The sequence below is a fragment of the Corynebacterium sp. HMSC05H05 genome, assembly GCF_001807265.1.
In the GTDB taxonomy this organism is placed as follows: Bacteria; Actinomycetota; Actinomycetes; order Mycobacteriales; family Mycobacteriaceae; genus Corynebacterium.
Genome location: NZ_KV788403.1, coordinates 1 through 55467, shown reverse-complemented (window position 1 = coordinate 55467; position 55467 = coordinate 1). Strand labels below are relative to the sequence as shown.

Below are 55467 nucleotides of genomic sequence, written 5' to 3'. Positions count from 1 at the left end.
GGTTCACCATCGGCTGGCTGTACTGGTTCATGATGATCATGATCATGGCCGTGGAAATCACCGGCGCCTCCGCCATCGTCGCCGCCTGGTTCGGCATCTCGCCGTGGATCCCGGCGCTGGCGGCCATCGTGGCGTTTACCGTGGTCAACTTCTCCGCCGTGAAAAACTTCGGCGAGTTCGAGTTCTGGTTCGCCCTGATCAAGGTCGCCGTCATCGTCGCGTTTTTGATCATCGGCGTCGCGCTGTGGCTCGGCGTGCTGCCCGCCAGCGGGTTCGTGGGACTGAGCAACGTCAGCGAGGTCGGCTTCATGCCCAACGGCTGGTCCGGCGTGGCCACCGCACTGTTGGCCGTGGCATTCGCATTCGGCGGCATTGAGCTGGTCACCGTCGCCGCCGCCGAATCCGAGGACCCGCAGGCGGGCGTGCACTCCGCAATCCGCTCCATCATCTGGCGCATCTCCGTGTTCTACATCGGCTCCGTGCTGTTGATCGTGCTGCTGTTGCCTTTCGACCAAATCGGCGGAGCGGACTCCGCCGCCGACTCCCCCTTCACCGCCGTACTGGAGCTGGCCAACATCCCGGGCGCAGTCGGCATCATGGAAGCCGTCATCGTGGTGGCGCTGCTGTCCGCCTGCAACACCCAGATCTACGGCTCCTCCCGCTTCATGCAAAACCTCGCCGTGCGCGGCGACGCCCCCGCCTCCTTCGCCCGCACCGACGCCCGCGGCGTGCCCATGCGCGCCGTGATCGTCTCCGTCGCCTTCGGGTTCGCCGCCGTGGCCCTGCAGTACTGGAACCCTCCGGGGCTACTGGCGTTCTTACTCAACGCCGTCGGCGGCTGCCTGATCGTGCTGTGGATCGTCGTCGCCCTCTCGTTCGTGCGCTTGCACCCCAAGCTCGTCGCCACCGGCGAAATCACCGACGTGCGCATGTGGGCTCCCGCCGTCCTGCCCTGGGTGATGATCGGCCTTGCCGGCGGCGTGATTGCGCTCATGCTCGCCAACCCGGACGGGCGCTTCCAGATGCTCGCCGTCACCGTCGTCGTCGGCGTCATCGCCATCGCCGGCGCGATCCACCAAAACGTGCACAAGAATCGGGGCGCCTGATGGCCGGAGGAACGTCGACAAGCAACAGCGATCTCGGCTCCGGCCTGAAATCGCGCCACCTCACCCTCATGGGGCTCGGCACCGCCGTGGGCGCCGGGCTGTTCCTCGGCGTCGGCGTGGGCATCCGCGCCGCCGGGCCCGCGATCCTCATCGCATACGCCATTGCCGGGCTGATCGTCATCGCCGTGATGCGCATGCTCGGCGAAATGGCCGCCGCGCACCCCTCCTCCGGCTCATTTGCCACCTACGGGCGCATGGCGTTCGGCCACTGGGCCGGGTTTTTGCTCGGTTGGATCTACTACTTCCTGCTGATCATGGCGTGCGGCGCCGAACTCACAGGCGCCTCCGCCATGATGGCCGGCTGGTTCGGCGTGCCGCAATGGGTGCCCGGGCTTGTCGTCGTGGTCGTGCTCACCGCCGTGAACCTCGCACAAGTCAAGGGCTTCGGCGAGTTCGAGTACTGGTTCGCCATGATCAAAATCGCCGTCATCCTGGGCTTCCTAGTCATCGGCGCGCTGCTGTGGGCTGGGGTGCTGCCCGCCAGCAGCTTCGTCGGCTTCGAGCACGTGCGCGAATCCGGCTTCGCCCCCAACGGCATCGCAGGCATCGCCGCCGGGCTGCTTGCGGTGGCGTTCGCCTTCGGCGGCATCGAAGTGGTCACCATCGCCGCCGCCGAATCCGAAAACCCCTCCGACAACGTCAAGCGCGCCGTGAACTCGATTATCTGGCGCATCGCGCTGTTCTACATCGGCTCCGTCACCGTGATCATCCTGCTGCTGCCCTACGCCGCCATCGACGGCGCGGACTCCGCCGCAGACTCGCCGTTTACCGCCGTGTTGGAAATGGCCAACATTCCGGGCGCGGCCGGGCTCATGGAAGTCGTGATCGTGCTCGCGCTTTTGTCCGCGTTCAACGCGCAGATCTACGGCACCTCGCGCCTGGGCTACCAGCAGGCGCTCGAAGGCGACGCTCCTGCGTGGATGGCGCGCACCAACGCCGCAGGGGTACCGCGCAACTCCGTGCTCATCTCCGTGTTCTTCGCGTTCGTGGCCGTGGGGCTGCAGTGGTGGAACCCGCCGGGGATGATCGACTTCATCATGTCCGCCACCGGCGGCTGCCTCATCGTCACCTGGATCATGATCACTCTGAGCTTCATCAAGCTCCACCCGCGCATCCGCGCCTCCGCGGTGCGTGTGCGCGGCGCGTCGTGGGTGCCGTGGGTGACCCTGGCGGCGCTGCTGGGTCTGACGGTGCTCATGCTTTTCGACGACGCTTCGCGCTCCCAGGTCATCAGCGTCACCATCCTGTCGTTGATCCTGGTCGCCATGTCCTTCCTCACCCGCAACCGGGGTGCCGTAAGGTGACTGGCATGAATTCCCCAACTTCCGCGATTGCGCGCGGCGTCGCCACCATCACCCACGACGGCACCGTGCTTGACGTTTGGTACCCCGCCCCGTTAGTAGATGAGCCGGTTGAGGAAACCGGGACGCGTCGATTGGCAGAGCCCGACGCCCGCTTCGAAGAGCTCGTCGGCCCCGACGAGGCACGCGGCGTGGCACGCGTGGCAGTGGAAACCGCAATCAAAGACCTGGCGGAGCCGGCCGTGGACGCCTACGACGTCTACCTGCGCCTGCACCTGCTGTCGCACCGCCTGATCCGCCCCCACGGCGCCAACATGGACGGCGTGTTCGGCCTTCTGTCCAACGTGGTGTGGACCAACTACGGCCCCTGCGCCGTCTCCGACTTCCAGATGACGCGCGGCAAGCTTGCCGCCAAGGGCCCGGTCGTGGTGTTCTCCGTGGACAAGTTCCCGCGCATGGTCGACTACGTCGTGCCGTCTGGCGTGCGCATCGGCGACGCCGACCGCATCCGCCTCGGCGCCCACCTCGCCGAGGGCACCACCGTCATGCACGAGGGCTTCGTGAACTTCAACGCCGGAACGCTCGGCGCCTCCATGGTTGAGGGCCGCATCTCCGCCGGCGTTGTCGTCGGCGACGGCACCGACATCGGCGGCGGCGCATCCATCATGGGCACCCTGTCCGGCGGCGGCAAGGAAGTCATCTCGCTGGGCGAGCGCTGCCTCCTCGGCGCGAACGCCGGCGTGGGCATCTCGCTCGGCGACGACTGCATCGTCGAAGCCGGCCTCTACGTCACGGCCGGCACCAAGGTCGTGCTCACCGCGCCGGTGGCCGAAGCCCTGGGCAAGGAACCAGGCACCGAGATCAAGGCGCTCGAGCTCTCCGGCGCAAACGGCCTGCAGTTCCGCCGCAATTCCGTCACCGGCTCCGTCGAGGCCGTGCCCGCGAAGGGCATCGAGCTCAACGAAGCCCTGCACGCCAACTAACGCTGTGGTCCTCCACGACGCGGAGCTGACGCTGCTCCCCTGGAGCGACGTGAACACGCTGCCAGGGGTGCGCAGGGACATCATCGACACCAGCAACGACCCTGCGATGGTGCGCTGGACCACCGTGCCGCACCCCTACACCGGCGAGCACGCCGACGAATTCCTTGCCGGTGTGCCGGAGGGCGTCGAGCGGTGGGCGTATGTCCTTGACGGCCGCTTCGCCGGAAGCATCGAACTGCGCCCCGGCGGTGAGCTGGGCTACAGCACCGCACCGTGGGCCCGGGGCCGCGGCCTGACCACCCGGGCGCTGCGGCTCGTCGCCGCCCACGCGCTCGCCCGCGGACTGCAGCACCTGGAGCTACACATCGCCGTGGACAACGCCGCCTCGCGCCGCGCGGCCGAGAAAGCCGGATTCACATACGAGGACCTTCTCCCCGACCCGGTGCGTATCCGCGACCACGAGGACACGCTGGCCCGCTACGTGCTCCGCGCCCCCGATGCGGCGGAGCCGAACAGCACCTCCATCGCCCCGTAGGGGTGGTACCGGTTCGGCGCCGGGATCCCGTTGGGTGAAACCCATGTCGGGATCCCTTTGATCCGTTTCACGCTGCCGCGGCGGTTGGCGTGCGAGGCGATGTCGTGGTTGACCTGGTTGTGGTAGCGGCACACCGGCACGAGGTTGCGCATGTTCGTCTCACCTCCTTCGGCCCACGACTGCATGTGGTGGATCTCGCAGGCGTCGGAGCCGTGGCGACAGCCCGGCCACGGGCACACCGTCAGCGTCATCCGCGCGAGGTCGCGCTGCTTTTCGTTGGCGTAGCGCTGCGTGTTGTACAGGTTCAACGCACCTTCGGTCGGGTGGAATAGGGCGACTTCCGCCAGCTCGGGCTCCGATGCCAGGTATTCGGCGCCGGTGATGGTCGTGCCGTCGGTGAGTCCAAGGATTACATCGTCTCCATCGCCGGAGAGGATCTGCACGTGCTGGTCCAGCCCCACCACCACAAATGGGCGGCGCACGGCAAAGGGTATGCCTCCGCCGCATCCCCGAACGAGATCGAGGAATCGTCGGAGCATTTGCGGCCCTGTCGGCTTAGTCGGGTCAAGGCCCTCGCGCAGGTAGGCCTCGATGTCGGCGGCGTCGTGCTCGTCGGCAGTGATGTGGATGGAGCGCCGGCCGTGCACGGACCGTCCGAACCTGACCTGCAGCTTCGGCTTTGTCCGGGCGGGTTTGAGGATGAGTCGGTCGGCCTTGGCTTTCAGCTCGTGGTGGGTGGAAAACTTTTCCAGCAGCTTGCGGCGCACGCGCCACCGCTCGGCTTCGTTCGGGATCTTTTTCAGCCGGTCTTCGATGTAGACCAGCTGGCTCAGCGGGAACTCTTCGGCGGCCTTTCTCGCGAGGCGTTGGTGTTTGGTCCACCTCGTGGGGCCAAAGTAGACCGTGTGGATCGCTTCCCACTTGCTAGCCAGGTTCGGTATCACGCCGGCGGCGATGGCGGCGCGCTTGTCAAAGCCTTCAAGCACGCGGATGGTCGGTTGTGTGTTCAGAAACTCTTGGAATGGTGTCATGGCAGACAAGCTATGACCGCGCAAGCCCCAAATCTAGACCCCGACGAAAATGTGGATAACTTTTCCTGAGAATTTCACAATCCCCAGCTAGACGGCAGATTTTAGCTTTCCGAAGGTCCAGAATTTGTTGATGATGAAGTTCACCGGCATGGCAATGAACGTCGAGATGGCTAGCGCCCAGTAGGACTTGGTGCGCAGCCCGGTGGAGTCGTCGAAGATGTGGTCCGGCAGGCCGATCGGCGTGGTGGGGTTCATCAAAAGCGTCATGCACGTCAGCGACACCGCGAACGCGAGCGCGCCGGTGCCCAAGAACGGGAAGAAGCCGCGCAGCCAGGAGCGTCCGTGCACGCCACGGAAGGTCCAGGAGCGATTGAGCTGGTAGTTCCAGGTGTTGGCCAGCACGAACGCCAGGGTGTACATGACGTGGTACCAGCGCACGTTCCAGCGAGTGGCGCCGAGTTGCATGACCACGTCGTTGGCGTGGAGGTCAAGGCCGTTCTCCAGGGCTTTGTTGGCCAGGTAGAACACGACGAAGTTGACCAGCACGCCGGAGCCGCCGACGATGCCGAAGCGCAGGAATTGGCGCAGCCCGGCAACGAATCGCACCGCGGTGCTCCCGCCGGCTGGTGCAGCGGCGTGCTCGTGCGTCACGGACAACCTCCTCGGAAATGTACGCAAAACTTACGTAAGTGTAGTCCCGGGAGGTCGAAGTTAAGAAACCAGGCGCTTGGCGGCTTCAGCGATGCGTTCGTCTGTGGCGGTCAGTGAGATGCGCACGTGGTTCGCGCCGGCGGGCCCGTAGAAGTGGCCGGGGGCTGCGAGGATGCCGCGCTCTGCGAGCCAGTCCAGGGTTTCGCGGGAGCTCATTGCTTCTCGACGGCACCAAAGGTACAACCCGGCATCAGAGTCGTCGATAGTAAAGCCTGCTTCAGGCAGCGCCTTCATGAGCTCGACGCGGCGCATCGCGTAAGTGGAGCGCTGCATTTCCTCGTGCATGTCGTCGCCGAGCGCTGCGACCATGGCCGCCTGAATGGGGCCAGGCACGATGAGGCCGGAGTGCTTGCGCACCAGCAGCAGCTCCTGCACCAGCGCTTCGTCGCCGGAGATGGTGCCGGCGCGGTACGACGCCAGGTTGGATGTCTTCGACAGCGAGTGCAGGGCGAGCAGCCCGGTGTTGTCGCCGCCGGTGACGGACGGGTGCAGGATGGACACCGGCTCGGCGGACCAGCCGAGATAGAGGTAGCACTCGTCGGAGGCGATGATCGCGCCCGTGTCGCGGGAGAAATCCACCCAGGCGCGCAGCTGCTCTACCGAGAGCACTCCGCCGGTCGGGTTCGACGGGGAGTTGACGAAGACAAGCGCAGCGTCGCGGGGTGCGGCCGCGGGGTCGTCGCAACGCACGACGTCGCAGTCGGCCATGAGCGCGCCGACCTCGTAGGTGGGGTACGCAACCTCCGGGATGACCACCTTCGCACCGCGCAGGCCCAGCAGCGTGGGCAGCCACGCCACGGCCTCCTTCAGGCCGATCATGGGCAGCACGGACTTGTCATTCAGCCCGGCGATGCCGAAGCGACGCTCGAGCGAGGAGACGATCGTGGCGCGCAGTTCGGGCGTGCCGGCGGTCTGCGGGTAGCCGGGTGCTGCGGCGGCCTCGGTCAGCGCGAGCTGGATCGACGGCGCGACCGGGTCGACGGGGCCACCGACAGATAGGTCGATCAGCCCGCCTTCGTGCGCGGCGGCGCGCTCGCGCACGTCCGCGATGGTGTCCCAGGGAAAGTCCGGCAGCCGCGATCCGAGTGGAGTGCGAGCCAAGGGCCTAGTCCTGGTTCTGCGGCGGCAGGGCGGCCACGAACGGGTGGTCGAAGTCCTGCGGGCCGGTCTTGGCGGCGCCGCCCGGGGAGCCGAGCTCGTCGAAGAAGCCGACGTTGGCGTCGTAGTATTCGCTCCACTCGTCGGGAGTGTCGTCCTCGTAGAAAATGGCCTCGACCGGGCATGCCGGCTCGCAGGCGCCGCAGTCGACGCACTCGTCGGGGTGGATGTAGAGCATGCGCTTGCCCTCGTAGATGCAGTCGACGGGGCACTCTTCAACGCAGCCGCGGTCCATGACATCGACGCACGGTTGAGCAATCACGTAAGTCATGGCAAACAGTATGTCACTTCCGCCGAAGCATGGGCCAAACGCCACCCGCTATTCCGGCAACGAATAGCACCAAGGACCAGCCGGTTGGCGGGAGAACGGCCAGTGAAATGAAAAACGCGCATCCCCACACGCTCAGCGGCGCGAGCGCCCAGGTGTCCGACCACAGTCGTGCCGTTTTCGTCAGCACCGCGTTGAACAGCAGCGCCACAACCACCCAGATCCAGTTGAGGTAGACCACCTCCAGCACGAGCGAGACCAGCGCGCCGACGCTGAGCCACACCAGTCCGGCGATCGCCTCGCCCCGGGAGAAGTCGTCGCGCACTGCGGGTCGTGTCATCGCGCGATCCCGGTGAGCAGCGAAGCACCGTCGTCAAGCGGAAGCCCCGCGCCCAACTGGTAGTGCTCGACGCGCTGGATCGGCTGGATGATCAGGTTGGACAGCGCGTAGTACACCACCGGGCCGGCGGCGAGCGCGGCGTGGGGGTTGACGTCGGTGGTGCGCCCGTCCGCGATCCACAGCTGGGTGGCGTGCGCGCGCATCGCCTCGACCTTGGCGCTGTAGGCAGCGTTGTTGAGCTCGACGCGGACGTCGGAGGATTCCACGCCGTCGAGCTCGCCGTCGTCGGGCAGGCGCCAGCCCGCGGGTGCTTCGGCGGGCATGAGTGCGGCGGTCTCCTCGGCCAGGCGCACCGCCCATAAAATGCGCGGCACCTCCACGCGCTCGGCGGCGGCATGCGTGATCTCGTGGGCGCGGATGTGGTCCGGGTGCCCGTAGCCGCCGTCGGGGCCGTAGGTGAGCACCAGGTGCGGCTTTTCCGCTTCGAAGATGGCAGCAAGCTTCTCGACGGCCACGTCCCCCGAATTCACAAACGCCCGCGGATTCTTACTCGCGGGCGATCCCGCCATGCCGGAGTCGCGGAAGAAACCGGCGCCGCCGAGGAACTGCCCGCGCGCGCCGATCGCGTCCAGGGAACGCTGCAGCTCCTGGATACGGAAGCCGCCGAGCTGGTCCGCCTCGTCCGCGACCAGGTACTGGTAGGGCTCGCCGATGACCTCGCCTTCTTCCCCGAGGGTGCAGGTGACCACCAGCACGTCCGCGCCGCGGGCGGACAGGTCCGCGAGTGCGCCGGCGGTGGTGATCGCCTCATCGTCTGGGTGGGCGTGCACGGCCACAACGCGGTAGCCGGAAAGGTCTCGAACAGTCATGGAACCTCCTGAATCTTTGTTCGCCGCTTCACTGTATCGGCCAGTTTCCACGCGCCCGCAGACGACAGCCCGCCGGGCCACTGCCCAGGCTGCGTGCCTGCGGCGCGCACCCCGCCAGCGGTGGCAGCCAGACGGGTTTCTCGCAGAAGGGGCACCCAGAGTGCTTCCCGGTGCTCGACCGCCGCGACGCGGTCGGCGGCGATGTCGGGCGGGACCTCTCCAGCGAGGATGGCGGCGGCAAGCTCGTCACCGGCAGCTGTACAGAAACCCGCGAGGTTTCCGGCGCGGCCGTTCTCCGGCGGGCAGGCGATGCGGCCAGCGAGGGTGCTGGCGGGAGTCTCCGCGGAATCGCCGTCGTTGCGCCAATGCACCACGACGTCCACCTCGCCGGATGGGAGGCTGCGCGCGGCAATGGCGGGCAGCTCGTTGGCCACGATGCGGGCGGGCACACCGGCGTTGTTCAAAACGTCGACAAGCGAACGCGCGGCGGCGGTGGCGGCCGGATCCGCGGCATCGGCGGCGACCCGCAACACTTTGCCGTCCGCGGCGAGGGCGTGCAGCAGCGCCAGCGAGCCAGGCTCGTTCGGTGCGGCGGCGTCCACGTTGGTGCTGCGGCGGGCGGCGATGTGGGCGAGCAGGGGGACGTCGATAAGCGAACGCACCTCGGCACGCGCCTGCGGCGAAAGCCCGCTGGTGGCGGAAAGCGTCACGCCGAGGGTGCGGGTGCCCGGGAACGTGCGGGTGTCCACGTCCGGGATCAACCCGAGGACATCCGCGGTGGTGTCCTGCGGGACCATGTCCACGAACGCGAGCTGGCCACTGCGCAGCTGGTCCGCCACCTGGGTGGTGTCGCGCGCCGCGGAGAGAGTGAGGATGTCAATCGGCGCAGGGTCAGGGCCCCAGAACCTGTCGTTGCGGTTCAGCGTGACGGTGCCGTGTGCGCGGTCCACGCTGCGCACGAGGTAGCGGCCGGCGGAGGCCGGGACGGTATTGCGCAACGCGTACGCGAAATCGGCGGCGTCGGCGGCAAGCAGATGCGACGGCAAAAGGTGGCGGAACAGCACACGCCAGTCCCCCACCTGCTGGGCGAAATCCACGTCCACGACCTTGCCGCCGGGCCCGCCGACGCGCACATTCGACACTGCCCGGTATGCGGCCGGGTCCACCACACCGGCGGTGTGTGTCATTCCGCGCCACAAGTAGAGGAAATCCGAGCCGGTGATCGGGGTGCCGTCGGACCACTGCGCGTTCGGGGCGATGACGTAGCGGACTGTGAACGCGGCCGGGGACGTCGGCAGCACCGACGCCCCGACGAGCAGGTTCGGGTCCTTGGTGCCGTCTGCCTGGAATGCGCTGGGCAGGACAAGGTCGGCGATGCCGCGCACGACGGCGGACTCGTCGCCGACCAAGTGCGGGTTGAACCCCGCGCGCACAGGGTCGATGCCGATTTGGGCTTGCGGGCGGCCACTAGCAGGCTCGTTGTTGTCGTCTTGTTCGTCGGCGTGGTCGTTATCTGCTTTGTCTGCGTCGTTGCTGTCGGCATCGTGCTCCGAAGCGGCGTCGGAACGGTCCTCCGGCTCCACCAGTGGCGGCGGGCCCGGGTTGGCCGCGCAGGACGCTGCGAGGCAGAGCACGGAAAGCGCCGCCGCAGCACGGGTGGCTGGGCGGCGCGTTCTACTTAGGTGCATGGAAGAACAGGCTAGCTGTTCTTCTGCTTCGCGCGGGAGCGGGCGCGGCCGCGCTCGGTGGCGTTGAGGATGATCTTGCGCACGCGCATCGCCTCCGGGGCGACCTCGACGCACTCGTCGTCGTCGCAGAACTCGATGGCCTCGTCCAGCGAGAGGGTGCGGGCCTTCTGCAGCGTGACGGTGGCGTCCGCGGTGGCGGAGCGCATGTTGGTCAGCTTCTTTTCCTTGGTGATGTTGATGTCCATGTCCTCGTCGCGGGAGTTCGCGCCGACGACCATGCCCTCGTACGTTTCTGCGCCCGGCTCGACGAAGAAGTCGCCGCGGTCTGCCAACTGCTGCAGGGCGTATGCGGTGACCTGGCCGGAGCGGTCGGCGACCAGGGAGCCGGTCGGGCGTCCCTTGATCTCGCCCGCCCACGGGCGGTGCTCGATGGAGTAGGAGTTGGCGATGCCGGCGCCGCGGGTCTCGGTGAGGAAGGTGGTGCGGAAGCCGATCAGGCCTCGCGACGGCACGTCGAACTCCATGCGCACCCACTCGCCCGAGCCGGCGTTGCCCATCGACGTCATCTGGCCCTTGCGGTTGGCCATCAGCTGGGTGACAGCGCCCTGGTGCTCGGCGGGCACGTCGATGATCATGTGGTCGTACGGCTCGTAGGTCTTGCCGTCGACCTCCTTGGTCACCACCTGCGGCTTGCCCACGGTCAGCTCGAAGCCTTCGCGACGCATCGTCTCGATGAGCACGGTCAGTGCCATCTCGCCGCGGCCCTGCACCTCCCATGCGTCCGGACGCTCGGTGGGCAGCACCTTGATGGAAACGTTGCCGATCAGTTCCTGGTCCAGGCGGGCCTTGACCATGCGGGCGGTGAGCTTGTCGCCGCCGTTGCGGCCGGCCATCGGGGAGGTGTTCACGCCGATGGTCATGGAGATCGCCGGGTCGTCGATGGCGATGCGCGGCAGCGGCTCGACGTTCTCCGGGTCGCAGAGGGTGTCGCCGATCATGATGTCCTCGACGCCGGAGATGGCGGCGATGTCGCCCGCGACCACGTCGCCGGTGGCCGGGACGCGGTCCAGCCCCTCGGTGACCAGAAGCTCCGCAACCTTGACGTTCTTGACCTGCTGGTTGCCTTCGGAGTCGTAGTGGACCCACGCGACATTCTGGCCCTTCTTCACGGCGCCCTTGTACACGCGGATCAGCGCGATACGGCCGAGGAAGGAGGAGGAGTCCAGGTTGGTCACCTGCGCCTGGAACGGCGCGTCGATCTCGGCGGACGGCTCCGGCAGCACGTCGTAGATGACGTCGAACAGCGGCTGCAGGTCCTCGTTGTCCGGAAGGTTGCCGTTGCCCGGGTTCTCCAGGGAGGCGCGGCCCGCGCGGCCGGAGGTGTAGAGCACCGGCAGCTCGAGCAGATTCTCGGCAGCCTCGGCGGCCTCCGGGTCCTCCAGGCCGGCGCCGAGCTCGAGGAGCAGGTCCTGGGCTTCCTCGACAACCTCGTCGATGCGGGCGTCCGGGCGGTCGGTCTTGTTCACACAGATGATGACCGGCTTCTTGGCCTCGAGTGCCTTGCCGAGGACGAAGCGGGTTTGCGGCAGCGGGCCTTCGGATGCGTCGATAAGCAAAACGACGCCGTCGACCATGGACAGGCCGCGCTCGACCTCGCCGCCGAAGTCGGCGTGGCCCGGGGTGTCAATGACGTTGATGACCAGATCCGCGCCGTCTTTGCCCTTGCCGGCGCGGCGGATGGCGGTGTTCTTGGCCAAAATGGTGATGCCGCGCTCGGACTCGAGCTCGCCGGAGTCCATCACGCGGTCGCCGTGTTCGCCGTGGTCGCCGAACACGCCGGACTGCTCCAGCATAGCGTTGACCAGGGTGGTTTTACCGTGGTCGACGTGGGCGACGATGGCTACGTTGCGAAATTCAGGGTGCGACACAGAGATAGGTCCTTTGCGTTGGCGGAAATAACGCCTAAACGATACTCCCGCCTGCGCCCAATCGCATTATCCCGCCCGCCACCCGGAGCTCGTGGGCGCGCAGGATTTGCACAGCTTTTTAGCAATTCCGCTTGACGTTGTTACGGATGTGACTAATGTGGCGCAAGTGCACAACTATCTTTCACTTTCCCGGACCGTCGTTGCGGCGGCGTGCGCTGCCGGTTTGTTGGTGACCGGTGGCGTCGCTAAGCACACTGCTTCTGCGCAGTCCTCGTTCCTCGACCCGCTGGGCCGGCCCACACCCGAAACCGTCGCGCGCGTCAACGCGTTTGCAGACCAGCCTTACGTCCCGCAAAACGTTGGCAACGCGCTACGCACCGCAGTGCAGTTCTACGCGGGCGGCGACGAAATCGGCGGCCCGCCCCTGCCTGACGACGCCCCACGGTTCACCCAGTTCTACTGGCCCACCGTCTCCGGCAACTGCATCGGCGACGGCCTCCACTCCACCGCTTCCGCGATCGCGGTACCCGGCCCGGCCGAGTCGCCCGCCCCAGGAGCAAAGGCGGGCCAGACCACCTTCGTCTTCACCGCACTCGGCACCCCGGCGGCAGCGAAAGAGCAGGACGGTATGAAGGTGTACTGGATCAACCTGGGCAATTTCCGCACCGGCGTAACGCCGTTGGGCAATAACGGGATTAACCCAACAGGACCGGCCACCTTGTCCGCGACCGCGGACACGGGCTCCGGGCGGGTTCTGGCAGTCGTTGACGGGAGTGTGCGCACCGTCGACAAGAGCTGCCCCTTTGCACCGACCGCCGCATCTATAGACGTGAGGTAACCCATGGCCGCCGATCTGCACCCCGTGAAGCAGGAGACGTTCGACACCGCAGCGAACATCAACACCGACCCAAAAGGGTTCTTGCGAGAGGTGGACACGTTCCGCGTCACCGACTTCGGCCTGTACATGGGCCGCGGCGCCGACCACCCGGAGTTCGGCTACCTGGAGAGCTGGCTGCTGCCGGAGCTTGGGCTGCGGGCAAACATCTTCCACTGGCGCGAAGGCGCCGGGTACGAGCATGACTTCTACTTCGATATCGCCGACATCGACGTCGACGGTGAGGTGTGGCGCACCCGCGACCTGTACGTGGACCTGGTGTCACTAACCGGCAACCCGATCGACGTGCTGGACATCGACGAGCTCGCCGCCGCCACCTCCGCCGGCTACATCACCGCCGAGGACGCCGAGAAGGCTATCGACGTCACGCTGACCGCCGTTGAAGGCATCACGCGCCACGGCGACGACGCGATGGAGTGGCTGCGCGCCCAAGGTATCGAGCTGACGTGGGCCGACAATGTGGAGCTGACCCCGGTCGGGTAATTAACCTCCCGTTCACCCCACCCGCTTCCCCAGCGGGTGGGGTTTTTACATTCCATGAATACCATTCACATTTTCTATAGTTTGGCAGCTTCCACGACCTGTGTCACCTACACAGATTGACGTGCCGTTTTGTCAGATCATTCGGGTTTGCTGGAAAACCACTGGGCATAAAACGCAAAATACTTCCCCAAAACAATGTGAACTAGGTGACAAGTACGGTAGGTTGTGTTCAACCTGATTCACGTCGTGTTTACCGAAGGGTGCTGTACGAACCGTGTGCAGGGGCCGCCGGAAATTCCACCGGCACCATTGCCCGCCTTGGGCAACCGTCGCAAAGCAATCTGCGGACGGACGACCTACGAAAGGAACTGACCATGAGCAAACGCCTCCGTGTCGCGGCTCTCGCCGGCCTCTCCTCCATCTCCCTCGTCCTCGCCTCCTGCTCCTCGGACGGAAACTCCGAGGGCACAGCCGCAGGTGGCGGCCAGGACACAGCAAACACCCAGGCCGAGACCTCCGGCGACAACGGCGAACAGCTCGAAGTCAACGCCGCGGGCGACTACAACCCGCTGGAGCGCGACCAGATCCAGGACGGCGGCGAGCTCACCCTCTCGATCACCGAGATCGCCGAGCAACAGAACCTGTTCCACGCCAACATGAACCTGTACACCCGTTCGCTGTGGACGAAGTACAATCCGGTGCTTTCGCTTTTCGACGGTGACGGCACCTACCACCCGAACCCGGCGTACCTCACCGACGTCAAGGACGAGACCGTCGACGGCAAGACCGTGGTCACCTACACCATCAACCCGGAGGCCAACTACAACGACGGCACCCCGATCGATTGGACCGCCTACGAAAACACCTGGAAGTTCAACAACGGCTCCAACCCGGAGGTGCAGGTCAACTCCACCGACGGCTACGAGCTGATCGAATCCGTTGAGCGCGGCGCAGACGACAAGCAGGCAGTGATCACCTTCAAGCAGGCGTACCCGTGGTGGGAGGGCCTCTTCGACTCCCTGGTCCCGCCGCAGGTCAAGGATGCCGACACCTTCATGAACGCCTACCTCAAGCAGGTCCACCCCGAGTGGGGCGCAGGCCCGTTCAAGGTGGAAAACGTCGACTTCGAAGGCGGCACAGCATCCTTCGTGCCCAACGAGAACTGGTGGGGCGAGAAGCCGAAGCTGGACAAGATCACCTACCGCCAGATGGAGGACCAGGCATCCCTGAACGCCTTCCGCGCAGGTGAGCTCGACGCCACCGGCGTTGGCACCCGCGACCGCCTGGCCACCGCGAAGGAAATGGGCGATGCAGTGGAGATCCGCACGGCACTGCGTCCGTCCACCTTCCTGATGACCATCAACTCCACCGCACCGGGCCTGGAAGACATCAAGGTGCGCGAAGCGATCATGCGCGGCATCGACCGCGAACAGCTCGCCGCGATCCGCTTCCAGGGCCTGGGCTACACCGAGGACCTGCCGGGCTCGTTTAACCTCTTCCAGACCCAGGACGGCTACGAGGACAACTTCGGCGAGGCTGTCCAGTACGACCCGGAAAAGGCCAAGGAGCTGCTGAAGGAGGCCGGCTACGACGAGGCGAACCCGCTGTCCGTCCGCTACGTCACCCTCGGCGACTCGCCGATGGTGCAGGCCACCACCTCCGCCCTGCAGGCGATGCTGCGCAACATCGGCATCGACGTCCAGGTTGAGGAGCGTCCGAGCTCCGACTTCTCCAAGGTCACCGCTGAGCGCGACTTCGACCTGTTCATGTCCGGCTTCAGCTCCTCCGACCCGTTCGGTGTCGCCTACTTCGGCCAGATCTACGCATCCGATTCCGAGCTGAACAAGTCCGGCACCGGCACGCCGGAGATGGACAAGCAGATCGAAGAGCTGCAGCAGATCCCGGAAGCTGAAGAGCAGATCAAGCGCGCCAACGAGCTGGAGAAGGAAGCCCTGCAGCAGTTCGGCATCATGCCGTACGCGAACGGCCCCGAGATCGTGGCCGTGAAGAAGGGCCTGGCCAACTACGGCGCCGCGTCCTTCGCGGTCCTGCCGATCGAGAACGTGGGCTGGGCGAAGTAGCTTTCCCCACCTTCTACCTGGTGAAACACCCGAGATGAGTGTGAGCCCGCCCAGCGTGAGCACTGGGCGGGCTTCCGCACTTGCATCGCCGAAAACCTCCTGCACACCCGCTGACACCGGAACCGAGAGCGCACATGTTTCGATACCTGCTCAGGAAGACACTGAGTTGGGGCCTGATCGTTTTCTTGGCCACCAACCTGACCTACTTCCTCGCTAGCTTTTTCCTCGACCCGCGAGCCAATTACTTCGGCCGCCGCCCACCTTTGCCCGAAGACCAGATCGACGCCCTGCTCGAGCCGTTGAACTTGAGCCCGAACACCCCGCTCATCGAACGCTGGTGGACCTGGCTCACCGGCATTCTCACGAGCTGGGACTGGGGCAAGTCCCCGCTCGGAGACTCGGTCAACGAGCAGGTCTCCTACCGCATCTGGGTCTCCGCCCAGCTGACGCTGTTTGCCACCCTTTTGTCCATCCTTCTCGGCGTGGCCCTCGGCGTGTACACAGCTTCGCGCCAGTACAAGCGCGCCGACCGCATGTGGCAGGGCATCTCGATTATCACCATGAACATCCACGTGGTTGTGGCGTCGATCGCCGTGGTCTGGTTCGGCCTCAAAGTCAACGAGTGGACCGGCAAGCGCGTCTTCTACGTCACCGGTGCTTCCAGCCCGGGTGTCGAGGGATTCGGCGCGAAGATGGTGGACTACGCGCAGCACCTCGTGCTGCCTACCCTGTCGCTTTTGATCATCTCGTACGCCGGCTACCACTTCATGCAGCGCACACTGCTGCTGGACAACCTGAACGCGGACTACGTGCGCACCGCCCGCGCGAAGGGGTTGACCAAGTCGAAGGCGGTGCGTCGTCACGCGCTGCGCACCTCGCTGATCCCGGTGGCCACCTCCGTGGCGTTCTCCGTGCCCGGCATCTTCACCGGCGCCGTGATGACGGAGCGCATCTTCGCCTGGCAAGGCATGGGCCAGTACTTCATCCAGACAATTGCGCGTAACGACGTCCACGGGGTCGTCGTCGTGGCCGCGTTCGGCGCCGCCATGACGGCTGTCTCCGCCATCCTGGCGGACCTCATCGTCGTTGCCCTCGACCCGCGCGTGCGCGTGAGCTAAGGAGCACTGAAATGGCACCGAACACCTCCCGCGGCGTATCCCGCAAACTGAAAGACCCCCGCGCACACAGCTCCACCAGCCTGGGCATGCACGCGAACATGCCGCTGAACGACCTCACCGCCATCTCCGAGACTGGCCGCCAGGCCGACGGCGTGATGAGCGAGGAGCGCGACACTCCCCCGCCCATCCCGAAGCAAGGCAACAGCGTCGACGACCAGCAGACGATGCGGGCGACGAGGAAGTCGAAGATCTACTTCCGCCGCTTCATGCGTAACAAGGCCGCGGTTGTGGGCCTGATTATCTTCTTCCTGCTGGTCTTGCTCGCTATTTTTGGCAAGTTCCTCACCCCGTGGAACTACCAGGATCCGGACTTTTTGAACCTGTCGGTGCCGCCGTCATCAGAGCACTGGTTCGGCACGACGGACTCCGGCAACGACCTGTTCGCCCAAGTGGTCCACGGCCTGGGCCGCTCGCTGACGATTGCGGTTCCGGCCTCGATTGCCACCACCATCATCTCGGCGATCGTCGGCGCGGGCGCAGCACTCTACGGCGGCAGTGTGGAAAAGGTCGTTTTGGCCGTCATCCACTTCCTGCTGGCCGTGCCGACCTTCCTCATCATCGCCCTGCTGGTCTCCGGCTCGGGCGGCGACTGGAAGGTGCTCACCGTCGTGCTCATCGCGTTCGGCTGGATGTACTCGGCGCGTGTGATCTGGTCGCTTTCGCTGTCCATCCGCGAAAACGACTACGTGCGCGCGGCGAAGTTCATGGGTGTCTCCCGTCCGCAGACGATCGTGCGCCACGTCATCCCGAATGTCGCCTCGCTGCTGATCATCCAGCTGATGCTGGGCATCGTCTCCACCATCATGTCGGAGACTGCGCTGTCCTTCCTCGGCCTGGGCGTGAAGCTTCCCGACGTGTCCCTGGGCACCCTGCTGCAAACCGGCACGTCGACGCTGATCACCGCCCCGTGGCAGTTCTACTTCCCGGCGCTGATCCTGACCCTGCTCACCGTGTCCATGGCGTTTATCGCAGACGGCCTGCGTGACGCGCTCGACCCGAACTCGAACTCCGGAGGTTCCGCAGCATGACAACCAGCATCCACAACCCCGGCGGCGCCGGCTTCGGCGGCGCGGCTCCGGCGCCTACCGGCGACCCGGTGCTTTCGGTGCGCGACCTCCACGTCTCCTTCCCCTCGGAGGCGGGCGTGGTCCGGGCGGTGCGCGGCGTCGACTTCGACCTCTACCCTGGCCGCACTCTCGGCATCGTGGGTGAGTCCGGCTCCGGCAAGTCCGTCACCTCGCTTGCGGTGATGGGGCTGCTCCCTGAGTACGCGAACGTCACCGGCTCCGTGAAGTTCGCCGGCGACGAGCTGCTGGGCAAGTCCGATAACGCAATGTCTAAGATCCGCGGCAACGGCATCGGCATGATCTTCCAGGACCCGCTGTCCGCGCTGACGCCGGTCTACGACATCGGCACCCAGCTGGTGGAGGCGATCCAGGCGCACAACACCATCTCCAAGTCCAAGGCGATGGACCGCGCCGCGGAACTGCTCGATCTGGTGGGCATTCCGGAGCCGAAGAAGCGCCTGCGCTCCTTCCCGCACGAGTTCTCCGGCGGCATGCGCCAGCGTGTGGTCATCGCGATTGCTATCGCGAACAACCCGAAGGTGCTCATCGCCGACGAGCCGACCACCGCGCTGGACGTGACCATCCAGGCGCAGATCCTCGAAGTGATTAAGAAGGCGCAGCGCGAAACCGGCGCCGCCTGCATCATGATCACCCACGACATGGGTGTTGTCGCCGGCACGGCGGACGACGTGCTGGTGATGTACGGCGGCCGCCCCGTCGAGCGCGCCGAGGTGCACGAACTCTTCAGCAACCCGAAGATGCCGTACTCGGTTGGCCTGTTGGGCTCCACCCCGCGCGTGGACCAGCCGTCCACCGAGCCGCTGACGTACATCGATGGCAACCCGCCAATGCTTATCGACGTCGCGGACCGCTGCCAGTTCGCCCCCCGCTGCCCCATCGCAGTCGACGAGTGCCTGGCCAAGGAGCCGGCGCTGATCCCGGACAAGGGCGAAGACGACGAGCACCTGGTCGCCTGCATCCGTCGCGAGGAGATCGTGGATGGCAAGATCGGCGGCAAGCCGCTCTTCCCCGCCCCGAAACTGCCGGAGAACAAGTACGCGGGCATCCCGCGCGAGGACCGCGAGATCACGCTCGAGGTGGAGAACCTGCACCGCGAGTTCCCGCTGACCAAGGGCGCGCTGGTCAAGCGCCGCATCGGCACGGTCCACGCGGTCAAGAACATCTCCTTCGACGTGCGCGCCGGCGAGTGCATGGCGATTGTGGGCGAGTCGGGCTCCGGCAAGACCACCACACTGCTGGAGATTATGAACCTCGAGCCGGAACCAGATTCGCGCATTGTCATCTGCGGCCAGGACGCGGCGAAGATGAATACCGCGCAGCGCCGCGAGGCCCGCAAGAACATCCAGATGGTCTTCCAGGACCCGATGAGCTCGCTCAACCCGCGCATGACGGTCAAGGAGATCATCCAGGAACCGCTGGACGCGCTCGGCTACGAGGGCGACAAGGACGCCCGCATCTCGGAGCTGATGCGCACCGTGGGCCTGGACGCGAAGCAGTTGGACCGTTTCCCCGGCCACTTCTCCGGCGGCCAGCGCCAGCGCATTGGCCTCGCACGCGCTCTTGCGACGAACCCGTCGGTGATCGTGCTGGATGAGCCGGTTTCCGCCCTCGACGTGTCCATCCAGGCAGGCGTGATCAACCTGCTTGATTCCCTGAAGCGCAAGCTCGGCCTGTCCTACCTGTTCGTCGCCCACGACCTGTCGGTGGTGCGCCACCTGTCGGACCGCGTGGCGGTGATGTACAAGGGCGATTTTGTGGAGTTCGGCGAGACGGACGACGTCTTCGACAGCCCGCAGCACCCCTACACCAAGGCGTTGCTGTCGGCGATCCCGATCCCGGATCCGGACGCGGAGCGTGCGCGCGTGCGCACGGTGTACACACCGGAGGAGGTCACCCCCTCCTAACCTCCACGTCCACGGGGAGTGCGGGCAGGCGTTTTTCTTGCTCGGCCCACATGTCCCACCAGGGCGCGTAGCCCGGGTCCCGCTGCAGGGCCCGGGCTTTTCGTATCTCTTCCGGCGCGACAACCCGCAGCGTGTCGACGTCCCCGCGCGCTTTCGCCTTGCGTATCGACGCCTCCGTGACCGCGCCCACCCCCTCCACCACAAGGTCCGCTCCGGGCACGAGCGGCACCCACTCCGCGCGCCGGTTGCGATGCCAGTCCCACCGCCAGAACCCGGGTGCCACCGGGTCGAGGACGTCGTCGGCGACCATGCGGGCGCCCTCTGCAAGCCCGCCCCAGCCGGGGTAAAAATCGTCCAGGTGGACCACCTGGATGCCAAGTACTGAGCCGATGTGGTTGGCGAGGGTGGTTTTGCCGGAGCCCGAGAGGCCGTCGATAAGCAGGGTGTACGTCATCGCACCGCCCACACCGGGCGCAGGTAGCCGGTCGCCCACGCGAGCGCGAGCGCGGCGAGGGCGACGGCAAGGCAGACGGCCATGACCGCCCAGTCGCGGGAGTGCAGCTTGGATTCGCGCGCCCAGGAGCGTGTGCGGGGGCCGCCGAAGCCGCGGGCTTCCATGGCGGTGGCGAGCTTGCCGGCGCGGCGCAGCGACATCACGAGCAGGCCGAAGGACAGGGAGAACCAGTACTTGATCTTGCCCTGGTCGGCGATGCCGCGGGCGCGGCGGGAGCGGCGCATGGCGTCGAGGTCGTCGCGAAGCAGGGTGAGCATGCGCAGTGCCGCAACGGTGCCGATGACGAAGCGCTCCGGCAGGTGCAGCACTTGGGCGAGCCCGTCGCCTAAGTCGGTGGGGTCCACGTCCGCGGACAGCAGCACCACCGGCAGCGCGATCGCGAGCACGCGCAGGATCACCGCCCACGCCAACGAAACCGACAGCTCGGAGACGTGCACCAGCCCCCATTCGAGGTAGGTCGCCCCGCCCGCCTGGCCGTAGAGCGCCATGGGGATGCCCGCCAGCGGCGCGATGAGCAGGATCGGCAACGCGCGCTTGAAAAAGCGGCCGTAGCCCAGCCCGCACACAGGCACCATGAGCAGCGTGAACGCGAGCACGAAGGTGGCGGAGACCCAGTCGATGGTGAACATCAGCGGCGTGGTCAAAAGCACCAGGCCAAGGATGCGGGTGACGGGGTTGATGTCTCGCAGCAGGTTCATCGGCCGCCTCCGGCGATGATCTCTACGATGTGGTCGCCCAGGGAGGCGATGAACGCCTCGTCGTGCGTGATGGAGATGACGGTCACGCCCTGCTCCGTCAGCTCGCGGATCAGGCCGACGAGCTCAACGAAGGTGCGGTCGTCCTGACCGAACGTGGGCTCGTCCAGGATGAGCAACTGCGGAGCGTTGACCAGCGCGGTGGCCACGGACAGGCGCCGCTTCTCACCGCCGGAGAGCGTGAACGGGTTGGCGTCCACGAGGTGCTCCAGACGCAGGCGGTGCAGCAGGTCGTCGATGCGCTCCTGCGGCGCGCCGGACAGCGCCATCTCCTCGCGCACAGTCGCGGTGACGAACTGGTGCTCCGGCTCCTGGAACACGTAGCCAATGCGGCTGGCCAGATCCTTCGACGACCACTCGATGGACGGCTTCGTCAGCCCCTGCCGGATGGTCTCCGAGTACTCGACCTCGCCATTCTCGGGCGGGGTCAGGCCCGCCAGCACCTGCACCAGCGTGGTCTTGCCGGAGCCGTTCTCGCCGGTGATCACGGTGGAGTACCCCTCCGGCGCGTGCATCGTGCGCGGCGGCCCGAAGCGCGTGAGCACCCCCTGCGTTGCGACGGCCGAAGGCTCCCCCGCTGGCACTTTTCTCGCCGGCGGCAGCTCAGGCGCGCCCGGCAGCTCGTCGGCGCTGATGCGTGAAAGCCCCGTCTGATCCAGGCGGTAGTACGTCTCCACCACGTGCGCCCAGTGCTTCGGGCGGTGCTCCACCACGATCAAAGTGGCGCCGGTGAGCTGGCAGACGCGGTCTACCGCGGCGATGACCTCGTCGCGACCGCGCGGGTCCAGGTTGGCGGTGGGCTCGTCCAGGATGAGGATGTCCGCGCCCATCGCGATCACGCCCGCCAGCGCCAGACGTTGCTTCTGCCCGCCGGACAGGTGTGCGGTGCGGTGGTCCAGGGCGACGTCGAGGCCCACGGCGTCGAGCGCGCGCTCAACCCGCGCCCAGATTTTCTCGCGGGGCACCCCGAGGTTCTCGGCGCCGAAGGCGACGTCGTCGCCCACCCGCGACAGGATGGTCTGCGCCTCCGGGTCCTGCAGCACCATGCCGACAGTCCCGTCCACGTTCAGGGTGCCGGTGCGGCTGCCGTCCTCGGAGTCGTCGATAAGCTTGGCAATGACCGCAAGCAGCGTGGACTTCCCCGAGCCCGAATCGCCAGTAATAAGCACCCTCTCGCCGCGCGCGACGTCGAGGTCGACGTTGGAAAACGCGGGTTGCGGACGCGTCGCGTGCTGGTAGGAAAGCCCCCGCGCCGAGATGGCCAGCGACATTTACGCGGCTGTGTTGAAGCGCTCGCGGCCGGCGCCGAAGCGGTCCAGCGCGCCGGTCTGCGCCAGCGCCTTGACCAGGTAGTACGCCAGCACGCCGGCGAGGACCGCGCCGGAGATGATCAAGCAGGTCAGGTAGATCAAATTGAACTGCAGGCTCATGGCCAGGTTGGCGGAGGTAAACAGCTCCAGGATGAACGCGCCGATGCCCGCGCCGATGCCGGCCAGCGCCGCCACGGACAGGTTGAAGCGGCGGTAGGCGAACACAAGGAACACAAGCTCCGCGCCCAGGCCCTGCGCAAGCCCCGAGTACAGCGTCTCCGGGCCCCACTGGCTGCCCAGCACCGCGGAGACGGAGGCGGCGACGACCTCGACGAACAGTGCGGCGCCCGGCTTGCGGATGATCAGGCCACCCAGCACGCCTCCGATGAGCCAGATGCCCACGGCAAGGCCGCCCAGGCCCGGAGTGAGGGTGTCCAGCGCCTTGAAGCCGGCGTAGCCGATACTGTTCCACACCCAGAACAGCAGGCCGCAGGCCACGCCCAGGACGGCGGCGGTGACGATGTCTACAACGCGCCAGGAGTTCTTCTTCGGCGCTGCAGAGTTTGCGGGCACAGTCATGTGCGAATCTTCCTTCCTATCGCCGGCATTACCCGGATCAGGTGCAACGGTTCACCGAATCGTTTCGGTATCTCAGCCGCCGCTGTGTCGCGGCAGCACCCGTGTGGGGCATTCAGTTGTCGAAATGATGCTACATCATCGATTCGGCGCTTCCGGCTCGGAGACCGCGAAGCTTTGCCCCGGTCCGTCACCGCGCTGCCACTGCACGGCGAGCCCGTCCCGGGCACCGAAGCGCACGAGGTGCGTGCCTACTACACGTTCGACGCGCTCGACCGCGTCGGCGGTGCCGTCGATACGCATGTGCAGCTCCCCCTCTACCGCAGCGAGGCTGCACCGAGTGCTCTCCCCTGCTCCGTCTTGCGCGCGGAAGACAATCGCGCCTTCGCGTGCGGTGTCGTCCCACGACGCCTCAACTTTCCTGCTGAAGTGGGAAGCGAGCTGTTTGGCGTAGCGCTCGGGACGGGCTGTTTTCACGATGGCCTGGGATGTCTGCATGACACCACCCTAACAGAGGTTAGGCAATCCTTACCCCACCCCGCAAGGCCGGTTACACCTGTTTCCGTATACTGGCCGAGTTACTTTCCCCACCTCCCGAGGAGAACCCCCACATGGCCGGTGGCCTACTCGCCCTGCTCGACGACGTCGCCCTGATCGCCCGCCAAGCCGCCGCAAGCATCGACGACGTCGCCGGCATGACCGCAAAGACTTCTTCGAAGGCCGCCGGCGTTGTCATCGACGATGCCGCGGTGACCCCGCAGTACCTCGAAGGCGTGACGCCGGCACGCGAGCTGCCGATGATCTGGCGCATCACCAAGGGCTCGCTGCGCAACAAACTGGTCTTCATCCTGCCGGTCGCACTGCTGCTCAACGCGTTTGCGCCGTGGGCGCTGACCCCGATCCTCATGCTCGGCGGCACCTACCTCGCGTTCGAGGGCGCGGAGAAGATTGCGCACAAGCTGTCGTCCGACGCCGACGCGGAAGCCGAGCAGGCCGCCAACAAGTCCGACCAGGACGAAGACGCCCTGGTCAAAAGCGCGATCCGCACGGACCTGATTCTGTCCACGGAGATCATGTTCATCTCCCTCGACGAGGTCAAGGACCAGCCCGTGTGGATGGAAGCCGCCGTGTTGGTCGCGGTAGCCATCTTCATCACCATCGCGGTCTACGGCGCCGTTGCGCTGCTGGTCAAGATCGACGACATCGGCCACGGCATGATCAAGCGCGGCAACGCCGAAAAGACTGGCCGTGCGCTGGTCAAGAGCATGCCGTACGTGCTCAACGCGATCGGCATCATCGGCACCGTGGCGATGCTGTGGGTGGGCGGCCACCTGCTCATCCGCGGTTTCGACGCGGTCTTCGGCTGGCACTGGCCGCACGACGTCATCGCGATGGGCCAGGAGGCCGTCGGCGGCGGCGCGCTGGGCTGGCTGGTGGACACCAGCGTTTCCCTGGTGGCCGGCCTGGTTGTCGGATTCATTGTGCTGGGCGCGGTGAAGCTGGTGAAGAAGGTGCGTTAGCGCCTGCCTACAATTCCCTCCATGGCAGCCAAGCAGTATTCCCTCGCCCCGTCGACGTGGGGTGCCGGCGTGGAAGTCCCGGTGGACCACGTCTCGCAGGCCGCCCTCTTCTCCGACTTCGCGGGCCGCAGAGGCACCACGTACGTCGATGTGGTGTTGGAGGCGAACCCGCTGAACCGCTCGTGGCGCGTGCGCCGCCGCAGCGGCGGCGAACTGCCTGGGCCGGTGCTGGGCGAGGTCGCGCCCGAGTGGCGCTCATACTTTGACGAGCTGGAGCGCGTCCACTCGTCGTTTCTGCAGCCCGCCACGGTGGCCGCGGTCAGCCTCAACAAAGACACGGGGCGTTTCGACGTCCACGTGGTCCTGCCGCAGCCGCAGCTCGCGGTGCCACGCAACAACGCGCCCGAACAGGCCGCGGTGCTGCTGCCGGGCGACATGCTGGTCATCGACACATCCGTCGGCGAGTTCTCCGCCACCGAGCTCGAAGCCCGCTCCCCCGGACAGTGGTTCGTGGGGCTTGTGCCTATCGACGGCACGCCGCTTGCCACCCTCGACGGCCGCGTCCTCGGCGCCATCGCTGGCCCTGACGGCGAGGCTGTGCTCGAGTGGTTGGCAGGCTTCCCCAACGGCGGACTATGGGCACGCGCGGTGGTCTTAGACGGCATGGCCGCGCTCGACGCCGCCGGCCCAGACGAGGGCACCGAGCAGATCCCCGCATTGAATGCCGCGCCGCAGCGCCGTCCGGAGCCGTGGCAGCTCATCGAGTTTCCCGGCGGCGGCTGGGCCGTCACCGTGGAGCGCGACTTCGCCACCGACCCGGGCGATACGGTCAAGCCGAAGCACACCGCCCGCTACGTCTCCCTCGGCGGCGGCGCGCGCCCCGAGGAGCTCGCAGCCCCCACGGAGATGTTCGGCCGCGTGGACGAACCCGCCGAACCCGCAGCCCCGAAGCGACCGGAGCCAACCGCCGTGGCCGCGCAAAACACCCGCGACGGATACCTCACTGAGGTGGAGAAAGTCCAGCTCAGGAGGAAAAATCGGAAGCGGCGGCGGGGCGGACGCCACCGTCGATAAGCAAATGCCCCTAGGCTGAGGTGTGGACCACTTCCAACAACCGAGGAGGCACGATGGCTGACAAGGGCCCGAACCCGCATGTAGTGGACATTGAGAAGGCGACGCTGGACAACGAGGCGTTCCGCGACACCCTGTGGACCGGCAAGAACCTGCAGCTGACCGTGATGACCATCCCGGTCGGCGGCGAAATCGGCGCCGAGATCCACGACGACCACGACCAGTTCCTCCGCCTCGAAGAAGGCGAGCTGCGCGCGCAGATCGGCCCATCCGAGGACGACCTAGAAATCGACGAAGTGATCAAGGCTGACTGGGCCGCATTCGTGCCGGCCGGCAAGTGGCACAACTTTGTCAACGAATCCGACGCGCCGGCAAAGCTGTACTCCATCTACGCCCCGCCGGAGCACGCCCCCGGCACCCGCCACGAGACGAAGGCGGACGCGGATAACGACCCGCAGGAAACCGACGCGGTCTAGAACCGACTATCAGCGCAGCTGCGCAGGTGAAAGCCCGGAAACGACAGGCTCGTTTCCGGGCTTTTCCGAACGCCGACTGAGGTGCGTTTCAGGTGCTAGAGTGCTCTCTGGTTCTGAAATGTCTAACCAACATCTGTAGAAAAGGCGAGCCTCATGCGCACCCAGACAAAACCGACGATCCTTCTCAGCGCTGGTGTGGCTAGTGCCCTTGCACTGTCCACAGTGGCCGTCCCCCAGGCCCAGGCGGAGTCGAGCCTGTCCAGCCTGTCTTCCTCCTCCGGCACCCCAGCGAAAAAGAAGCGCGAGAAAAAGCCCTGGGTGCCCGTGGAGCCGCCGAAGAAGACCGCGTCGAAGCCGCTGCGCCTTCCCAACGGCACCACCATCCAGATCATGGACGACGTGCTGGGCAAATACTCTGCCCACACCGGGTTCCGCACCGGCGACCTGGGCGCGATGGCGCCGATGGGCAACGGCGAGTTCGCCATGATCTTCGGCGATTCTTTCCGCGGCAACTTCGGCCAAGGGTGGATGAGCCCGGTCGGCGTGGTGGCCACCATGGACGAGGACGGCTTTATCAAGATCCTCCGCCCCATCGACAACGCCTCCGAGGTCAGCGACATGATCTCGTACCACCGCGTCAACGACAGCACCTTGATCCCCTCCGACGTGATCAACGTGGACGGCACGCTGTACCTGCACGGCACCTTCCACGCCCCCTTCGGCAACGTGGTCTCCTCCAACGTGTGGAAGTCCGACAACGGCGGCTCAACCTGGGAGGAGATCAGCTCCACCCGCGGCAACCACATGGGCGGCATGACACAGCTGATCAGCTGGGACCAGGGCCCCGACGGCTACATCTACGCCACCACCACCAAGTTCGGCCGCGAGTCGCCGGTGTACCTGTGGCGCTTTACACCGGAAGACATTGACAGCCCGGGCAATTGGGAGGCCTACAGCGCCCAGATTGACGATTGGACCGACCAGGCCGAGCCGATTCTGGAGTCGGGCGTGAAGGCCGGCGAAATGTGCCTGCGCTACATCGACGGCCACTGGGTCCTGGTCATGTTCAACGAGGACAACCACGACGTCGAAGTGCGCATCTCCGAGACGTTGGAGCGCGACTGGGACGATGTGCGCGCAGTCAAGATCGCGCGCAACGGGTCCTGGGACAACAAGCAGACTCCGCTGAACTGGTCACAGCCCTACGGCGGCTACATCGTGCCGGGCTCGCACCTGGACGACATGGACATTGTGGTCTCCCAGTGGAACACGTCCGACAACAGCCGCTACACCGCCACCCAGTTCAACGTGAAGGGGCTGGACAAAGTCTACGGCATTGACGCGGACGAGGTGCGCGAGGAGCCGGAGGTCACGGAGGTCAAGCAGGAGTCCGTGGGCACCCCGGACATGGAAGCCGAAGACAACCTGGTCAACGACAAGCCGGAGCTATTCATGTCCTCCGAGGACAACGACGCACTGAACACTCTGCGCACCGTCGGCATCATCCTTGGTGTGCTCGCGGGCATCGGCGTCATCGGGGCGGTGACGCTGCCGATGTACAGGGACATGCTGCCTGAGCCGATCCAGCAGATGCTGCCGATCTAGGCCTTCCGGTAGGTCCCAGTAAAGCCCAGTATCATCTCCCCGATGCAGGAAACCTCTACTCGCTCACCGTGGCCGGCCCTGTGGTCGATGATGTTGGGCTTTTTCATGATCCTGGTGGATTCCACCATCGTTTCGGTGGCGATCCCCGCGATCTCGGAAGGCCTGGACGCCTCCTACAACGAGGTCATCTGGGTCAACTCCGCGTACCTTTTGGCGTACGCGGTGCCGCTGCTGATTACCGGCCGCCTCGGCGACCGCTTCGGCCCCCGCACCATTTACCTGATCGGCCTGGCGCTGTTCACCGCGTCGTCGCTGGCGTGCGGGTTAGCGTCGTCGACGGCCGCGCTGATCGCGGCCCGCGCGTTCCAGGGGCTGGGTGGTGCGATGGTCACCCCGCAGACGATGTCGGTGATGATCCGCACGTTCTCCCCGAAGGAGCGCGGCGGCGCGATGGGCGTGTGGGGCGCTACTGCGGGTCTCGCCACCGTGACCGGTCCGTTGTTGGGCGGTGTGCTTGTCGACGCCTCCGGTTGGCCCTGGATCTTTTTCGTCAACGTCCCTGTCGGTGTGCTCGGCCTGGTGCTGGCGTGGATCTACGTCCCGCGGCTGGAGAAGACGAACCGGCACTTCGACTGGGTAGGCGTTGCATTGAGCACGGTGAGCATGTTCTGCCTGGTCTTCGGCATACAAGAGGCGGAGAACTTCAACTGGGACTGGCGCGTGTGGGCGCTGGTGCTCGCAGGCGCGACGACGATGGCGCTGTTTTTCCGCTGGCAGTCGCGGCAGGGCGGCAGCGCGCTAGTGCCGCTGGCACTATTCAATGACCGTAACTTCTCCCTGGCCGGTGCCACCATCTCCACCGTCGGATTCGCTGTTTCCACCTACATCATCCCGTGGATGATCTACGTGCAGACGGTGCAGGGCTTTACCCCGACCCAGGCGGCGCTGCTGGTGCTGCCGTCGGGTGTGGTCTCCGGACTGCTGTCGCCCTGGATTGGCAAACTCACCAACACGCACGACCCGAAGCCCTTCGCGATCACCGGCCTGTCCCTGGCGGCGGTGTCCATGGGGGTCTCCGCGCTGATCACCACCCCGGCGGTGGATCCCCGCTGGATGTACGCGGTCGCCGTAGTCTACGGCGTGGCCAACTCGTTGATATGGGGGCCGCTTTCCATGATCGCCACCCGCAATCTGGACCCGCGCCTCGCCGGCGCCGGCTCCAGCGTGTACAACACCACCCGCCAGATCGGTGCGGTGATCGGCTCGGCGGCGATCGCGGCGATGATGTCCTCGCAACTGGCCGCAACGCTTGGCGACGGGGCGGGCGCCGGTGATTTCGCCGCCGCAGGTCAAACGTCTGGCCCGCTCCCGGAGGCGCTGCGCGAGCCGTTCGCGCTGGCGATGGGCAACTCGATCTGGCTGCCGTGCGCAGTCATCGCCGTCGGCGCTGTCGCCGCGTGCTTCTTCGCACGGACGAAATCCTGGAATGATTAGTTATCCATGATGCGGGCGCGCTCCCAGTAGCCGACCTCGTCGCGCCGGTAGATCACCCTGTCGGTTTTGAGCCGGTCTTCCCACAAGTAGAAGAACTCGAAGTGTTCCGGCGACACGCACCACAGGTTGAACCGCTCCCCGTCCACCTTGCGGTGAGCGGTGCCTTTCACGCGCACGGAGCGCCTCAGCGGCTGCCACCAGAAGGTGAGCGCGGCCGCCCAGGTGTTCTCCAGCTGCTGGACCTTGGCCGTGTTCTTGCCGGTGCCGAAGTGGAATCCGTCTGCATCCAGGTGGAGCATGTCCATGATGCGGGCGTCTGGGAGCCCGTTTTCGTCCACGGTCGCAACTGACGTCGCGCTGACGTCGCGCATTCCCGCGTCCACGGCCTCCACGAACCATTCCGCGAACAGCTCGTTGGGGTCGCTCGGCAAGGACGTCAGGTCAGGGGCAGCAATGGGTTCCTGGGTTGTTTCCAGTTCCCCGATGTAGTCCCGTGACAGATAAACCATGTTGCGATCGTACCAACCCCGCCTACCCCCGGGCGCTCGAAACGGGTGCGATACCGACCACACAACAGGTATGCATACTCCCATGCCCAACAATCGCCGCAAGCCACGCGCCCCAAAGAGGCGCATCGCGGGCACCTACCCCATCGACACCGGCACGGCCGCCATTGTCGCGGACCCGGACCGGGACGGTGCATACGTGCTGGAAGTCAACCAGGTGCCATCGTCGTACGTCGTGCCCGGCGCGCCGGAGGTGCTGGGCTACGACTACATGGCATGGATCGCGGACTTCATCGAGGCCGCGGACTTGCCGGAGCCGTTTGCCGCGGTGCACCTGGGTGCGGCTGGCTGCGCGTTGCCCAGCTACGTGCAGCACCGGTGGGACAGCCGCAACATCGCCGTCGAGCTGGACCGCGGGCTGGCGCGCCTAGTGCGCGAGGTGTTCGATCCGCCCGTGGAGATCGCGGTGGCGGAAGCCCGCGCGTTCACCCACGCGCTCGCGCCGGGCTCGGTGGACGTGATCGTGCGCGACGTCTTCGCCGGCCCCGACACTCCCCGCCCGCTGACCACGGTGGAGTTCTACCGGGCCGCACACCGCGCGCTCACGCCGGGCGGGTTGTTCGTGGCCAACGTCGGCGATGTGGCGGGCCTGCCGCACACCCGCGCCACCCTTGCCGGGCTGCAGCTGGTCTTCGCCCACACTGCGGTCACTTTTTCGGGCCGCGGTTACGGCAACGTCGTCGTCGCCGCGTCCGACGCGCCGCTCTCAGGCACACAATTGCCTATCGACGGCGCTGCGCCCGTCCACGATTAACCCCTAAAACTCGAATTCAGTGCCCAAACTGGGCTGGTAGAACACCGCCCGCTGCGCGGTGAGCTCCTTGAAGTGCGGGGAGGTGACCTCCTGCAGCGCGGCGATATAGTCCGGCACGGTGCGTTTGGGCAGGCGTAGCCCCATGGTCAGGTGCGGGATCCAGCGCTCGCCGCGGCCATCCGGGTTCGCGGCGCTGACAGCTCGGGCTGCGCTCTCGAGCTCCTCCGGCGCCTCGAGCAGCCAGGCCACGGTCTGCTTGGACTTGGTGCCGAAGATGGCGAGCCCGGAACGTCGTAAAGCTGCAGGCAACACAGGCGGCAAAAGGTCGCTTGCCGCAGCGATGGCGTGGCGGTGCATGGCGGGCGCGAAGGTGACGGAGATGTGCGGGCGCTGGTGTTGCTGGGGAAAGCCGCGGTCGGCGAGCTCGGCGTAGATGGCGCGGACGGCCTGCTCCTGCGCCTCGGGCAGGCGCAGCAAAATGTTCTCGGGCGACACCTTCTCCTCCTCACACTTCCCAGCGGACCTGGCCGGGGTCCTTGTCCTCGCGCCAACCCCTCCATGATGCCTGGCGCATTTTCCTGTCCGCGGTCGCGCCCGCGAGCTGCACCTCGGCGACGAACTTCGGGGTCACCCACCAGGCATCCTTCGCGTCGGAGACGGGGATGTCGATAGGCGGGGTTGTGCGCTCGACGCGACGCAGCTTGCGGCCGATCTCGGTGAGCTGGGCGTTGGAAAAGCCGGTGCCCACGCGTCCCGCGTAGCGCAGCTCGCCGGTATCGTCCGGCACCGCAACCAGCAGCGAGGCGATGCCGCGCTTGCCGGTGCGCACGCCCACGACCACCACTTCCTGGTGCAGGGCGCGCTTGACCTTCAGCCATGCGCGGGAGCGCTCCCCCGGCGCGTAGGCGGAATCGGTGCGCTTGGCCACCACGCCCTCCAGTCCTAGCTCCTCGGCGGCGCGCCACGCAGTGTCGAAGGAGCCCGTGTACGCGGGCGGGATGACCACGTGCTCGGTCTCGGTGAGTTGCTCGAGCAGCTCGCGGCGGGTGCGCCAGGGCTCATGGGTGAGGTCGCGCCCGCCCAGGCGCAGCAGGTCGAAGACCATGTACTGCAAGTTTGCGTTCGTGCCGTGTTGGTCGGCGCGGTGCAAGGCGGAAAAGTCTGGCCTGCCGCCTTCGTCGAGGGCGACGAGTTCACCGTCGACGCGGCCGCCGTCGACAAGCAATTGCGCGAGCTCGTCCGTGTGCGGGAACAGGTGCGTGTAGTCCTTGCCACTGCGGCTGCGGAGGCGGACCGTGTCGCCGACGTCGGCGAGGATGCGGTAGCCGTCCCACTTCATCTCGTAGGTGAACTCGGCGCCGTCTTGTTGTTCGAGGGTGATGTCGCCGCGGGTGGCCGCGGTGGGCAGCATCGGCGCCAGCGGTGTTGCACTGGGCGCGGCGCTGGGTTGGCTGCGTGTGAGCTTGAGCAGCCAATTCTTCTCGTCGGTGCGGATCAGCGCGAAGCGGCGCGGGATGCCGCCCAAGCCGCCGCCGTCGCGGCCGTGGAGGATGGCGATGACTTCGTTGTCGCGCCACTTTTCAATCTCGCAGGTGCCGATGTCCCAGATTTTCACCGTGCCCGCGCCGTACTGGCCCTTCGGGATGGTGCCCTCGAACTCGGTGTACTCGACCGGGTGGTCCTCGGTCTGCACTGCGAGGCGGTTGACGTCCGTGTCCAGCGGCGGGCCCTTCGGCACCGCCCAGGAAACAAGCACCCCGTCGTGCTCCAGGCGGAAATCCCAGTGCAGGTGGGAGGCGTCGTGCTCGCCGATGACGAAGATCGGTTCGCCGTCGCGCGGTTGGGGCGCCGCGTCGGGCACGGGTTCGCCGGTCTTGTCCTTGTCGCGCATGGAGCGGTAGGTGGCCAGCCGGTCCTCCCCCGCTGCTCCAAGGTCGGCGATCGGGTCGAGGCCGTCCTCCACCCGCGCGATGACCTCGTCGAGCTCCAGCTGCCGCAACGCCGGGTCCGCGATCTCCTCCCACGTGCGCGGCGCCGCCACGGTGGGGCGCTCCCGGCCACGCAGCGAGTACGGGCTGATGGTGGTCTTCTTCCCGTTGTTTTGGCTCCAATCAATGAACACGCGCCCCGTGCGCTCCGCCTTCGCCATGACGGCGGTGATGCGGTCCAGGTGTGCGCGCTGCAGGTGCTGCGCGAGGGTTTTGGCCACCTCGGTCACTGCCTCTGCGTCGCTGGTGCCGTCCAGCCCCGCGTACAGGTGGATGCCCTTGGACCCGGAGGTCACCGGCACGCAGGTCAGCCCCATGTCCTCGAGGATCCCGCGGCACATCAGCGCCACCTCGGCAGTGTCGTGTAGTTCGACGCCGGGGCCCGGGTCCAGGTCCAACACCAGCCGGTCCGGGTTTTGCGGTTTGCCGTCCGCGCCGAAGCGCCACTGCGGGGTGTGCAGCTCGAGTGCCGCGACTTGGGAAAGCCACGCGAGGGTGGCGGAGCCGTCGATAAGCGGATACGCGTTGACGCTCGTGGTGTGCTGGATGGTGCCGGTGGGCACCCACGCGGGCGCGGAATCCTCGAGGTCCTTGCGGAAGAAGCTTTGCTTATCGACGCCTTCGGGCCACCTCTTCCTGGTCACCGGACGCCACCTGACCTGCGGGACGAGCACGTCGGCGACCGCCTGGTAGTAGCGCATGACATCGGCCTTTGTCGTGCCGGTGACCGGGTAGAGCACCTTGTCCAGGTTGCTCACGGTGAGCTCGCGGCCGCCGACGCGGACCTTCTGGTCATTGCCCATGACCCCACTGTAGAGGCGTGCGTAGAGTGAAGCGCATGCGCGCAGTTTGGACCGGTTCCGTCACATTCGGCCTTGTCAACGTCCCCGTCAAGGCGTACGGGGCAACCGAGGACCACGATTTGTCATTCCACCAAGTCCACGACAAAGACGGCGGGCGCATCCGCTACGAGCGGCGCTGCGAGGTCTGCGGCGAGAAGGTGGAGTACAAACACATCGACAAAGCGTTTGAGGAAGACGGCGACACCGTCGTGATCACCGACGAGGACTTCGACTCCCTGCCCGAAGCCGACAACGACGAGATCGAAGTCGTGCAGTTTGTGCCCGCGGACCAGATCGACCCGTTGATGCTGGAGAAGTCCTACTACCTGGCGCCCGAGGGCAAGACGCCGAAGTCGTACCTACTGCTGCGGCAGACCTTGCTGGATTCGGAGCTGATCGCCGTGGTGCGATTCGCCCTGCGGCAAAAGACCAGGTTGGGCGTGCTTCGGGTGGTGAACAAGGTCATCGTGCTGCAGGGGCTGATGTGGGCCGACGAGGTACGCGAGCTCGACTTCGACGACGAATTCAAAGGCACGAAATCCCGGGCGAAGATCGGCGAGAAGGAGCTGAAGCTGTCCAAGCAGCTGGTGGAGTCCTACGCCTCCGACTTCACGCCCGAAGCGTTCGAGGACGACTACCAGGCGGAGCTGCGCAAACTCATCGACGCGAAGTTCGAGGAGGGCGAGACCCTGGACACCGAGGCCACGTTCGGCGCTGATGACTCGGATGGCTCGGGTGACGACAAGGACAACGTGGTGGACCTCATGGCCGCGCTGAAGGCGTCGCTAAATAAGCGCGACGGCGGCGGGAAATCTGGTTCCGGGAAGAAGTCCGCGAAGAAGGGCAAGAGCGCTTAGGTCCGCGCCCCCGCCTCCCCCCGCAACAGTTGACATTCAGCTTAGGCTTACCTTAGTGTCGCCATAGTTCCTGCAACTTAGCTTAGGCTAACATCACCTAACGAAGGGAAACGTGGTGAAACGTTCACACCGGATCGGCACCCTCGCCGTCTCACTCGCCACCGTCTGCGGGCTGGTCGCCTGCACCGGCGCCGAGACGGCCTCCACTGCCGGCAATGAAACCAGCGATATCAGCACCGCAGTCAGCACAGAAGCAAGCGGCGCCGCTGCCACGACTCAGACCCGATCCGCTGAGGGCGCGGTCACCGTCACCGACGCCGCCGGCCGCACGCTCCAGTTCGACGAACTGCCGGAGCGCATCGTGCTGGCGGAGGGCCGCGCGGCGTACGCCACTGCCCTGCTGCAGGACAATCCGCTGGACAATGTTGTCGCCTATGGCCAGGATTTGGAAAAGGCGGCCGGGGCGTTCCGCGAGAAGCTCTTCGAGATGCAGCCAGAGGCGAAGGACATGCCGGAGATCGGCATGATCCACAAGGGCGACGTCACCGTTGAGAACCTGCTGGCGCAGAAGCCGGACGTGGTGATCATGACGCTGGACCAGAAGAAGTCCGTGGAAGAAAGCGGCTTCATCTCCGATTTGGACGCGGCGGGCATCACCTACGCGTTCATCGATTTCCGTCAGAAGCCGCTGGAAAACACCACGGTGTCCATGCAGCTGCTGGGCGACCTGCTCGGCCAGAGCGAGCGTGCGCAGAAGTACAACGAGTTCTACCAGGCCAAGGTCAAGGAGATCACTGACCGGGCGGCAAAGATCGCTGACAAGCCGGATGTGCTGCTGTGGACGGCCGCGGGGTTCAGCGATTGCTGCGCCGTCGCCGGGGATGTGCACCTGGGCACGCTGATCACCGCAGCTGGCGGGCACAACTTGGGCCCCGAGGTGCTCGGCCCGGAGACGAAGACACTCACCCCGGAGAAGCTGGTCGAGCTTAATCCCGACAAGCTCATCGTCACCGGCGGCGAGTGGGCGCGCGACCCGAACAAGGCGGGAACCTTCCGCCACGTCGAGCTGGGCTACCAGTCCAACCCCGACCTCGTGCTCGAAACGTGCGAGGGCCCGCTGCAGCAGCCGGGCATGGAGCTTCTCGACGCACCAAAGGAAGGCAACTACTTCGCCATCTACCACCAGTTCTACGACAACCCGTTCAACGTGTTCGCCCTCGAAGCGTTTGCGAAGTGGCTGCACCCGGAGGAGTTCTCGGACCTGGACCCGGCACAGGACTTCAAGGACTTCCACAAGGAGTGGCTGCCGTTCGAGTACAGCGGCGTGTTCTTCGTCGACCCCGCACACCCGGAGGCGATGTAGGGCATGACCACGCGTGTGCCCGCGAAACCCGACGTGGCCGAGGACGCCCGTCGGACCGCGATCGACAGTTACCTCAAGCGCGGGCGGAAGAAGTCCTTCGCCATTGCCGGCCTGCTGGCCGCGGTAGTGGTGAGCTTCGTGTTCGCCGTTGTGGTCGGCCCGATCGACATCGCCGTGGCCGACGTGTTTAACGCGGTGATCCACCCGGAGCGGGTGGACGAGCAGACCCTGGTGGTGATTCGCACGCTGCGCCTGCCGGCCGCGGTGATGGCGGTGCTGTGCGGTGCCGCGCTGGGTCTTGCGGGCGGGCAGATGCAGACGATTTTGGACAACCCGCTGGCGGAGCCGTTCACCCTCGGTATCTCGGCCGCAGCGGCGTTCGGCGCCGCGCTGTCCATCGTGATGGGCTGGTCGCTGGTGGCCAACCCGCAGTTCAACCTCGCCGCCACCGCTGCGCTGGCGGCGCTGATCGCCGTGGCGATTGTGGCGGGCGCTTCAGTGTGGCGCGGCGCCACGGCCGAGTCGATGATCTTGCTTGGCATCGCACTGTCCTTCTTCTTCCAGGCCTTGCTGTCGCTGCTGCAGTACGGCGCCAACGTCGAGGCGCTACAGCAGATCGTCTTCTGGACTATGGGGTCGATGCAGCGCGCAAACTGGACAGCGAACATCATCCTCGCGGTCGTCCTCGCCGCGGCGATCCCGTTCTGCGTGGCCAATGCGTGGCGCCTGACCGCGCTGCGGCTTGGAGACGACCGCGCCGCCGCCCTCGGCATCGACGTCAAACGCCTGCGCCTTGCCACCCTGCTCATCGCATCGTTTTTGGCGGCCGCGTCTGTGGCGTTCACCGGCATCATCGGGTTCATCGGGCTCGTCGGGCCTCACGTGGCACGCATGCTCGTGGGCGAGGACCAGAAGTTTTTCCTCCCCGCCGCGGCCGCCGCGGGCGCGATGCTGCTGAGCTTGGCGTACGCGGTCTCGCTGTCTATCATCCCCGGCCTGGCCATCCCGATCGGCATCATCACCTCGCTGGTCGGCGTGCCGTTTTTCGTGTTCCTCGTCTTCACCCGTGCCCGCCGGAAGGGGGCGTAAACCATGACCGTTAGCGCGCAGAACCTCTCCGTTTCCTACGGACGGTCCACCATCGTGCACTCGTTGTCGTTCGGCCCGCTCGAGGGCGGGACGGTCGTCGGCCTGATCGGCCCCAATGCCGCCGGCAAGTCGACGCTGGTCAAAGCCATCGCCGGGATCAAGACGCCGACGGCGGGGTCGGTGACCATCAGTAAGGACGGCGCGGAGCTCACCGGCAGGGACCGCGTGGAGGCGATCGGCTACGTGCCGCAGGACCTGTTGAGCAGCGCCACGCTGACCGCGTTCGAATCGGTCATGGTCTCCGCCCGCCGCCGCGGCGTCGACGGGTGGGACCCGCTGGAGCGCACCGCCGACGTCATGCACCGTTTGGGTATCACGCACCTGTCCGACCGGCTGGTCTCGGACATGTCGGGTGGTCAGCGCCAGCTCGTCGCCGTTGCGCAGATGCTGGTGCGCGAGCCGAGCGTCATGCTTCTCGACGAACCCACGTCCGCCCTCGACCTACGCCACCAAGTCGAGCTGCTCCAGCTCATCTGCGACGAAGTCCGTGGGACCGACCGGGTGGCGCTGGTGGCCATCCACGACCTGAACCTCGCCGCTCGCTACTGCGACGAACTGCTCGTGCTCAAGGCCGGCCGCCTCGTCGGCCAAGACACACCCCATGCGGTGCTCACTCCCGACCTGCTCGAAGACGTGTACGGCTTCCGCGCCCGCGTCCTAGACGACGCCGGTGTGCCCGTGGTCTGCCCCGTGTAGGGAGCACAAGTGGGGCGTGGCTAGCCCCACTGCGGGTTGTCCACGTCCACGCCCTCGGCCGCGGCGTGGGCGGTGACCAGCTCCAGCAGGTAGTCCTGTGCGCCGTTGTAGGCCTCGTGGAAGCGGGGGTCGCCCACGTACATGCGCGCGAGGATGAGCTGGCGCGCCGGGGTCACGTCGTACCACTGGGCGATGCTGGCACGGTGGCGCTCCACCAGGGCCGCGGCTTCTTCGGAGCCGGGTTCCACGCCGGCGTCGCGGGCTTTGACCAGGTCCGCGGCGAGCGCGTCCTGTTCCTCCTGGAGGCGCTTGAAGTCGCCTTCGCCCATCTGCGCGAGCTTTTCCTGGGACTGCGCCCACTCCGGGGTGTCGCCCCAACGCTGTTCGGCTTCTTCCTGGTAGGCGGGCATATCTTCGCCGAGGTACTTCTTCATTGCGTCCATGTCGATGGTTCCTTTCGTTGCGTTATCGATGAGGTGCTGGACAGATGCGAGCTGGGCGTCGAGGGCGCGCCGTCGAGAAGCGAGTGCTTCCTGGTGGTGCTTGAGGGCGCGGGTGAGGGTGGCCCCGGAGGCGTCGAGAAGCTGCGCGATCTGCGCAAGCGGCACGCCGACGCCGCGGTAGAGCGCAATGGCCGCACCCCGCTCGAGGTCGGCCTCGCTGTAGACGCGGTGGTCGGCCCACGTACGCGCGGGTGCGATGAGGCCGAGCGCCTCCCAGTGGCGCAGCGCCTTGGTGGAAACCCCGAGGGCTTCCGCGGCCTCGCCGATCGTGTACTCGTTACCATCTGCCATGATTGCGATTGAACAGCTTGCCGCAGGGGCAAGCGCAAGTTGGGAGCGATGATGGACGAAATCCGCGTGGGCGATGCCGAGCGTTCGGACGCGCTGGATCGGCTGGGCACGCTGTTCGCGGACGGTTACCTCGATGTCGGCGAGTTCGAGGAACGCACAGGTCAGGCTGCGGTTGCGCGCACGCGCGGGGAGCTTTCGGTGCTTTTCGACGACCTCCCGGCCGAGCCCGCGAGATTGGAGAAGCGCGAGCCGTCTGAGGTTGAACTGGAAGAAAAGCTCGCCGCGAAGCGGAAGCTGGACACCGCGATCTACACCACGTTGATCGGCGGCCTGGCGGTATTTTTTGTGCTGCAGATCGGGTTCGACCTGGACTACGCCTGGGTGGTGTGGCCGGTGGTGGGTATTCTCGCGGTCGCTTGGTACGCCGTCTTTGACATCTCCGACGAGGAGGACGAGGTCCTCGAGGAGCTGTTGGAGAAGGAAAGGACCGATCGCGCCGAGCGGCTGAAGCTCGCTGTCGAGCGCCGCAAAGAGCTTGAGAAATAGCCGCGAGTTTCCTGTGCCCGGCGGTTAGAGTGGGTGCATGATGTTGCGACGCGCGGTGGCGCTGGGTGTGGTTGGTTCTGTCGGGCTGGTTTCGGGTTGCGCTGGGGGTGGCGAGCGCGAAACCGTGGTGGTCACGTCCACGCAGTGGGTGGATCCGGATTCGGGTGCGGTGGTGGAGTCTGCGGAGGCTGAGGAGGCTGAGGAGTCTGATGGGGAGGCTGCAGCTGAAGCTGAGGCGCCTGCTGATGCTACGGAAGACGCGCCAGTAGTTGTCGACTCGAACGGTGACCTGCTCGCCACCGGCAACGTGGAGGCGTGGTCGACCGAACAGGCCCGGAAAGGCCGCCCCGCTCCGAACAACGAAGACCCGGACAACGTGTATTACGTGCTGGTCTTCGACTCCCCTGTCAACATCACGGCAATTAAGGCGGGAAGCCAAGTGGCGCAGGAAAGCCCCTTCGCTCAACTCGGATCCGTGCAGCACTGGGATTTCGGAACCTCAGATCACACCAACGGCTGGGACGAATACGTAGGAAAGCGGGTGCAGCTGCGGGTTCCGCCTAACCAGTTCTCGTACTCGTCCGACGTGAGCCTGCCCTTTGGCAGCCAGCTCATGCTCAACGACAACGCCGAAGTGGGCATTGAAGTGCTAAATTAATCCCCCTTTCGAACGGCTGTTCTATTTTCGAATGACCGTGTCGGGCGCGTTGTTAGATTGAGTTCATCACTTTCAAACAACCGCACTCCCGGCAGGAAGGAGGGGGCCATGACCAGCGAGATCACCCGGTGCGTCGACGAGATTTCTTCAGCGCTGCGCACGCTCAGCACGCTGTTCGAGGACCCCTCCGCCCTCGTATTTGAGGACGTCCGGCACGACATGGAGCGCTTGGAGGAGCAGTTCAAAAAGAAGGCATCTATCGACGCAGCATTCGCCTTCATCGCCGACCGGGACGATGCCGGACGCACAGTCGGCGCCAACTACCCGAACGCGTACCTGCAGCAGTGCCTGGACCTTTCCAAGAGCGAGGCCTACAACCGTCTCGAGCGCGGCCGGTTGCTGTACGGCGCACCGCCGGAGCCCACCCCTCCCCCGCCCGAGGACGTGGAGGACCTGTTCGACATGGCCGGTGAGGACGCCGAGGCCGCTGCGGAGGCTGCCGCTGAAGAAGAACGCACCCGCCAGAAGAAGGCGCGCGAGAACTCGTCGAAGGTCAGCGCCGAGAAGCAGGACATTATCCGCCGCGAACTGGACAAGCTGCTCAAGGCCGCGTCCTGCGAGCACACCCGCATCCACGCCGAGGCAATGGAAGAGGCCCTGCACCGCAGCCCCGAAGACCTGCGCCTGTTCGTGCGCAAGGAGGTGAACGCGGCGAACCGGAAGCACGCGCCCCACTCCAACCCGAACGCCGGGTTTGAAAAGAGGAGTGCCACCTTTGGCCGTCGCAAGGCAGACGGCATGGTGGACATCCACATCAACGCCACCGCCAGCCACGCCGCACTGATGAAGGCGCACATGGACAAGGGGCTGGCGCCGAACTCGAACCTGCCGGAGGAACTGCAGGGCGAGGCGGATGCGCGCACACCGGAGCAACGCCGATTCGACCAGTTCTTCGCCATCTTCGAGCAGTACGAGGAAAAGTGCCAAAAGGCTAACGACGGGGCCGCGTCCGTCGTACTTGCAATGACTCTCGACGACCTCGCGGACGGCGACGCCGCGATGCTCTTCGACACCAACACCGGCATCGAAGTGGACTGCTTCGACCTCGTGCGCCAGGGCATGGACGGCACAACCGACTTCCTGCTGCAAGTCGACGGGGTCAGCTCCGTGCCGCTGTGGATGGGACGCACCAGCCGGCTGGCGTCAGTGGCCCAGCGCATCGCCATGTTTGCGGTGCAAGGGGTCTGCTTCTGGCTCGGGTGCACCGCGGCCATGTCGGAGTGCGAGGCCCACCACATCCTCGCCTGGATCAAAGGTGGAAACACCGACATCGAAAACCTCACCGGGCTATGTCGCGAGCACCACAGGTGCAACAACGACCACAGGGACGGCTCCTTTAACAAGGGGTACATGGATTTCGACCCGAATACAGGCAGGTCAGGGTTCCGACGGCGACCGAGTGACCCACTCAAATTCAACCAATCGGTCCCGGCGAAACATTCGGCGGTGAGCAGGATCTATGCCGCAAAGGGCAGGTGCGAGTGCGCCAAACACACTGGCCGCGACCCCGCGTTTTACCCGCCCGACCACCCACCGATGAAAGACACTTGGACACCGATGCGAGTGTGATTGCGTCGGGCGTAGCGTGGCCAGCATGCGCATTTACACCGTGGGCCACTCCAACCTCGACTTCGACGACTTCACCGCGATGCTTTCCGCCGCCGGGGTGAAGTCCATCGTTGACGTGCGCAAACTCCCCGGGTCCCGCAAGTACCCGTGGTTCAACGACGACCACCTCGCCGCGCACCTGCCCTCCCACGGCATCGCCTACAGCCACAGCGAGGGCCTCACCGGCCGCCGCAACGTCTCGCACACCGTCCCCTTCGAGGTCAACGGCAACTGGCGCAACCGCAGCTTCCACAACTACGCCGACCACGCCCTCGGAAACGAATTCGCCGACGCCCTCGCCGAACTGCGCGACCACGCCGCCGAAACCCCCACCGCCGTGATGTGCTCCGAGGCGGTGTGGTGGCGCTGCCACCGCCGCATCATCGCCGACCACCTCATCGCCCACGGGGATGAGGTGGGCCACATTATGAGGATGACGGCGGAGGGGGCGTCGATAAGCAATGCAACCTTGAACGATGGCGCCGTCATCGGCGACGACCTTCTTGTCCGCTACCCAGAATTCACCTGAAAGAAACCTCGACGCAAAACGACCTTTCTAAGGTTGCTCTCACACAACCCGACCAAGAGAAAGGCCCCTCGTGTCCGCCCGCTTCCGCATCCAGCTGGTCACCGCGACCACCACCGCCGCCCTCGCTGCCGCCTTCACGCCCTTCACCCCGGCGGCGCTGGCGGCCGAGACCTCCGAGTTCACCATCTCCAACGTCACCGACTTCCACGGCTACTGGGAGGAAACGAAGTTCGTGCCCGGCGCGGCCCACCTCAAGTGCGCCGTGGACAAGGCCGCCGAAGGTAAAACGCACGTCTTCACCTCCGCCGGCGACAACATCGGCGCCTCCCCCTTCGCATCCAAGCTGCTCAACGACGCCCCCACTCTGGACATCCTCAACCTGATGAACCTGCAGGTCTCCGCGCTGGGCAACCACGAGCTCGACGAAGGCGCCGACGACTTCTCCAACCGCGTCACCAAGGCCGCGGACTTCGACTACCTCGCCGCCAACGCCAAGACTGTGAAGAACACGAAGGACTACGTGGTCAAGGACCTCGACGGCGCGAAGGTCGCCTTCGTGGGCACCATCACCGACGACATGCCGAACCTGGTCAACCCGACATCCATCGAGGGCATCGAATGGAACGACCCCGTCGCAACCACGAACGAGCTCGCAGAAAAGCTGAAGAGTAGCGGCGAGGCCGACGTGGTCATCGCGCTCGTGCACGAAGGCGGCATCAAGGCCGACGAGTTCTCCGACGCCGTCGACGTGGCGTTCCTCGGCCACTCCCACCAGTCCATCGAGCCCTCCGGCGAGAAGCCGCTTCTGATCCAGGCCGGCTCCAACGGCACCAACCTCGCCAACGTGGATCTGAGCTTCGACCACGCCGCCAAGAAGCTGACAGTGAAAAACGCCGAGCTTCTCGACGCCGACACGATCCGCACCTGCGACACCCCGCAGCCCGAAATCGACGCCGTAGTCAAGGACGCCCTGGATAAGGCCGGCACCGAGGGCAAGAAGGTCATCGGGCACGCGGACGAGGACCTGTACAAGGCTGGAGACAAGGAGTCCCAGCTCAACAACTACATCGCCGAGGCAACGCGCCAGGGTGTGACCAAGAACTCGTCGGTCACCGCCGACATCGGCGTGATGAATGCGGGCGGCGTCCGCGCGGAGCTCGAGGCCGGCGACGTCACCTACGAGCAGGCGTTTTCCGTCCAGCCGTTCGGCGGCGAAAACACCTACGTCGAGCTGAAGGGCTCGGACGTGGTGCAGGCGCTGGAGGAGCAGTGGCGCGACGACCCGGACCGCCCCATGTTCCCTCTGGGCATCTCCGACAACGTCTCCTACACCTACGACCCGGCCGCGCCGGTCGGTTCCAAGATCACCTCGGTCACCGTCGACGGCGCCCCGATCGACCCGGAGAAGACCTACGTGGTCGCCGGCTCGACCTTCCTGCTCGCCGGCGGCGACAACTTCAAGGCCTTCACCAAGGGATCCGAGCCCGCGAACTTGGGCTACGTGGACCTCAACGCCCTAGTCGAGGCGCTCAGCTCCGGCCAGAAGCATCGCACCGGCCAGTCCAACGTGGGCGTCCACCTCCCCGCCCCGCTCACCGCGGGCAAGGAGGCAACCATCGAGCTCAGCTCCCTGCTCTTCGACAAGGGCGAGGCCGCCACCACCGCAACCGCAACGCTTGGCGACGCCTCCGGTTCCGCCACCATCTCCCCCAACAACGCCGACCAGACCGCCAACGAGTACGGCACCGCCACCGTGAAGCTCACGGTCCCGGCGGGCATGTCGGGCACCCAAGAGCTGCGCATCACCACCGACGCCGGCACCGAGGTCACCGTCCCCGTCGAGGTCGCGCCCGCCGCTGAGACAGAGCCGAACAAGCCCGCCCCGAGCAAACCCACTCCGAACGAGCCTGCTGCCGACAACGGCTCGAGCGCCGACAACCTCGGCTGGATCATCCCGGTGGCCATCGCCGGCGCCTTCGGGCTCGCGAACCTGGTGGCCCTGCTGTTCCCGTTTGCGGTGGACGGGGTGCTGGGGCCGATCGCTAAGCGCTAGCCCTCTTGCTTACGGCGGGTGGCCATGAACAGGCCGGCCGCCACCAGCGCGAGCGCGCCAAGGCCGAGCACCACGTAGCGCAGGGAGGCGGCGGGCTCCGAGGACTCGCTGGAAGCCCCAGCATCCGCCGAACCCGCGACCACGCCGCGGATCCATTCGGCTTGCTCCGCCACCGGCGCCACCGCCACCGCGGCGTTCGAGGTCATCTCCTCCTCGGTGGGGTTTTCCGGGTCCTCGAACAGACCCGCCGACATGACGCCGGCGACCTGGCCTTCAGAGAAGATGGCGCCACCGGAGTCGCCCGGCTGAATCCGCGCCCCGCCGTTCAAAGCGACGTCGAGGGCGGACGGAGCGTCGAAAAGCGCGAGCGGCGATTCCCCGCGCACCGTCGCCTCCGCGGCGGGCAGTGTGGTCGAGCCGCCGGAGCCGTCGGAGGACCAGCCGTAGATGTTCACCTCGCCCGACGGCACCGTGTCCGCAACCGAGGCGTAGGAGGAAAGCCCCAGGTCTTCGGTGGTGTGCAAAAGCGCGATGTCGCCGCGGGGCGCGACCTCGTGGCGGTCCACCTGGAACACCTTCTGGTCCTCGCCCTGGCCGGTGCGCACTGAGCCGCCGGGCTTGGCGGCCGCCTCGACGCAGTGGCGGGCGGTGATTACCCAGTGCGGGTCGATGGCGGTGCCGGTGCACACGCCGTCGTCGGGGTCGGAGTCGTCCACTCGCACCGAGACCACGGGCTCGGCCTCTGGCGCGTCGCCGGCGAACTGCTCGGATTCCATCGCCCACGCCGGCTGCGCCGCCATAGCGACACCAACTGCAACACTAATTGCCAACTTTTTCATTATTTTCCTTTCCGACCACCGCCGTGAGGCGGCGAACAATACTTTCCAGCGGCCCGCGCTGAAACACGGCGAGCCAGCCGTACGCGATCACCACGGCGCCGATCACGCTCGCCCACACCCCGACCCACTGCGCGCTCAGCACGTGCAGGCAATACAGGGTCAGCGTCATCCGCCCCAGCGGCGCGAGCCACCCCAGCCAGCGCCCCGCGAGGCAGCACAGGGAGCAGATGCCTATCGACGCCCCGGCGGTCCCCACCACATCGGCTAGCCCGCCGGTGTGGCCGGTGGCGTCCAGAAGTGGAGGCAACGACACCCACCAACGCAGTGCAAGGTCGGCCGCGAACAACACACACCCAACGAGTGCGCCGATGCGCAGCGGCATGTGGCGCGCGAACAGGATTCCCGCGACCATGAGCACCGCCCACATCAGCGGCGGGTACGGCGAGCTCGACGGCGCGAGCGCCGCCGAGCCCAACGTGCCGGCGAAGGCGAGCCACACCAGCCACGCCGAATCCCACCTCGGCGCCCACGCGAGGACGATCATGCAGACCCCGATCGTGCCCAGAACCACCTCGATGGTCCCGGCACACGGCACCAACGCGAAGTGCAGCGCGATCAGGCACGCCCCGCGCACCACGAACTGCGCCGGCCGGGTGCGCATCAGCCCCATGGACACCCCGGCGAGGAACGCGAAGAGCCCCGCGGGGAAGCCGAACAGCAGCTGCGCGGCGATGCCGCCCGGCGCGGTGAGGTGCGCGACGATCATCGCGACAAGCGCCACCGCCCGGGCCGCGTCGATTCCAACGATTCTGGTCTGCATGCCGCTTGAAGCTACGAACCCGGGTGTTGCGCCCGCGTTAACGCGGATGTTTACACCGGCGCAACATCGCGGCGCATACGATCGCAACCATGACAATTCGGGTGCTTATCGTGGACGACGAGGCCTTCCTCGCCGACGCCATCGCCACCGGCCTGTCGCGCGCCAGCATGCACACACGCGTGGCCTACGACGGGTTCGAGGCGCTGAAGCTTATCGACGAGCTGCCGCCCGACGTCGTCGTACTTGATCGGGACCTGCCCGGGGTCCACGGCGACGTGGTGTGCAGGCACGTCGTGGAGACGCAGCCCGCCACGCGGGTGATCATGCTGACCGCGTCCGGGGCGCTGGACGACCGGCTGGAGGGCTTCGACCTCGGCGCCGACGACTACTTGGCCAAGCCGTTCGAACTGCCGGAGCTGGTGGCGCGGGTGAAGGCGCTGGCGAAGCGCAACGCGCCGTCGCGCGGCGAGGTGTACCGCTGCGGGGACGTGCGCCTGGACACCTTCCGCCGCGAGGTGACCCGCGGCGAAGCGCCGGTGAGCCTGAGCCCGAAGGAGTTCGCGGTGCTCAAGGTGCTCATGGAAGCCGGCGGCGGGGTGATCTCCGCCGAGGACCTGCTGGCGGAGGCATGGGACGAAAACGCCGACCCGTTCACCAACTCCCCGCGCGTGACGGTGTCGCACCTGCGCAAGAAGCTCGGCGAGCCGCGCATCGTGCACACCGTCACCGGCGCCGGGTACTACGTGGCGGAGGCCGAGCGATGAGGCTGAGCCTGCGGGCGCGGATCACGGTGATGTTCGTGGCCACCGTCCTCGGCGTCGGCCTGGCGCTGATCGGCCTGGTGTACGCGTATTTGAAGCTCACCCCGGTGCCGGTGATGGCGTCGTTTCCGGGTGCGGACGACGGGGTGGTCATCGACGGCGCCGTGCCCGTCACCGACGAGATCCTGCGCCGCATCCTCCTCGCCTCTTTGGGTGCGCTGGCGCTGCTCACCACGCTTGCGGGCGTGGTGGGCTGGTTCGTGGCGGGGCTGGTGATCACCCCGCTGCGCTCGATCGCCGACGACGCCCGCACCGTCACCCGCGGCGACTTGAAAGCCCGCATCGACTACGACGGGCCCCGTGACGAGGTCGGCGAGCTGGCTGAGGCCCTCAACGCCATGCTGGACGAGCTCGCAGACGCCGTCGAGCGCCAGCGCCGCTTCGCCGCCAACGCCTCGCACGAGCTGAAGACCCCGATCGCGACCATCCAGACCGTCGCCGACGTGGCGCTTTCCGGCGACGACGCCGAGCTACGCCCGGCGCTGGGCCGGATCCGCGAGGTCAACGCCCGCAACGCCGCGACCGTCTCTTCGCTGCTGCAGCTGGCCAACGTGCAGGTCCGCGACCGCGCGCCCGTCGATCTGGCCGCGGTGTGCCGCGAGGTCGGCGCGGCTCACGGCATTCCCGTGGACACAGCCGACGCAGCGCCGCTGACGGTCGAGGCTTCCCCCACCCTGATCCGCCAGGCCGTGGACAACCTCGCGCGCAACGCCGCCATCCACGGCACCGGCGGGTCGATCACGCTCCGACGCGTAGAGGCTGGCGCCGAGATCACCGTCGAATCCGGCGGTGAACCGCTCGACCCAGCGGAGGTCGCCACCTGGACCGAGCCGTTTGCCCGCGCCTGCCGCACCTCGGGTTCCGGCCACGGGCTCGGCCTTGCCCTAGTCCAGGCAATAGCGAAGGCCCACGGCGGTTCGCTCGAGTTGGCGCCGCGGGCCGGGGGCGGGCTCGTCGTAAAGCTACTGCTCCCTGCGTAGCGCGCCCTCGAAGCGCGCCTTCGCCGCCGCGACGTCCTCCGCGTTGTGGGAGGTGGGCACGTCCGCGCGGTCCGGGAAAACGGCCTTGCCCTGCGGCAGGTTGATCGCCGGCTGGTTCGGCTCCTCGCCGCCCTCACCGCGCAGGTGCGGGTGCGCGTAGTCGGCGCAGTGGTCCAAAAACACGCGCGGCGGGGCGAAGAAGTTGCAGCCGGTCAGCGCCTCGGAGAAGTCCAGGATGCGGTCGTAGTTGCTCTCCGGCTCGCCGATGAACATCCGCCGCAACATCACCTCGGTGACGCGGGGGTCGCGGGCGTAGCTCATGAAGAAGGTGCCCTGCTTGCCCAGCGCGTCGCCGAAGGAGAGATTGTTGCGCACGATCTCGAGGCCGTTGCCGTCCTCGTCCTCAACTTGGTTGACGGCGACGTGGCTGTTCGGCGCCTTCTCGTCCAGCTCGATGTCGGAGTGCTTCGTGCGGCCGATGACCTGCTCCTGCTCCGCCACCGGCAGGTCATTCCAGTCCTTCAGGTTGTGCACGTACTTCTGCTCGACGATGTAGCTGCCGCCCTTCCAAATGCCGTCGCGGATGATCGCAACCTCGACGCCTTCCTGGCCGCGGGGGCTTTCGGTGCCGTCGACGAAGCCGAGCGGGTCGCGGAAGTCCTGGTACTGGAAGGCGTGGACCTCGTCGTGGTAGTCGATGTGGTCCTCCACGATCGCGTTGATGCGGCGCGCCAGCTCGAAAGCGACGTCGAACTCGTCTGCGCGGATGTGGAAGAACAGATCGCCCGGGGTGGACGGCGCGTGGTGCTTCGCGCCCTGAAGCTCCACGAACTCGTGCAGGTGCTCCGGCTTGTCCAGCGCAAACAGGCGGTCCCACATGTTCGCACCAATGCCGGCCACCGCGGTCAGGTGCGCCTTGGGGTAGCGGAAGCCCACACCGTTGGTCAGGCTGGACAGGCTGGACAGCACCTCCAGCGCCGCCTCCTCGCCGCCGTCTTTGAAGCCGAGGGTGAGAAACAGCGCGTCCCGCGACTGCGGGAGGATCACGGTTTGGGTAACTTCTGCCTGGTTCCTACTCGTCATGGGGGTTAAGTATTCCCTATTGGTCCGCGTTGTGCCGGACCAGGGCTTCCACTACCGGACCTGTCTCGCCGAAGACGTAGGCCCGAGCGAGCAGATCGTGAAATTCGCGGCTCACCGACGGGTCCGCGTCGTCGTGCGGCACCGCCATCAGCACACCTGCCCCCTGGCCGATTAAGTAACTGTTCGCGGCGAAGATCGCGGTGCGCTTGTTGCCGTCTTCAAAGGGCTGGGCTCGAGCGACTTCGACGAAGAGATGTGCGGCGGACCGGAGGGCGTCGTCAAGCTTGAGTTGCTGTTGAATGAGCGCGTCAAGCTCTTCAGCCGTGACCGCCGCGGGTTTGTGCCGGCCGTGGGTGGTGTGAACGCCAATGCCCTGATCCGCGCGGCGCAGCTTGCCGGGGTTGAGCGCGGCGCTGCGGGTGAGCTGCGCATTGATGCGCCCAAGATAGGCCGCGGTGATTGGCTCGCCGGCGGTGGCGATGACGAACTCCGCAGCCGCCTCTAGGTCCTGCAGCAACGCCAGATCACTGCGGCCACGCACCCCGTCCGTATCGCCCGAGCGCAGGTAGCGGTCGGTGGCGAGGCGGCTGGTGGACAGCCCGTCGAAGACGACACCGGCGGTGTAGATGACGTCGAGCAAATCGGTCGCGTGCATGCCTTTACGCTACAGCTCCCGGATATACAGCAGCATCCTTGATCCGGCCTCGATGTTGGTGAAGCCGTGCCGCTCGTAGAACCGCCGCGCGCCCGCGTCCACCTCGTCGACGTTGATCTGCATCTCGCCCGCCCCGCGCTTGCGGATCTCAGACAGCACCCGCTCCATCATCTGCGTGCCCAGCCCGCGGCCGCGGTGCGCCGGGGCGACGTAGAGCTCCTCCAGCATCGCCACCGGGCCGTCGTAGTACGGGCTCGGCCGCAGCGTCAGATACGCGAACCCGGCCTCGCCGGCCAGCACCACGAGCACATCGTCGCGGGCGATGAGCTGCGCGAACCTGCGTTTTAGGTTGTCGGGCACCGGGGTCTCGAACTCGGTGTTGAAGTCGTGCATTAGCTTTGCGACGAGCTCCGCCTCCCCCACCGTTGCCGTCCGAATCACGGGCGCAGTCACAACACCACCTGCCCAACAGCCGCGGCGCCGACGACCACCGCCCAGGCTGGGGCCTTGAAGTTTTTCAGCGCCACGAACGCCGCGGCCGCCACCGCCATCGTGGCCGGTCCGTGGATGCCGGAGGTGAACACCGGGGTGTACAGCGCCGCAGCGAGGATGCCCACCATCGCAGCGTTCGCCCCGGCCAGAGCGCTTGCGGCGCGCGGGGTGGCGCGCAGCCGGTCCCAAAACGGCATGACCCCGACGACCAACAGCGCCGCCGGCAGGAAGATCGCCACCGTGGCCAGGGTCGCACCCCACAGCCAGTGAACGCCCTCAGCCGAGGCGCCCAAGAACGAGGCAAAGGTGAACAGCGGGCCGGGCACCGCCTGGGCGGCGCCGTAGCCGGCGAGGAAGGTGTCGTGGTCCACCAGCCTCGTGGGCACCGTGGCCTGCTCCAACAGCGGCAGCACCACGTGCCCGCCGCCGAAGACCAGGGCGCCGGAGCGGTAGAAGCTGTCGAGCATCTCCCAGCTCGTGCCCAGTTTTCCTGTCATCGGGAGCAGCGCGAGCAGGGGCGCGAACACTCCCAGCGCCGCCAACCCTACGGTGCGGCTGGCGGTGGAGGGGCGGCTGGGGGCCGGAGGGGCGTCGATAGGCGGAAGCGCGAAGGCGGCCACGAGCATGCCCGCAACGATCGCGCCGACCTGGGCCGCGGGGTGCGGGACGAGCAGGACGATGAGGAATGCGGCGAGTGCGACGGCCGCGCGCAACCGGTCCGTGACGATGCTGTTCGCCATGCCCATCACCGCCTGCGCGACCACCGCGACCGCCGCCGCCTTGAGCCCCGCGAGCCAGCCGGCATCTGAGATGTCGCCGAGGCGCGCCACTCCGAGCGCGAATGCGACCATGAGGAGGACGCTCGGCAGCGTGAAGCCTACAAACGCCGCGAGCATCCCAGCGTAGCCCGCGCGCTTGAGGCCGATTGCCATGCCGACCTGGCTCGATGCCGGGCCCGGCATGAACTGGCACAGGGCGACGAGGTCGGCGTATTCGTCGTCGCTGAGACACCGTCGCTTCTCCACGAATTCGTCCCGGAAGTACCCCAAATGCGCCGTCGGCCCGCCGAAGGACGTCAGTCCGAGCCGGGTGAATATGAGTAGTACTTCAAACACAAGCGCGATGGTAGTGCAGGCGGCTACGCCGCGGGCTGCGCAGAGACTTTGCGCCGAAAAAGCACGATTACCACCGCAGTCGCGGCGGCCATAGCGACAAAGCTCGCGGCGGTGGCCGCAGCCGAGGTGGGCAACCCGAGGTCCTGCACGGTGCCGAACGTGTTCCAGGCCAGGTGCACGGCCACCGCAACCCAGATCCCGTTGAACGCCCACACCAGCAGGGCAAACAGCAGCGCGTCGGCGAAGTAGTGCGCGATACCGACCGGGGAGCCGTACGCCTGCGGGTGCACGAGAATGAAGGGGATTGCAGCCAGCAGCGCGCCGATCACCGGGTTCCGGGTCCACGCGGTGAACGCTTGCAGGAACACGCCGCGGAACGCCATCTCCTCGGCGAGCGCGGCCAGCGCAAGCGCGACGAGCTCGACCGGGAAATCGGCGCCGATATTGCCGACCACCTGCCCCCACGACGCGCCGTAGCCGTACACGCCCACCAGCGACATGACCACAGAGATAACCACCAGGGCCACCGCGAAGGCCGCGAACGGCACCCACGGTTTCGTGCCCGGCTGCCCTGTGAACACCGATGACACCGGACGGCGCCCGATGAAGCGGACGGCGACAAGCACCGCGAGGATCTCCACGATCACCGACCCGTAGCCGAAATACTTGTCGGCCGCGCCGCTGGAAGTATCCACACCTGCAGCTTCCAATGCCAGGCCGAGCACCCCTGTGAACAGGACCGCGAGAACGACCACCGCGAGGACTTCGGCGAACGGCCTCCACCACGCGTAGTTGGGCTGGTTGCGGGATGCGAGGAAGAAATTCCCGGTACGGGACACAGCTAGATGCTCCTTGCCTGGTTCGTCTTTTGTTGTTGCGTGTGAGCTAACCGGGCCATCGTATGCCCCGCGGTTGATATGTGCAGAGGGACAAGTCCGCGTCGCCGCGCCCGCCGCGCTAGACTCTCCGCCGGCAAAATTCACGAGCGCGTTTTGGGAGGTCCACAGTTGCACCACTTCAGCCCACTGTTTGAAATGGGGCCGGCCCGGCGCGACCACATCCCGGCGTTCCGCGTCGCGCTCGGGGTGGCAATCACGATGTTCACCCTCCTCGCGCTCGGACGAATGGACCTTGCCATCTACGCCAACTTCGGCGCGTTCACCGGCGTCTACGGCAGGCACGCCACCCGCGAGATGCGCCTGAAGCACCACATTCTGGCGGGCATCGCCCTGACATCGGCGGTGACCGTGGGAGCGCTGATGGCGTGGCTGGATGTGCACCCTTGGGCCCTCGTTGCCATCACCTCGTTGGTCTCATCGGTGTGGGCGACCATCGCGCTGGCCGCGGACATGAAGCCCACCGGCTCGGTGTTTGTGATCTTTTCGGTGGCCGCGGTCGGCTCGCTGAACAACCCGGTCCACCCGGCGCTCGCCTTCGCCATCGCGGGTGGGGCGGCGCTTTTGTGCCTGGGGCTCGGGCAGCTGTCCCACCTCATCGGCGAGGGTCCTGGCGGCGACTCAAAGGAGACCGAGCACCCCACCCGCGCCCCCGACGCCGGCCGGGTTCCCTGGCGGCGCCTGCGCGTCGAGGCGCGCCGCTTCTTCTTCGCGCCCCTACTCGCCGGCATTCTCGGACTGATCTCAGTGACCATCTTCGACCCGCTCACCCACTCGTACTGGGCCATGGTCGCCGCCGTCGCGCCGCTGGTGAACTCCCGCTTCAAGGTGCAGTACTACCGCGCCATCGAGCGCGTGCTGGGCACGCTCACCGGCATCGCCGTGGCCGGGTTCTTGCTGTCGCACCCGATGCAGGGCTGGCAGATCGTCGTGTGGATTGTGATTCTGCAGTACCTCACCGAGATGTATGTGACCCGCAACTACACCATCGCCGCCAGCTTCATCACCCCGACCGCGCTGCTTATGGTGCAGACGGTCGAGGCCTCCCCTGTCTGGCCGATGCTGCTCGCCCGCACCGCGGAAACCGTCATCGGCGCGGGCGCGGCGCTCGTGGTCATCGCGGTGGGTTACGTGCGCAAGTACCCCTCCGTAGTGCTTCCGGGCCGTTAAAACAATTGCTTAGCGACGAAAGCTCCGCCCCACCCCGCGGCCTACCTCCCGTCGCCAGTAGAGATGTTCCAGGCGAGTCCGAACCTGTCCTCCACGACGCCGAAGTGCGCGCCCCACGGCGCCTGCGCGAACGGCATGGTGACCTTGCCGTCGCGGGTGAGCTTCTCGATGCTCTGCTCGCCTTCCTCCCAAGATGTTGACGAACTTCATGCCGCCCTCGAATTCGACTCCGGCGAGAGGTTCACTGCGGACGAGATTAGTCGTGAGTTGGAGTGCTAGAGAATCGGAAGCTGTTTTGAGCTGCGGTCTAGGTTGATTAACGCAGAGGGCAAGGACGTAGGGTGGGTGGCATGAACGACCTGACCATCGCGCCCGGCCCGGGGATCCCCGGCGGCGTGGTCATCGCCGCCGCCGACCTGACGGAGCGGTTCGCGAGATCGTCGGGCCCGGGCGGCCAGGGCGTCAACACCACCGACAGCAAGGTGCAGCTCTCCCTCGATATCGCCGCGTGCGCATCGCTTACCGACGCCCAACGCCGCCGCATCTTGCGCAACCTCGAGCATCGCCTCGACGGCACCGTCCTCACCGTGGCCGCGTCGACCCAGCGGTCACAGGTCCGTAACCGCGCCGACGCACGCCACCGCATGGCGGCGCTGTTGCGCGAGGCGCTCGCCCCGCCGCCTCCTCCGCGCCGGAAGACGAAGCCGACCAGGGGCTCGGTGCGGCGCCGTCGAGAAGCGAAGAAGCGTCGCTCGGAGCTGAAGTCCACGAGGAAACGTCCCCAGCTTCCTTAATTTAGAGCCAAGACAAGATCCTAGGTGGCACTCCTCTCCGGAACCGCCTACACCGAAGCAGCCTGGACCGGCTGAATCCGCTCGATCTCCGCCAGGATTTTGTCTTCTGCCACATCCAGGTCGTACTGGGTCTGCAACCCGAGCCAGAATTGGGGGCTCATCTCGAAAAACTTCGCTAGACGAAGGGCCGTGTCAGCGGTTACAGCGCGCTTACCGTGAACAATTTCGTTGATCCGGCGGGGCGGAACGCCGATGGAGACGGCCAGCTTGTGCTGGGTGATCTCCATTTCCTTGAGAAAGTCCTCCATAAGGATCTCACCCGGGTGAACCGGAGGGAGCTTGTCAGTGGTAGTCAACGATCTCAACCTCCTCTGGCCCCGCGGCGGACCACCGAAAACAGATCCGCCACTGGTCGTTGATTCGAATGCTGAACTGACCCCGCCGGTCACCTTTCAACGCCTCGAGCCGGTTCCCCGGGGGAATCCGTAACTCATCGAGAGTCTGCGCGTACCCAAGCTGGCGAAGCTTGCGCAGCGCTACTGAGTGAATGCGGGAATCGATCGAGCGAACCCGCTCTCGATTCCACAGACGCTCAGTGTCCTTGTCAGCGAACGACTGGATCATGTCTCACCCTATCCCCCATAACGCGAAGCGTCAATAACGCGCAACGTTAAGTTTGTGCTCACCCGAAAGCAAATGCACAGCCACTTTACGCAACCACACCGTCGCAAGCCCCGCATTACGGTGACTTCCGTGAAGACAATAAACGTGAAGCCGATCAGTGAAGATCAAGTTGATGCTTGGGTCGCCGAAGCCGAAAATGGCAACGACATCGAGTTCCTACGCTCTCGCGGGTGTGACCCTCGCGATTCAAAACGCTCCACTACGCCGGAAGGCTGAGTCCCCGCCCGGACACCCGGCTGCGCTTTCTTAGCCCCGCCCCCATAATGATGCTCATGAGCGACCCGAACTTCACGATCCGCCAGATCACCTTCGACTGCCACGAACCGTCCCAGCTCGCCGAGTTCTGGGCGGCCGCAACCGGCTGCGAAATCACCGCGGATTACGGCGATTTCGTGATGGTCGATTCCACTCCGGCGCTAGGGTTTCAGCGCGTTGCGGATCCGACCCCCGGAAAGAACCGCATGCATATCGACGTTGGCGGGGCGGAACGCGAAACCATAGTGGAGCGCCTCAAAGGCCTGGGCGCTAACGAACTCACCACCCACGAGGCGCCAGGACTCGTATGGACCGTGATGCAGGATCCGGAAGGCAACGAGTTCTGCGTGGGCAGCCCCGAGGCCTAGCTACACGTTGAACTTAAACTCCACGGAGTATCGAACGGAAGTAACCTCACCCTAGCCGATAGAACCATTTCCGTATTACGATTACGTGCATGCGAACCATCAACGGGAAGCCAGTCAGCGAAGAGCAAATCGACGCATGGGTAGCCGAAGCCGAGCAAGGCTACGACGTAGAGGCACTTCGACGACGAGGAAGGAAACCTCGAAACGAAGATGCTGCGAAGGTCATCTCCATTCGGCTTTCCCCTGGCGAGATATCTGACCTTGACAAGTATGCGGCCGCCCACGGATGGTCACGGTCTCAGGCAATCCGCGAAGCATTAAAGAACGCCATTTAGACATGGACGTACGCCGTAGCGCCACGAAACATGGCATCAAGCCAAACGACTCAGTTACTGCCGCGACTTCAGGCTGCGTTTTTACAGCCCCTCTCGACGAAGAGCACCCTCAACGGGAATTGCGCCTCGGGTTCGATGGCTCAATGAGGCTACTCGAGATCGTCGTGCTTCTCTGGGACAATGGCACCGAGACCATTATCCACTCAATGAAGGCGCGCAAACAGTACCGCAGCTTGCTAGATTAGGCGGAAGTCTGTGCCTCCTGTGAAGATTGCAGGTCTTTGCCCGATTGCGCAACCATCGTCTCTACTCGCCGAACCCCGAAGCCTAGCTACACGTCGAACTTGAACTCCATCACGTTTCAATACAGAGCAACCTCCGGATCGGCAGGCGGCGCGGCCGTCGCGGTCACCCTGCAGCAGCTGAGGCAGGAGCGCAAACCGCTTCCAAGCTCTACCCCGCGACTTCCAGCTGGTGGGCCCCATTTAAGACACGTGCGTAACGGACGGCACTCAAGCATCCATGTCAACCTTAGTACTCTAGGGCCATGTTTCGAATGCCGTCTTGGCGCGGTGGGCGACGGGCCACCGAGGGCCATCCGCACGACGCGACGACGCCCGTCAGTCCGCCTGAACCGAATCCAGATCACGCATGGAAGACACTCGCATTGGTGAACGAGTGGATTCGCCATTCGGATGCGAAGGCCAGCGTGACACTTGCCTTTACCGGGGTGATGGTGTTGCGACCGGCTAGTTGGTAGCGGTGTGGT

Annotated in this window: 57 protein-coding genes and 1 riboswitch (1 of these 58 only partly in view); of the genes, 31 read left to right on the top strand and 26 right to left on the bottom strand. The window is 66.1% G+C overall.

From position 1 onward, the window contains the following. The 4 genes in view from HMPREF3151_RS08365 to HMPREF3151_RS08350 are tightly spaced (at most 5 nt apart) and all read left to right on the top strand, a layout consistent with a single transcriptional unit that may run on beyond the window. A protein-coding gene (locus tag HMPREF3151_RS08365) for an amino acid permease (RefSeq protein WP_070475080.1) crosses the window boundary here: on the top strand, positions 1 to 1106 show its 3' portion. 283 nt of this gene lie to the left of the window's left edge; the window shows 1106 of its 1389 coding nt (coding positions 284–1389); its start codon lies off the left edge, out of view; its stop codon occupies positions 1104 to 1106. Then, positions 1106 to 2470, top strand: coding sequence for an amino acid permease (locus HMPREF3151_RS08360; protein ID WP_070475079.1), 1365 nt, complete (start codon positions 1106 to 1108; stop codon positions 2468 to 2470). The genes HMPREF3151_RS08365 and HMPREF3151_RS08360 overlap by 1 nt, the downstream gene beginning before the upstream one ends. Before the next feature lie 5 nt (positions 2471 to 2475). Further along, complete coding sequence (dapD, locus tag HMPREF3151_RS08355; RefSeq protein ID WP_070475078.1) at positions 2476 to 3450, top strand: 2,3,4,5-tetrahydropyridine-2,6-dicarboxylate N-succinyltransferase; 975 nt, start codon at positions 2476 to 2478, stop codon at positions 3448 to 3450. Positions 3451 to 3454: 4 nt separating this feature from the next. Then, complete coding sequence (locus HMPREF3151_RS08350; protein WP_070475077.1) at positions 3455 to 3985, top strand: GNAT family N-acetyltransferase; 531 nt, start codon at positions 3455 to 3457, stop codon at positions 3983 to 3985. On the opposite strand, the gene HMPREF3151_RS08345 is transcribed toward HMPREF3151_RS08350, so the two are convergent. The 8 genes from HMPREF3151_RS08345 to typA form a co-directional block, all read right to left on the bottom strand. After that, complete coding sequence (locus HMPREF3151_RS08345; protein WP_083290263.1) at positions 3928 to 5016, bottom strand: HNH endonuclease signature motif containing protein; 1089 nt, start codon at positions 5014 to 5016, stop codon at positions 3928 to 3930. The genes HMPREF3151_RS08350 and HMPREF3151_RS08345 overlap by 58 nt on opposite strands. A gap of 87 nt (positions 5017 to 5103) precedes the next feature. Then, positions 5104 to 5667, bottom strand: a complete 564-nt coding sequence (locus HMPREF3151_RS08340; RefSeq protein ID WP_246815242.1) for a GtrA family protein — start codon at positions 5665 to 5667, stop codon at positions 5104 to 5106. Between the two features lie 60 nt (positions 5668 to 5727). Beyond that, complete coding sequence (gene dapC, locus HMPREF3151_RS08335) at positions 5728 to 6828, bottom strand: succinyldiaminopimelate transaminase (protein WP_070475075.1); 1101 nt, start codon at positions 6826 to 6828, stop codon at positions 5728 to 5730. A gap of 4 nt (positions 6829 to 6832) precedes the next feature. After that, positions 6833 to 7156, bottom strand: a complete 324-nt coding sequence (fdxA, locus tag HMPREF3151_RS08330) for a ferredoxin (RefSeq protein ID WP_070421608.1) — start codon at positions 7154 to 7156, stop codon at positions 6833 to 6835. Positions 7157 to 7169: 13 nt separating this feature from the next. Then, complete coding sequence (locus tag HMPREF3151_RS08325; protein ID WP_070475074.1) at positions 7170 to 7493, bottom strand: hypothetical protein; 324 nt, start codon at positions 7491 to 7493, stop codon at positions 7170 to 7172. Then, on the bottom strand, positions 7490 to 8362 hold the full coding sequence (mshB, locus tag HMPREF3151_RS08320; RefSeq protein WP_070475073.1) for an N-acetyl-1-D-myo-inositol-2-amino-2-deoxy-alpha-D-glucopyranoside deacetylase: 873 nt from the start codon (positions 8360 to 8362) through the stop codon (positions 7490 to 7492). Before mshB ends, HMPREF3151_RS08325 begins: the two co-directional genes overlap by 4 nt. Further along, positions 8359 to 10050: an ABC transporter family substrate-binding protein gene (locus HMPREF3151_RS08315; RefSeq protein WP_070475072.1), complete on the bottom strand. Its 1692-nt coding sequence runs from the start codon at positions 10048 to 10050 to the stop codon at positions 8359 to 8361. The genes mshB and HMPREF3151_RS08315 overlap by 4 nt, the downstream gene beginning before the upstream one ends. 11 nt (positions 10051 to 10061) lie before the next feature. Next, positions 10062 to 11978: a translational GTPase TypA gene (gene typA / locus HMPREF3151_RS08310; RefSeq protein WP_070475071.1), complete on the bottom strand. Its 1917-nt coding sequence runs from the start codon at positions 11976 to 11978 to the stop codon at positions 10062 to 10064. Between the two features lie 166 nt (positions 11979 to 12144). Here typA and HMPREF3151_RS08305 point away from each other — a divergent pair, with 166 nt between their 5' ends. The 6 genes from HMPREF3151_RS08305 (at position 12145) to HMPREF3151_RS08280 (ending at position 19607) form a co-directional block, all read left to right on the top strand. Beyond that, a complete protein-coding gene (locus tag HMPREF3151_RS08305) occupies positions 12145 to 12816 on the top strand; it encodes an Rv1157c family protein (RefSeq protein WP_168160623.1) in 672 nt (223 codons plus the stop codon). Positions 12817 to 12819: 3 nt separating this feature from the next. After that, on the top strand, positions 12820 to 13356 hold the full coding sequence (locus HMPREF3151_RS08300; protein WP_070475069.1) for a ribonuclease FAU-1 family protein: 537 nt from the start codon (positions 12820 to 12822) through the stop codon (positions 13354 to 13356). Between the two features lie 374 nt (positions 13357 to 13730). After that, on the top strand, positions 13731 to 15437 hold the full coding sequence (locus tag HMPREF3151_RS08295) for an ABC transporter family substrate-binding protein (protein ID WP_070475068.1): 1707 nt from the start codon (positions 13731 to 13733) through the stop codon (positions 15435 to 15437). Positions 15438 to 15571: 134 nt separating this feature from the next. Beyond that, a complete protein-coding gene (locus tag HMPREF3151_RS08290; protein ID WP_070475067.1) occupies positions 15572 to 16555 on the top strand; it encodes an ABC transporter permease in 984 nt (327 codons plus the stop codon). Positions 16556 to 16641: 86 nt separating this feature from the next. Further along, complete coding sequence (locus HMPREF3151_RS08285; RefSeq protein WP_371335966.1) at positions 16642 to 17643, top strand: ABC transporter permease; 1002 nt, start codon at positions 16642 to 16644, stop codon at positions 17641 to 17643. Continuing rightward, positions 17640 to 19607 carry a dipeptide ABC transporter ATP-binding protein gene (locus HMPREF3151_RS08280; protein WP_070475066.1) on the top strand — a complete coding sequence of 656 codons (1968 nt, stop codon included), beginning with the start codon at positions 17640 to 17642 and terminating at the stop codon, positions 19605 to 19607. The genes HMPREF3151_RS08285 and HMPREF3151_RS08280 overlap by 4 nt, the downstream gene beginning before the upstream one ends. Here the strand turns inward: HMPREF3151_RS08280 and HMPREF3151_RS08275 are convergent. The 5 genes from HMPREF3151_RS08275 to HMPREF3151_RS08255 form a co-directional block, all read right to left on the bottom strand. Beyond that, positions 19594 to 20061, bottom strand: coding sequence for a nucleoside/nucleotide kinase family protein (locus HMPREF3151_RS08275; RefSeq protein ID WP_070475065.1), 468 nt, complete (start codon positions 20059 to 20061; stop codon positions 19594 to 19596). The two genes, HMPREF3151_RS08280 and HMPREF3151_RS08275, sit on opposite strands and share 14 nt — an antisense overlap. Then, positions 20058 to 20819: an energy-coupling factor transporter transmembrane component T family protein gene (locus HMPREF3151_RS08270; RefSeq protein WP_070475064.1), complete on the bottom strand. Its 762-nt coding sequence runs from the start codon at positions 20817 to 20819 to the stop codon at positions 20058 to 20060. Before HMPREF3151_RS08270 ends, HMPREF3151_RS08275 begins: the two co-directional genes overlap by 4 nt. Further along, positions 20816 to 22147 (bottom strand): ABC transporter ATP-binding protein, encoded by a 1332-nt coding sequence (locus HMPREF3151_RS08265; RefSeq protein WP_070475063.1) that lies wholly within the window; start codon positions 22145 to 22147, stop codon positions 20816 to 20818. The genes HMPREF3151_RS08270 and HMPREF3151_RS08265 overlap by 4 nt, the downstream gene beginning before the upstream one ends. Next, a complete protein-coding gene (locus HMPREF3151_RS08260; protein WP_070475062.1) occupies positions 22148 to 22765 on the bottom strand; it encodes an ECF transporter S component in 618 nt (205 codons plus the stop codon). Further along, positions 22762 to 22878: riboswitch (TPP riboswitch) on the bottom strand. Its footprint overlaps the gene before it by 4 nt. 22 nt (positions 22879 to 22900) lie before the next feature. Beyond that, on the bottom strand, positions 22901 to 23260 hold the full coding sequence (locus HMPREF3151_RS08255; protein ID WP_070475061.1) for a DUF2218 domain-containing protein: 360 nt from the start codon (positions 23258 to 23260) through the stop codon (positions 22901 to 22903). Between the two features lie 113 nt (positions 23261 to 23373). Here HMPREF3151_RS08255 and HMPREF3151_RS08250 point away from each other — a divergent pair, with 113 nt between their 5' ends. The 5 genes from HMPREF3151_RS08250 to HMPREF3151_RS08230 all read left to right on the top strand — a co-directional run bounded on the left by HMPREF3151_RS08250 (position 23374) and on the right by HMPREF3151_RS08230 (position 28928). Beyond that, positions 23374 to 24282 carry a DUF808 domain-containing protein gene (locus tag HMPREF3151_RS08250; RefSeq protein WP_070475060.1) on the top strand — a complete coding sequence of 303 codons (909 nt, stop codon included), beginning with the start codon at positions 23374 to 23376 and terminating at the stop codon, positions 24280 to 24282. Positions 24283 to 24303: 21 nt separating this feature from the next. Continuing rightward, positions 24304 to 25356 carry a hypothetical protein gene (locus HMPREF3151_RS08245; protein ID WP_070475059.1) on the top strand — a complete coding sequence of 351 codons (1053 nt, stop codon included), beginning with the start codon at positions 24304 to 24306 and terminating at the stop codon, positions 25354 to 25356. 53 nt (positions 25357 to 25409) lie between these two features. Then, positions 25410 to 25829, top strand: a complete 420-nt coding sequence (locus HMPREF3151_RS08240) for a cupin domain-containing protein (protein WP_070475058.1) — start codon at positions 25410 to 25412, stop codon at positions 25827 to 25829. 153 nt (positions 25830 to 25982) lie between these two features. Next, the gene (locus tag HMPREF3151_RS08235; protein WP_070475057.1) at positions 25983 to 27434 is read left to right on the top strand and encodes a DUF4185 domain-containing protein; all 1452 of its coding nucleotides are present in this window, start codon (positions 25983 to 25985) and stop codon (positions 27432 to 27434) included. Positions 27435 to 27476: 42 nt separating this feature from the next. Beyond that, entirely contained in the window at positions 27477 to 28928 is a 1452-nt protein-coding gene (locus tag HMPREF3151_RS08230) for a DHA2 family efflux MFS transporter permease subunit (RefSeq protein ID WP_246815240.1), read from the top strand. Here HMPREF3151_RS08230 and HMPREF3151_RS08225 read toward each other — a convergent pair. Beyond that, positions 28925 to 29437 carry a pyridoxamine 5'-phosphate oxidase family protein gene (locus HMPREF3151_RS08225; RefSeq protein ID WP_070475055.1) on the bottom strand — a complete coding sequence of 171 codons (513 nt, stop codon included), beginning with the start codon at positions 29435 to 29437 and terminating at the stop codon, positions 28925 to 28927. The genes HMPREF3151_RS08230 and HMPREF3151_RS08225 overlap by 4 nt on opposite strands. Before the next feature lie 82 nt (positions 29438 to 29519). Here HMPREF3151_RS08225 and HMPREF3151_RS08220 point away from each other — a divergent pair, with 82 nt between their 5' ends. Continuing rightward, a complete protein-coding gene (locus HMPREF3151_RS08220) occupies positions 29520 to 30248 on the top strand; it encodes a spermidine synthase (protein ID WP_070475054.1) in 729 nt (242 codons plus the stop codon). 3 nt (positions 30249 to 30251) lie between these two features. Here HMPREF3151_RS08220 and HMPREF3151_RS08215 read toward each other — a convergent pair whose 3' ends face one another. Next, positions 30252 to 30743 carry a 2'-5' RNA ligase family protein gene (locus HMPREF3151_RS08215; protein ID WP_070475053.1) on the bottom strand — a complete coding sequence of 164 codons (492 nt, stop codon included), beginning with the start codon at positions 30741 to 30743 and terminating at the stop codon, positions 30252 to 30254. 10 nt (positions 30744 to 30753) lie between these two features. Continuing rightward, positions 30754 to 33039 carry an ATP-dependent DNA ligase gene (locus HMPREF3151_RS08210; protein WP_070475052.1) on the bottom strand — a complete coding sequence of 762 codons (2286 nt, stop codon included), beginning with the start codon at positions 33037 to 33039 and terminating at the stop codon, positions 30754 to 30756. A 35-nt stretch (positions 33040 to 33074) separates the two neighbouring features. Here HMPREF3151_RS08210 and HMPREF3151_RS08205 point away from each other — a divergent pair, with 35 nt between their 5' ends. The 4 genes from HMPREF3151_RS08205 to HMPREF3151_RS08190 all read left to right on the top strand — a co-directional run bounded on the left by HMPREF3151_RS08205 (position 33075) and on the right by HMPREF3151_RS08190 (position 37143). Further along, positions 33075 to 33935: a non-homologous end joining protein Ku gene (locus tag HMPREF3151_RS08205; protein ID WP_070475117.1), complete on the top strand. Its 861-nt coding sequence runs from the start codon at positions 33075 to 33077 to the stop codon at positions 33933 to 33935. A gap of 115 nt (positions 33936 to 34050) precedes the next feature. Next, a complete protein-coding gene (locus HMPREF3151_RS08200) occupies positions 34051 to 35298 on the top strand; it encodes an ABC transporter substrate-binding protein (protein ID WP_070475051.1) in 1248 nt (415 codons plus the stop codon). Between the two features lie 3 nt (positions 35299 to 35301). Next, positions 35302 to 36387: a FecCD family ABC transporter permease gene (locus HMPREF3151_RS08195; protein WP_070475050.1), complete on the top strand. Its 1086-nt coding sequence runs from the start codon at positions 35302 to 35304 to the stop codon at positions 36385 to 36387. A gap of 3 nt (positions 36388 to 36390) precedes the next feature. Beyond that, positions 36391 to 37143: an ABC transporter ATP-binding protein gene (locus tag HMPREF3151_RS08190; RefSeq protein WP_070475049.1), complete on the top strand. Its 753-nt coding sequence runs from the start codon at positions 36391 to 36393 to the stop codon at positions 37141 to 37143. Between the two features lie 20 nt (positions 37144 to 37163). On the opposite strand, the gene HMPREF3151_RS08185 is transcribed toward HMPREF3151_RS08190, so the two are convergent. Beyond that, positions 37164 to 37937: a MerR family transcriptional regulator gene (locus HMPREF3151_RS08185; protein ID WP_070475048.1), complete on the bottom strand. Its 774-nt coding sequence runs from the start codon at positions 37935 to 37937 to the stop codon at positions 37164 to 37166. Between the two features lie 48 nt (positions 37938 to 37985). Between HMPREF3151_RS08185 and HMPREF3151_RS08180 the strand changes: the two genes are divergently transcribed. From HMPREF3151_RS08180 to HMPREF3151_RS08160, 5 genes are all read left to right on the top strand, one after another. Next, positions 37986 to 38483, top strand: coding sequence for a DUF1707 SHOCT-like domain-containing protein (locus tag HMPREF3151_RS08180; protein WP_070475047.1), 498 nt, complete (start codon positions 37986 to 37988; stop codon positions 38481 to 38483). 37 nt (positions 38484 to 38520) lie between these two features. Continuing rightward, positions 38521 to 39141: a hypothetical protein gene (locus tag HMPREF3151_RS08175; RefSeq protein WP_070475046.1), complete on the top strand. Its 621-nt coding sequence runs from the start codon at positions 38521 to 38523 to the stop codon at positions 39139 to 39141. A 108-nt stretch (positions 39142 to 39249) separates the two neighbouring features. Continuing rightward, positions 39250 to 40770 (top strand): HNH endonuclease signature motif containing protein, encoded by a 1521-nt coding sequence (locus tag HMPREF3151_RS08170; RefSeq protein WP_070475045.1) that lies wholly within the window; start codon positions 39250 to 39252, stop codon positions 40768 to 40770. Between the two features lie 25 nt (positions 40771 to 40795). After that, positions 40796 to 41338 (top strand): DUF488 domain-containing protein, encoded by a 543-nt coding sequence (locus tag HMPREF3151_RS08165; protein WP_070475044.1) that lies wholly within the window; start codon positions 40796 to 40798, stop codon positions 41336 to 41338. Between the two features lie 70 nt (positions 41339 to 41408). Beyond that, a complete protein-coding gene (locus HMPREF3151_RS08160; RefSeq protein WP_070475043.1) occupies positions 41409 to 43391 on the top strand; it encodes a bifunctional metallophosphatase/5'-nucleotidase in 1983 nt (660 codons plus the stop codon). Here HMPREF3151_RS08160 and HMPREF3151_RS08155 read toward each other — a convergent pair. Both HMPREF3151_RS08155 and HMPREF3151_RS08150 read right to left on the bottom strand, forming a co-directional pair. Then, a complete protein-coding gene (locus HMPREF3151_RS08155) occupies positions 43388 to 44230 on the bottom strand; it encodes a trypsin-like serine protease (RefSeq protein WP_070475042.1) in 843 nt (280 codons plus the stop codon). The two genes, HMPREF3151_RS08160 and HMPREF3151_RS08155, sit on opposite strands and share 4 nt — an antisense overlap. After that, complete coding sequence (locus HMPREF3151_RS08150; RefSeq protein WP_070475041.1) at positions 44211 to 45050, bottom strand: DUF418 domain-containing protein; 840 nt, start codon at positions 45048 to 45050, stop codon at positions 44211 to 44213. The genes HMPREF3151_RS08155 and HMPREF3151_RS08150 overlap by 20 nt, the downstream gene beginning before the upstream one ends. Before the next feature lie 95 nt (positions 45051 to 45145). On the opposite strand from HMPREF3151_RS08150, the gene HMPREF3151_RS08145 reads away from it, so the two are divergent. Further along, entirely contained in the window at positions 45146 to 45814 is a 669-nt protein-coding gene (locus HMPREF3151_RS08145; protein ID WP_070475116.1) for a response regulator transcription factor, read from the top strand. Next, entirely contained in the window at positions 45811 to 46851 is a 1041-nt protein-coding gene (locus HMPREF3151_RS08140) for a sensor histidine kinase (protein ID WP_070475040.1), read from the top strand. The genes HMPREF3151_RS08145 and HMPREF3151_RS08140 overlap by 4 nt, the downstream gene beginning before the upstream one ends. Here HMPREF3151_RS08140 and HMPREF3151_RS08135 read toward each other — a convergent pair. Genes HMPREF3151_RS08135 through HMPREF3151_RS08115 form a run of 5 tightly spaced genes read right to left on the bottom strand, consistent with a single transcriptional unit; the run spans position 46834 to position 51035 of the window. After that, positions 46834 to 47934, bottom strand: a complete 1101-nt coding sequence (locus tag HMPREF3151_RS08135) for a Dyp-type peroxidase (protein WP_083290261.1) — start codon at positions 47932 to 47934, stop codon at positions 46834 to 46836. The genes HMPREF3151_RS08140 and HMPREF3151_RS08135 overlap by 18 nt on opposite strands. Before the next feature lie 16 nt (positions 47935 to 47950). Further along, positions 47951 to 48589, bottom strand: a complete 639-nt coding sequence (locus HMPREF3151_RS08130) for a Fic family protein (RefSeq protein WP_070475038.1) — start codon at positions 48587 to 48589, stop codon at positions 47951 to 47953. A gap of 9 nt (positions 48590 to 48598) precedes the next feature. Further along, the gene (locus HMPREF3151_RS08125) at positions 48599 to 48982 is read right to left on the bottom strand and encodes a GNAT family N-acetyltransferase (RefSeq protein ID WP_141741376.1); all 384 of its coding nucleotides are present in this window, start codon (positions 48980 to 48982) and stop codon (positions 48599 to 48601) included. 56 nt (positions 48983 to 49038) lie between these two features. Next, the gene (gene chrA / locus HMPREF3151_RS08120) at positions 49039 to 50205 is read right to left on the bottom strand and encodes a chromate efflux transporter (protein WP_083290264.1); all 1167 of its coding nucleotides are present in this window, start codon (positions 50203 to 50205) and stop codon (positions 49039 to 49041) included. Positions 50206 to 50219: 14 nt separating this feature from the next. Next, positions 50220 to 51035, bottom strand: coding sequence for a CPBP family intramembrane glutamic endopeptidase (locus tag HMPREF3151_RS08115; RefSeq protein ID WP_070475035.1), 816 nt, complete (start codon positions 51033 to 51035; stop codon positions 50220 to 50222). 195 nt (positions 51036 to 51230) lie between these two features. Here HMPREF3151_RS08115 and HMPREF3151_RS08110 point away from each other — a divergent pair, with 195 nt between their 5' ends. Both HMPREF3151_RS08110 and arfB read left to right on the top strand, forming a co-directional pair. Next, positions 51231 to 52262 carry an FUSC family protein gene (locus HMPREF3151_RS08110; RefSeq protein WP_070475034.1) on the top strand — a complete coding sequence of 344 codons (1032 nt, stop codon included), beginning with the start codon at positions 51231 to 51233 and terminating at the stop codon, positions 52260 to 52262. 350 nt (positions 52263 to 52612) lie between these two features. Further along, positions 52613 to 53056, top strand: coding sequence for an alternative ribosome rescue aminoacyl-tRNA hydrolase ArfB (gene arfB / locus HMPREF3151_RS08100; RefSeq protein ID WP_070475032.1), 444 nt, complete (start codon positions 52613 to 52615; stop codon positions 53054 to 53056). Between the two features lie 47 nt (positions 53057 to 53103). Here arfB and HMPREF3151_RS08095 read toward each other — a convergent pair whose 3' ends face one another. Further along, positions 53104 to 53364 (bottom strand): HigA family addiction module antitoxin, encoded by a 261-nt coding sequence (locus HMPREF3151_RS08095; RefSeq protein ID WP_070475115.1) that lies wholly within the window; start codon positions 53362 to 53364, stop codon positions 53104 to 53106. Positions 53365 to 53398: 34 nt separating this feature from the next. Further along, positions 53399 to 53680, bottom strand: coding sequence for a type II toxin-antitoxin system RelE/ParE family toxin (locus HMPREF3151_RS08090; protein ID WP_005290974.1), 282 nt, complete (start codon positions 53678 to 53680; stop codon positions 53399 to 53401). Between the two features lie 332 nt (positions 53681 to 54012). On the opposite strand from HMPREF3151_RS08090, the gene HMPREF3151_RS08085 reads away from it, so the two are divergent. Then, the gene (locus HMPREF3151_RS08085; RefSeq protein ID WP_070475114.1) at positions 54013 to 54363 is read left to right on the top strand and encodes a VOC family protein; all 351 of its coding nucleotides are present in this window, start codon (positions 54013 to 54015) and stop codon (positions 54361 to 54363) included. Positions 54364 to 54452: 89 nt separating this feature from the next. After that, positions 54453 to 54698 carry a ribbon-helix-helix domain-containing protein gene (locus HMPREF3151_RS11615; protein WP_083290258.1) on the top strand — a complete coding sequence of 82 codons (246 nt, stop codon included), beginning with the start codon at positions 54453 to 54455 and terminating at the stop codon, positions 54696 to 54698. The last annotated feature ends 769 nt before the right edge of the window (positions 54699 to 55467 follow it).

Coding starts and splice junctions, on each gene's coding strand:
- HMPREF3151_RS08275 (WP_070475065.1), bottom strand. CDS start 20,061: ATGACGTACACCCTGCTTATCGACGGCCTCTCGGGCTCCGGCAAAACC.
- HMPREF3151_RS08175 (WP_070475046.1), top strand. CDS start 38,521: ATGATGTTGCGACGCGCGGTGGCGCTGGGTGTGGTTGGTTCTGTCGGG.
- HMPREF3151_RS08110 (WP_070475034.1), top strand. CDS start 51,231: ATGGGGCCGGCCCGGCGCGACCACATCCCGGCGTTCCGCGTCGCGCTC.
- HMPREF3151_RS08290 (WP_070475067.1), top strand. CDS start 15,572: ATGTTTCGATACCTGCTCAGGAAGACACTGAGTTGGGGCCTGATCGTT.
- HMPREF3151_RS08180 (WP_070475047.1), top strand. CDS start 37,986: ATGATGGACGAAATCCGCGTGGGCGATGCCGAGCGTTCGGACGCGCTG.
- fdxA (WP_070421608.1), bottom strand. CDS start 7,156: ATGACTTACGTGATTGCTCAACCGTGCGTCGATGTCATGGACCGCGGC.
- HMPREF3151_RS08135 (WP_083290261.1), bottom strand. CDS start 47,934: ATGACGAGTAGGAACCAGGCAGAAGTTACCCAAACCGTGATCCTCCCG.
- HMPREF3151_RS08245 (WP_070475059.1), top strand. CDS start 24,304: ATGGCAGCCAAGCAGTATTCCCTCGCCCCGTCGACGTGGGGTGCCGGC.
- HMPREF3151_RS08220 (WP_070475054.1), top strand. CDS start 29,520: ATGCCCAACAATCGCCGCAAGCCACGCGCCCCAAAGAGGCGCATCGCG.
- HMPREF3151_RS08225 (WP_070475055.1), bottom strand. CDS start 29,437: ATGGTTTATCTGTCACGGGACTACATCGGGGAACTGGAAACAACCCAG.
- dapD (WP_070475078.1), top strand. CDS start 2,476: ATGAATTCCCCAACTTCCGCGATTGCGCGCGGCGTCGCCACCATCACC.
- HMPREF3151_RS08235 (WP_070475057.1), top strand. CDS start 25,983: ATGCGCACCCAGACAAAACCGACGATCCTTCTCAGCGCTGGTGTGGCT.
- HMPREF3151_RS08280 (WP_070475066.1), top strand. CDS start 17,640: ATGACAACCAGCATCCACAACCCCGGCGGCGCCGGCTTCGGCGGCGCG.
- HMPREF3151_RS08240 (WP_070475058.1), top strand. CDS start 25,410: ATGGCTGACAAGGGCCCGAACCCGCATGTAGTGGACATTGAGAAGGCG.
- HMPREF3151_RS08155 (WP_070475042.1), bottom strand. CDS start 44,230: ATGAAAAAGTTGGCAATTAGTGTTGCAGTTGGTGTCGCTATGGCGGCG.
- HMPREF3151_RS08170 (WP_070475045.1), top strand. CDS start 39,250: ATGACCAGCGAGATCACCCGGTGCGTCGACGAGATTTCTTCAGCGCTG.
- HMPREF3151_RS08150 (WP_070475041.1), bottom strand. CDS start 45,050: ATGCAGACCAGAATCGTTGGAATCGACGCGGCCCGGGCGGTGGCGCTT.
- HMPREF3151_RS08360 (WP_070475079.1), top strand. CDS start 1,106: ATGGCCGGAGGAACGTCGACAAGCAACAGCGATCTCGGCTCCGGCCTG.
- HMPREF3151_RS08315 (WP_070475072.1), bottom strand. CDS start 10,050: ATGCACCTAAGTAGAACGCGCCGCCCAGCCACCCGTGCTGCGGCGGCG.
- HMPREF3151_RS08085 (WP_070475114.1), top strand. CDS start 54,013: ATGAGCGACCCGAACTTCACGATCCGCCAGATCACCTTCGACTGCCAC.
- HMPREF3151_RS08210 (WP_070475052.1), bottom strand. CDS start 33,039: ATGGGCAATGACCAGAAGGTCCGCGTCGGCGGCCGCGAGCTCACCGTG.
- HMPREF3151_RS08090 (WP_005290974.1), bottom strand. CDS start 53,680: ATGATCCAGTCGTTCGCTGACAAGGACACTGAGCGTCTGTGGAATCGA.
- HMPREF3151_RS08165 (WP_070475044.1), top strand. CDS start 40,796: ATGCGCATTTACACCGTGGGCCACTCCAACCTCGACTTCGACGACTTC.
- HMPREF3151_RS08265 (WP_070475063.1), bottom strand. CDS start 22,147: ATGTCGCTGGCCATCTCGGCGCGGGGGCTTTCCTACCAGCACGCGACG.
- HMPREF3151_RS08140 (WP_070475040.1), top strand. CDS start 45,811: ATGAGGCTGAGCCTGCGGGCGCGGATCACGGTGATGTTCGTGGCCACC.
- HMPREF3151_RS08250 (WP_070475060.1), top strand. CDS start 23,374: ATGGCCGGTGGCCTACTCGCCCTGCTCGACGACGTCGCCCTGATCGCC.
- HMPREF3151_RS08295 (WP_070475068.1), top strand. CDS start 13,731: ATGAGCAAACGCCTCCGTGTCGCGGCTCTCGCCGGCCTCTCCTCCATC.
- HMPREF3151_RS08205 (WP_070475117.1), top strand. CDS start 33,075: ATGCGCGCAGTTTGGACCGGTTCCGTCACATTCGGCCTTGTCAACGTC.
- HMPREF3151_RS08130 (WP_070475038.1), bottom strand. CDS start 48,589: ATGCACGCGACCGATTTGCTCGACGTCATCTACACCGCCGGTGTCGTC.
- HMPREF3151_RS11615 (WP_083290258.1), top strand. CDS start 54,453: ATGCGAACCATCAACGGGAAGCCAGTCAGCGAAGAGCAAATCGACGCA.
- HMPREF3151_RS08195 (WP_070475050.1), top strand. CDS start 35,302: ATGACCACGCGTGTGCCCGCGAAACCCGACGTGGCCGAGGACGCCCGT.
- HMPREF3151_RS08125 (WP_141741376.1), bottom strand. CDS start 48,982: ATGCACGACTTCAACACCGAGTTCGAGACCCCGGTGCCCGACAACCTA.
- HMPREF3151_RS08255 (WP_070475061.1), bottom strand. CDS start 23,260: ATGCAGACATCCCAGGCCATCGTGAAAACAGCCCGTCCCGAGCGCTAC.
- HMPREF3151_RS08190 (WP_070475049.1), top strand. CDS start 36,391: ATGACCGTTAGCGCGCAGAACCTCTCCGTTTCCTACGGACGGTCCACC.
- HMPREF3151_RS08095 (WP_070475115.1), bottom strand. CDS start 53,364: ATGGAGGACTTTCTCAAGGAAATGGAGATCACCCAGCACAAGCTGGCC.
- HMPREF3151_RS08300 (WP_070475069.1), top strand. CDS start 12,820: ATGGCCGCCGATCTGCACCCCGTGAAGCAGGAGACGTTCGACACCGCA.
- HMPREF3151_RS08260 (WP_070475062.1), bottom strand. CDS start 22,765: ATGACTGTGCCCGCAAACTCTGCAGCGCCGAAGAAGAACTCCTGGCGC.
- arfB (WP_070475032.1), top strand. CDS start 52,613: ATGAACGACCTGACCATCGCGCCCGGCCCGGGGATCCCCGGCGGCGTG.
- HMPREF3151_RS08185 (WP_070475048.1), bottom strand. CDS start 37,937: ATGGCAGATGGTAACGAGTACACGATCGGCGAGGCCGCGGAAGCCCTC.
- HMPREF3151_RS08270 (WP_070475064.1), bottom strand. CDS start 20,819: ATGAACCTGCTGCGAGACATCAACCCCGTCACCCGCATCCTTGGCCTG.
- HMPREF3151_RS08285 (WP_371335966.1), top strand. CDS start 16,642: ATGCACGCGAACATGCCGCTGAACGACCTCACCGCCATCTCCGAGACT.
- HMPREF3151_RS08325 (WP_070475074.1), bottom strand. CDS start 7,493: ATGACACGACCCGCAGTGCGCGACGACTTCTCCCGGGGCGAGGCGATC.
- HMPREF3151_RS08345 (WP_083290263.1), bottom strand. CDS start 5,016: ATGACACCATTCCAAGAGTTTCTGAACACACAACCGACCATCCGCGTG.
- mshB (WP_070475073.1), bottom strand. CDS start 8,362: ATGACTGTTCGAGACCTTTCCGGCTACCGCGTTGTGGCCGTGCACGCC.
- HMPREF3151_RS08230 (WP_246815240.1), top strand. CDS start 27,477: ATGCAGGAAACCTCTACTCGCTCACCGTGGCCGGCCCTGTGGTCGATG.